Origin of the sequence: Micromonospora acroterricola (genome assembly GCF_003172955.1) — a bacterium.
Classification (GTDB): Bacteria; Actinomycetota; Actinomycetes; order Mycobacteriales; family Micromonosporaceae; genus Micromonospora; species Micromonospora acroterricola.
Map to the genome: position 1 here is coordinate 1 of NZ_QGKR01000179.1, position 54937 is coordinate 54937.

The window sequence follows — 54937 nt, forward strand, 5'->3', positions numbered from 1 at the left end:
CCCCCGCTGACCATCCGGCGTCTGCTGCCAAGATCCGCGCAACGTCAGGGATCTGGTCGCCTCCCGGCGCTGCGGGCCGCAAGTTTCCCGGAAGCTGCGCGGATCTTGAAAGCAGACGCCGGATGGTCAGCGGGGGATCAGGGTGAGGATGGTGGCCTCCGGTGGGCAGGCGAAGCGGACCGGGGCGGTCGGGTGGGTGCCGAGGCCGGCGGAGACGTGCAACCAGGAATCCGAGCCCGGCCACCGGTGCAGCCCCCGGGCCATCGAGCGGGGCAGACCGCAGTTGGTCACCAACGCTCCGAAGCCCGGTACGCAGACCTGCCCGCCGTGCGTGTGACCGGCGAGCAGCAGCCCGAAGCCGTCCGCGGCCATCTGGTCGAGCACCCGCGGTTCGGGGGAGTGCGCCAGCGCGATGGACAGGTCGGCCGAGGAAGAGACGGCGCCGGACACCGCGCCGTAGTCGTCCCGGTCGATGTGTGGGTCGTCGACACCGACCAGGTCGATCTGCCGGCCGCCGGCCTTCAGCGTGGTCCGGACGTTGTTCAGGTCCACCCAGCCGGCGCCGGTGAACACCTGGCGCAGCTCCTCGTAGGGCAGGTCGGTGCCCTCGGTGTACTCCCGGTGGGGCAGGAAGTAGGTGAACGGGTTCTTCCAGACCGGCCCGGTGTAGTCGTTGGAGCCGAACACGAAGGCGCCCGGGTAGTCCAGCAGCGGTTGCAGCGCCCGCAGCACCCCGGGCACCGCGCCCGGGTGCGCCATGTTGTCGCCGGTCACCACGACCAGGTCGGGGTCGAGGGCGGCCAGCGACGCCACCCAGCGCTGCTTGCGTGCCTGGTCCGGCATCATGTGCAGGTCCGAGATGTGCAGCACGCGCAGCGGCTCGGCGTCGGCCGGCAGCATCGGTACGTCGTACCGCCGCAGGGTGAACATGTTGCGCTCGACGAGTGACGCGTACGCGAGTGTGGCCGTGCCGACGGCGGCGGTTCCGGCTGCGAGCCGGAATAGTGTGCGCTTTCGCATGTCGTTCAGGGTAGTTTGACCGTCCATGAGCACGCTGAAGGACCGCCTCACCGCCGACATGCGTTCCGCGCTCAAGGCGCGCGACGAGCTGACCACCTCCACGCTGCGGATGGCCCTGGCTGCCGTGGGCACCGCCGAGGTCGCCGGCAAGGCCAAGCGCGAGCTCACCGACGACGAGGTGCTCGCGGTGCTGACCAAGGAGGCCAAGAAGCGCCGGGAGGCGGCCACCGCCTTCGCCGACGCGGGCCGGGCCGAGCAGGCCGCGAAGGAGACCGCCGAGGGCGAGGTGCTGGACCGCTACCTGCCCAAGCAGCTCTCGGACGCCGAGCTGACCCAGCTGGTGTCCGGAGCGCTCGCCGCGGGCGGGTTCACCGGCAAGGCCCAGATGGGCCCGGCGATGAAGGCGGCCCAGGCCGCGGTGGCCGGCCAGGCCGAGGGCGGCCGGGTGGCCGCTGAGGTACGCCGCCAGCTCGGCCTCTGATGCCCGCGGCGGTACGTCCATTCGTCGCCGCCGATCTTGGTGACGGAGTGGGTCCCGCAAAGAGCAGTGCGCTGCTATATTGACGTCCTGGCTTGCTCTCATCGGGAGAATGTGGGGTAGCTGACGCCACCACAGCAGGCCTTATCGTCGGTGAGTACGGAAATCGTCCGTCGTGTCAAACGGACGATTTTTGCTGTGCTTATCCGAGTGTAGTTGGCTGTGCTGTCGCTGATCCGGCGTCAGTCGACCATTACGTTGCACCGTGACCGGTGCCACGTCGATCTTCTCGGGGGCAGATTCCGTTATGGATCCAATGGTTCTGAAGGCTCAGCAGTGGGTGAACGCAACTTATGCGTCAGTGCCGGGGTATGTCCGTACCGCCGAAAACGGCGTCACTGGCTGGGGTATAGCCTTCGCTCTGACCCGTGCTCTGCAGCACGAACTCGGCATCACCGAACTGTCGGACAGTTTTGGACCCACGACCTTCACCAAGCTCAGTCAGTATGGAGAAGTCGGGATCAGTTCGACGAACATGAACATGAGGACCATCGCGGAGGCCGCGCTTTATTGCAAAGGCTACAGCGGTGGCGGACTGGATGGGTCCTTTAATACCAACACTCTTTCCGGCCTCACTGCCATGGTCAACAACATGGGACTTGCCGTCGGTTATGTCACCGGCGTGGCACCCAAGGTCTTCAAGGCACTGCTGACCATGGACGCCTACGTTCTGTTGTCCGGTGGCGACACATACGTGCAGCAGATTCAGCGCTGGATGAACAGGTCCTACGGCAATCGCCGCGACTTCTACTATGGACCCTGTGACGGGTACTTCTCACGTGACGTGCAGAAGGGCCTGATCCTGGCGATCCAGTATGAGTTGGGCATGGCCGACGGTGTTGCAAACGGTGTTGTGGGACCCGGCACGAAGGCTGGACTTCGATCGCAGGCCTATGTTCGGGAGGGATCGGTCGACAACGGCGAGAGGGGCTTCGTCCGCCTGTTCCAGGCGGCGTTGACCTTCAACGGTTACGATGGGCACTGGAGTAGCAGTGCGGGCACATTCGACAGTCGCATCGAGTTCGCCGTGAAACACTTTCAAGAATTCACGAAACTGCCGCAGTCCGGCGCCGGCGACTATCAGACCTGGATGTCACTCCTGCTTTCCACCGGAGATCCTGAGCGTCGGGGGACTGCCATCGACTGCATGTACCCGCTCAACAGCGCGACGATCGCGACGGTCAAGGCGGCCGGTTACAAGCATGTCGGACGTTACATCAACGGCGGCACCAACAAGATGCTCAGCCACTCCGAGATCGCTCTCATCCTCGATAACGGGATGTCCTTCTTCCCGCTCTATCAGGAGTGGGGCGATGCGGTGCAGTACTTCAGCTACGACCAAGGCTACGAGGCCGGACTGGCTGCATGTTCCGCCGCCCGCAAATTCGGCATTCCGTACGGCACGGTCCTCTACTTCTCGGTCGACTTCGATGCCCTGGATTCGGAGATCACCAGTGCCGTCGCTCCACACTTCCGCGGTGTGCGGGACGCTGTGCGCGCAGATGGTAACCAATATGCGATCGGCGTGTACGGGTGTCGCAACGTCTGCCGGCAACTCGCCTCCCTCGGCTTGACCACCCGCAGCTTCGTGAGTGGCATGTCCACCGGTTACAGCGGAAACCTCGGCTATCCACTGCCGAGCAACTGGGCATTCGATCAGATTTCCAATCTCGTTCTAGGTGCAGGGACGCCGGGAGCAGTGGAGATCGACAACAACATCGTCTCAGGATTGGATCTCGGCGTAAACAGCGTGACGCGTGCCCGGGACGCCAACGACGCGTTCTACACGTATCTGCGGTGGGTGGAGGCCCGGGCCGGCCAGTGGATCGAGCAGGGACACAATGAACGGACAGCGGCGGAACTGACCGCCCAGTATCTGCGGTACCGAAGCCGAAAATACGACACCCCCGGAATGGGCACTACATTCGGTGAAATCGACAAGGAATTCGTCGCGTTCGCCTACAATTACCCAGCTCGACCGGACGTGGCCCCGCTGCGCGACCCGGTGACCTTCTGGGACACCGACGTCGAGCATTTCGGCGCAACCTTCGGGGGGGTCCTCAACAACACGTTGCACAGCGACCAGACCAGGGTCAGCCTGGTCGACTTCGGTGGTTGGGCCGGTGATCTCCTCAGCACCCTGGGGGATGTCCTGCAGAGCGGTGTGTCGAAGGCCGATGCCTACGACTGGGCAGTGGACCACATCGCCAATCCGTCCGACGACTCGTTCTTCACCATCGGGGACCTACTCGCGGACGTGGACGCCATGGTCCTCGGTCTGCAGTTTCGGGCCCATCCCTCAAGAACCTTGTCGTTCGAGTTCAGCGAACTCTATTCGGACCCCACCAGGTCCAAGGCACGATTCGACAACTTCTACTCGGTGCGCTTCGGCAGCAGCCAGCAGAGGTTGCTGGATGCCAGTAGGTCGGTCTTCTACCAGACCTCAGACCTTCTCTACAACGTCGCCCGCGAAGCCTTCTGGCAGGAGACGTTCAGTGACAGCACCGGTTACCAGATCGTGGGTACCGTGCCCGACGAGTACAAGGAGGCCTGCGCCGCCGCGTTCACGACCGTCGTCCAGCGCTTCGTGCAGATGTGACCGCATGCCCGAACCGTGGCCAGCCACACCCGTCCCCGTCGGCAGACCCGAAAGTGACCAGGAGGGCTCGATCATCATCATGAACGACAATTACGCAGGCTCCGGCGGCGCTCTGGGACCATCCGCGTCACGCCGTCAGGTGCTCACCCTGGCTGGGCTGACACTCGGCGCGGGTGTGGTGACGATCGGCAGCCACCCGACGGCGGCTAGCGCCGCCCCATCGGAGCCGGCGAGCCCGACCGTGCGCCTAGAGCCCGTGGCCGACGATCCTGTCGTGGTGTTGAGCGGGACCTCGACAGCCGTGGCGAGTTACCCACGCCAGCTGGCGGTGCGGCTTGTCAACGAAGGCGGGGCTCTGCCGGTGGGCACGACCGTGACCCTCACCTTCGATCAGCGGCTCTACGCGCCGTTGACGCCCGCCGTTATCACCATGGCTGGCCGACAGGTAGCGACCACGAGCGCAGTCGCTGCCATCGCGGAGACCGGGATGACCGAGTACACCCTCACTCTTCAGGAGTCGCTGCCTGCCGTGACGGCACCAGCGGCCTCCGCCGTCGCCGTGGTGGGAACTGTGCGGACTGCCACCTACCCTCGTGATCTTCTCCACCGACCGCAGGTCGGCGCGGTGAAGATCGATAGGCCCTCGCATCAGCCCCTGTCCCGGCGTGAGCTGCGGCCCAGCAGCAACGTACGCACCAAGATCGGGCGCGTTCCGTGGGGGTTCGAACTCAGCGGGGGTTGGGCGCGGCACGTATGGGGGGTTGAACGTCAGTTCGTTTACTTCCACCCACAGTCGATCACCATCACGGCCACCGGTCCGGGTTCCGCTCCGATGGACACCGCGTTCACGGTGTCTCTCGATCCGCGGCTGGTGCAGGAGATCGAGGTAGCTGCGTTGCAGCTCAACGGTAAGCGGATCGATGGTCGCATCAGGCGCGTATCCAGCCTGAGGGACGGTGCCGCATATGTCTCTCGGTGGCGGACGTCGGTGAAGCTCAAGAAGGGCGACGTCCTGGATGTGCGCCTGACAAGTCGGTTGGCTACTCCGACCGCCGGTCTGACGACGATAAAGCATCCACTGGTAGAGATCGACGAGCTGAGCCTCGAGCCATCCCAACGTCAGACGGGACGTACTACCCTTACCTGTCTGGACTCAGTTTGGGGAGCGTAACTCGAGCTGGCGAACGAGGAGTCGACCATCGGGATTCTCTGGTTCGAGTGGCCGTACATGGCGTTAGCGTCCACATTGCTCGTCGTGGTGTGGGTCGCGCTCCTGATTCGCAACCACCGGGTGGGCTGGCGTTTCTTCGCTGTGGGCGCGGGTCTGGTTGTCCTGTGCTTCATCGGGGGGCCGCTGGTGAACGGGTTGTCGACGCCAGACCCCGCATGCCGGGCTCAGGAGGGACTGGCCTGCGGCATGGGGGGTGTGACCGGCGCGGCTTGGGCGAACGGAGCTCTGGCGCTGTGCTGCCTGGTCGTGCTCCTGGTCCTGACCCCTCTGGCCAGACTTCTCTACCGGCACTCGTCCAACGCCGGCGCCCACAAGCAGTGACGACTCGTAGTAACGCAGTCTGACGGCCGACATTCATGGTGCGTGCCGGTAGCCGCCGTTCCTCGGACGTGGCTACCGGCACGTACGCCGTGCGCCGAGAACCCGCACGGGTCCGATCCGGACGGCGCGACGGGCGAGAATCAGCCCGGCGAACAGTTGTTGATCAGGCGCCATTGCCCTCACCAGGACCGCGCCACGTACCTCGATGACTGGCGCCCGACCCGGTTGGCGAGCGGCAGCGGACGTGGCGACGACGGCGGAAAGCGCCCGCCGAAAGGCGGCCCTGGGCCGACAGGCCGGCCGCCCAGGTACGCCGACAGGTCGGCCTCAGACTGGTCGCCGACCCGACGACCGGGCTACTTCTGCAACGCCTGTACCGGAGAGAACCGCGCGGCTCGGGCTGCTGGCATCAACCCGGCCAACATGCCCGCAACCATGCTGATCATGGAGGCGAACACGGCGATCCGTAGTTCGATGACGGGCGCCCAGCCGTTGACGATCGATACGAGGGAGGTGGTGAGGACACCGATCAGGGCACCGCTGAGGCCCCCGAGGCCACCGAGAACAGCGGTCTCGAGCACCAATTGGACGAAGATGTGTCGCCTGCGGGCACCGACGGCCCGCCGCAGGCCGATTTCTCCGGTACGGGTGGCAACGCTGGCAGTTGTCGCGTTGCCGATGGAGATGGTGCCGATTAGCAGCGCTATGCCGCTGATCATGAGAGTCGATTTGGTCGTACTGCTCTCGATCTCCCTGCGGAGGGTCCGAGGGTCTGGGGGCGCCACGGCCCGCAGTTCGGACGGTGCCTCCGGCCGTAGCGCGAGAGGCGCCTGCCGGCCGATGATCTGAGCCGCACCTGGATCGGTCTCCACCAGTACGTCCCGCTTGCCCACCTGGCTGGTACCGGGCTGGTCGAGGCGGTCGCCGACAGAATAGGGAACGACGGCGCCAGCGAGCGACTCCGGCCTCCGGAGAACGTCGCGGTAGATGCCGACCACGGTGTAGGGCCGGCCGGCGATGAAGACAGCTACCCCCACCCGACGGATCCCGAGTTGGCCCGCCACCGTTTCGGAAAGCATGATCACCGGCGCGGCGCTTCGCTCGTGGTAGTCATCGAAGCCCCGGCCGGCCGTCAACTGCGGGGCCATGACCCGTAGAGCAGCCGGATCAACGCCCAGGATGGGCACCCCCGTCGGCGGACGACGCAGATCGCTGCTTCGGCTCATGGGTTGTTCACCGAGAACGACCCGCCGGCCCGCCGTCACGACACCATTCAGCCGGGTCAGCCGCCCGAGGGCCGCGTCGTCGAGCCAGCTGTGGGATCCACCCGGGTCTTCCGCCTGCACCAGGACCTCGGTTGCCCTGCGGGTGTCGAAGGCGGCGGCGACCTGTTGGTGGAGGGTCGAGCCGACACCAAGACTCGCGACGAATGCCGCCGAACCGAGGATCGTGCCGATGGCCGTGACCAGGGAGCGGCCTGGATGGCTGAGGACCGAGAGCGCGGCTTCTCGGAGCAGATCGCCCAGGCGCATCCTGGATGGTCGGACTCCCAGCTCGCCAATGGCGGGCACGGAATGCCGCCAGCCCTTCACGACTCCACCACCACCCCGTCGACGACGCCGAGCCGACGGGTCGCCTCCGCGGCCACCTCCGGCTCGTGAGTCACCACCACCAGCGTCAGGCCGTCGGTGTTGAGCTGTCGCAACACGTCCAGGACGACAGCTGTGTTCGCGCTGTCGAGGTTGCCGGTCGGCTCGTCGCAGAAGAGGACCCTTGGCCGTGCTGCTACGGCGCGTGCGATGGCCACCCGCTGCTTCTCCCCGCCTGACAGATGCCGGGGATCGGCCTTTGCCCGGTGAGCCATGCCCATTCGCTCCAGCGCGTCCATCGCCAGTCGTCGGCGTTGCCGGCGGCCGTTGTGCCCGTAGAGCATGCCCAACTCGACATTCTCCAGGGCGGTGCGTCCCGGCAGGAGGTGGAAAGCCTGAAAGACGAAGCCGAAGAGTTGGCCCCGGATGGCGCCGCGCAGCGCCGCTCCGCAGTTGCTCGTCTCGACGTCGCCGACGCGATAAGAGCCCGAGGTCGGGGTGTCCAGCAGCCCGAGGATGTTCAGCAGGGTGGACTTCCCCGAACCGGAGGGCCCGGTCACGGAGACATAGTCGGCCGCCTCGACGTGCAGGTCGACCGGGCGCAACGCGTGAACCGGCTCACCATCGAGGTAGGTGCGACACACGCCTTGTAGATTCAACACATTCACTGCCCTCTGGACTGCTCGCCCACCACGACAGAGGTGCCCTCGGCCAGGGGCGCGGTGACCGGTAGCTGCAGTTCCACCCAGCCGCCTGCGGACTGCCCCGGTGAGACGGTGACGTCCACGAGTTTCGAGCCGTCGGTAACCGCCGTAACGAACGTCGAACCATCCGGGCGTGAATAGATCGCCGAAACCGGCGCGGCGAGAACCTCGGCAGCCGCTGCGACCTGTACGTCCAGTCGGACCGAGCGGGCTTCTTCCTTCATCGCCTTCCCCGAGAACCGGAAGTGCACCTGCAAACCGCTCTGCCCGTCGGCGCCTGCTTCCGGCTCGCTGCCCACGGTGACCAGCTCTGCGCTACTCCTGGCATTGGTGATCTCGTCGATGACCCCGGCGGTCTGGCCAGGTCGCAACATGGTGCTCTGCTCCGGGTCCACGGTGGCGACGATGGTCGGCGCCTGGCCGTCGAGTTCGAGCAGCGGGGCCTTGGGATCGTTGAGCACCTGGCCGACGCGAACGTTCACCTTGCTGACTCGGCGACCGCTCTTGTCGATCACGATGACCGCGGACTGCGGAAGCCAGACGGCCAAGCCTTCCTCGCTGCGCGGCGCGTCTGCGTCGGTGCCCCCCGGGGTGGCCCTGGTCGGGGTGGTTCCCGAAGGGGTCTGGTCTCCGTAGCCCCGATCGCGATAGAAGCTCTCCAGGTAGCGCCGGGTCTCCTTGTCGAGAATCCCGGTCACCGTGGCGGAGTAGCCGACCCGGCGAAGCGACTTCTGGACCTCCACGACATCTGGTCCGCGCGCGTCCGCCACCAGATCGCGGTACATGGGAAACGGGAGCGCCATGGCAAACATCGGTTCCCCGGACCGTTCGAGCAGGACCCGCCCCTCCGCCGTCCGGTCGCCAGCCCGCACCGAGACCTTGGTCACGACGCTGCTCTCACCGACGGCGGCGGAGGGTGTCAAGAGGCGTTCGCTCCGGCCGGGCACCACCCGTCCCCGAAGCACGATCGGCTCCACGAGTCGTCGACGCTCTACCGTGGCGGTCACCAGCGACGGCGAGGGTGGCGCCGCGTCCGCGGCCACCTGCTGTGGGGAGCGGAGGCTCGGCCCGGCGAAGATCGCGCCGGCGGTCACTACCAGGACCACTATGACGAACACTCCGACGAGCGTCACGAAGCGCCGACGACCAGCGACGAGGGTTCCGGGTCCTGTCATGCCGCACCGATCAGCTTTACCGACTGCTTGGCGAGTTGGGTGATTTGCGGATTGAGTTCGATGAAAGACGATTCGTGCTTGGCGACAAGTTCCCGTTGAACCTGGACCGCGATCTCGACCTGCTGACGAGCAACCCCGGTATCTCGCCGGCACTGGAACCAGGCCAACGCGACGCGGCTCTCCGCAGGCCCCGCCCGGTATTCCCGAGCCGGCACCGCAGGGCCGACCTCGATCGTCCCCGGCACACCCTTCGGCTGCCAGGCGTTCTCACCCGCCCCGGCGTCCGTACCGACCGGAACGTCGAAGAGGGCCGGGGTTGGCGCCTTGAGAAAGGCCGCCTCGTCCTTGGGCCGATGACCCTTGCCGACAAGGCAGGACAGCAGGCCACGCCAGGACGCCGGGTCCATGCGGTCGTTCACCATCGGCATCAGAGGTTCAGAGAGCTTGTTACCCAGATCGAAGTAGTTGTAGTAGAGCTGCTTGCCGTCCTTGAAGAGAGCCCGCCATGCCGTGTCGGTACAGCGGTCGTACGCGCGGTCGTAGCTGGGATCGAAACTGACGACGGCTGACGGCGCGGGGAGTGAATCGCGGCCAAAGCCGATCCGGGTCGCCTCAGCCTCCGATGTGGGACCGAAGGATGCCTCGGTGATGCGGAGGTGCCGGAACGGGTTGCGCGGTTGCCCCAGCATGACGTTGAGGTTCTGCGGATAGCCGGCCTCGGCCAGGCACTTGTTACGCACCTTCATCTGGGCGTAGTCGATCTGGCCGAGCTCGTCGCCGAGGAAGAGCGAGAACGGCTGGTCAGACTCCGCCGCCGCGAGGTCGGCCGGCGGGCCGGCCGCCGGCTGCGAGCAGCCTGTCACCGGCAGCAGCAGCGCCACGACGGCCGCGAGGCAGCCCGCTGTCGTGTGTCCCCGCTTCAATGCTCTCTCCTCATCGATTGTTGGCCTGCACGGTGGCGGGCCCTCGGTGTCGGGCCCGCCACCGCCGTTCAGGTCAGGCGCAGCGCTTGTGCGAGTTGTTCCGGGCGCTGATGGCGGCCTTGAAGTCACGCGGGAAGACCGTGTACGGCGTGCGGTAGCCCGAAAGGTCGTAGACGGTCACCGCGCAAGAGCTGTCCCGGTTCCAGAGGCCGCCCGCGGTATTGGCGACCCAGAGGCTCGTGTTTCCGTCCGGGACGTTGCCCCAGATGTCGTTGGAGTGGTCGGAGTCGTTGTACCAGAAGTGGCGCTGGAAGGAACTCGTGGTGAAGTTGTCCCAGCTGAACTGGAAGCAAATCTCCGTTCGGTTGCACGCCGCATTCCCGTCGCCCTTGTCGGCTTGCGCTGCGGTGCCACCTGCGACGACCGTAGCGATTCCGGCCAGCGCGGCTGCCATGATACGTCCTGCTCGCATTTCGCTCCTTGCACTATGAGGAGACCCCCGTGATTCGTGCGGTCGATTGACCGGCACGGACTTCTCAGGAGCCTTTCGGGCCGACACAATCGGTCCGGAATAACCTGATGGGCAGGGCATTAACCGGACCTGAATGAGCGTGGCAAATGCAGGGATAATCGCCGAGCCCTGGCAGGCGCAGAAAGGCATGCAGGACAGTCGAAGAGCCCCCGTGTGGCCTGATGTAAGGCGTGCCGCCCTCCCTGGCCGCCATAATCCTGGCTCAACTCCGTCCGCTCCGCAAGGCCTGATCCCGATCTACTGGGCGGTCGGACCCAGGCCAGGGCACGAACTTCCACCCCGTCCGTGATCGATCGGTGGCAGCGACATCGCTCGATGGTGGGCCGAGAGGATGTTCCCGGGTAATCCGCAGCCGGTGCGTGCGTCCCGGGACCCCGTGGAGGTTGCCCCGCTGCTATATTGCTTTCCTCGTACTCTGCCGCCTGAGGACTAATGCGGGGAATAGTTCAAAGGCGGCGGCTGTCCGGTCCAGCCGCGAGCCTTGGTCGTCCATAGTTGCCCGCTCAGGCGATTTTTGTGCTTGCCGGCGAGGCCCCATGGCCATCTCTGCGCTTCAGCACAACTCCGGCATAACTTGTCTCCGGATAAATCGGCCCAATGCCTTCCGTGGACTCAATGACTACGGCAGGCTCCGTTCTCGCGGGCAAGCGCGCCCGGTTGCCGTGGACGCCAAGGCGCCGATGGCAGCGTTGGTCGTCTGCGGGCGGCCTCAGTCGCTGACCACCAACCGCTACCGAGGCCACCCACGGAGGCAGGCCGCAGTATGTGAAACGGGCGGACACCAATCCCGGTGTCCGCCCGTCTCACATACTGTGCGGCATGTGATGTTTGTCCGCAGCCTTAGCCGCCCGGGCGGCCCGCGCCGGGCCGACCGTTGTTGCCGGGCTGGCCGTTGTTGCCGGGGGGCGTGCCGCCGGCCGGTGGGCTGGCGCCGCCGCCGCTGCTGACCTGGATGGTGACCACGCCGCCCTTGATGGTGCGCCCGTCCGGGCTGGTGCCGGCCGCGGTACCGGCCGGGCAGGTCGACGTCACCTTGGCGTCGGAGACGACGGGCTCGAAGCCGGCGCCCTTGAGTCGCGACTTCGCCGTCTCGACCGACTGGCACTTCACGTCGGGGATGCTGCGCTGGTCACCCTCGGAGATCTTCTGGCCCGGCGGCTCGAACTGGATCCGCGGCTTGCCCTTCATGGCGTCCCGCAGCGTCTCGTACACCGGCGGGTTGATGCCGTCCTTCTCCTTGTGCTTCATCTTGACGTTCGTCTGCGGCCAGTCCGGGTCGGCCATGATGCCGGCCACCGCGTACTGCTTGGTCATCGCGACCAGGGCGGCGGTCTTCTCCGAGTCGGTGGTGCCGGACTTGCCGGCCACCGGAGCGTCGACGATCCCCTTCACCACGGCGGCGGTGCGGCTGCTGCCGCACTTGCTGGTCTTGGAGTTGTCACCGACCGGGCAGCGGGCGGCGTCAACGGCGGCCCGGGCCACCTCGGTGCTGAACCGCTTCTCGCAGCGCGGGTTGGCGACGTCCAGTTTCCTGCCCTCCGGGTCGCGAATCTCCTGGACCGGGGTCGGCTCGCAGTATTTGCCGTCCGCCGCAAGGGTGGCGTACGCGTTGGCCAGGTCCAACGGGGTGGCCTGCGAAACACCGAGGGTGAAGGCGCCCCAGTCGTGCGCCGCGTCCTTCGTGCCACTGAGTCGGAGATCTTCTGTGGTACGGAACTGGATGCCGGCCCGCTTGGCGGCATCGACCACGTTCTCGGCGCCGACCTGCTGCTGAAGTGGCACGAAATAGGTGTTGACCGACTGGGCGAACGCGGTCCACATGTTCTGCACACCGCCGGCCTTGAGCCCGGAGTTGGTCGGGCAGTACAGGTTGGTGCCGGGGCAGGCGGCAGGTCCCGGCTGGATCTTGTATTCCGACCTGAACTGCTGCGGGGCGTTGAAGGTGTAGCTGAGCGGGATGCCCTTCTCGAGCGCCGCCACGATGGTGAAGATCTTGAAGGTCGAGCCGGCCTGGTAGCCGGTTATGCCGTCCCCGCCGGTTAGCAGCGGGTTGACCGTCGCCGGGTAGTTGCCCCGGATGCCCTTCCTGCTCTTCGCCGGATCGCTGGAGATCTTGTTCGTCGGTTTCTTCGGGTCGTCGAGCTTGAACTGCCGGTTGACCGCGAGCGCCCGGACCCGGCCGGTGCCGGGCTCGACCACCGCGACCATGGCGGCTTCCTTGCTGTTCTCGCTCTTGGCCTTGCGGACTGCCCTGTCCGCACCCCTCTGCGCCTGAACGTCGATCGAGGTCACGACGGTGTAGCCGCCGCTCTTCAGTCGCCGCTCCCGGTCGTACGTGGTCGAGCCGAACGTCTCCTGCTGCATCCACCACCGGTAGAAGTAGTCGCAGAAGAAGCCCCAGCTGTTGACGTTGGCGGCGACGCAGCCGTTCGGGGTGCGCTTGTCCTTCACCACCAGCTTGGTCGCCTTGGCCGCGTCGGCCTCCTGCTGGGTGATGGCCTTGATGTCGAGCATGTTCTGGATGACGTAGTTGCGCCGGTCCAGAGCGAGCGGGAAGCCGGCCTTGGTGGTCGGGTCGTTGGTGGTGGGCGCCTTCACCATGCCCGCCAGCAGCGCCGCTTCCTCGATCTTCAGCTTGCTCGGCGGCTTTCCAAAGTAGACCTGGCTGGCGGCGTAGATGCCGTACGCGCCGTTGCCGAACGAGGCGAGGTTGAGGTAGCGGGTGAGGATGTCTTCCTTGGAGAACTCCTTGTCGACCTGGAGGGCCAGCCGCATCTCGCGAAGCTTGCGGGCGCTGGTGTCCTCGGTCGCCGCGACCACGTCGGCCGGGTGGCTCGCCGAGTACGCGATGGCCAGCCGGACGTACTGCATGGTCAGCGTCGAGGCGCCCTGCCGGCCGGCGCCCTCGTTCTGGTTGTTCACGAACGCGCGGGCGACGCCGTTGATGTCGACGCCGTTGTGCTTGTAGAAGTCATGGTCCTCGGCCGCAATGATGGCCTTCTGCATGTACGGGGAGATGTCGGCGAGCTTCACGTCGCGCCGGTTCTCGTCGTACATCGTCGCCAGCGGTGTCTTGCCGTCCGAAGCCATCAGGTAGCTGATCTGTGGCGCTCGGGCCACCGTCAGCTCCGTGGGCAGGGCGCCGAAGGTCTCGGCGCCGGCCTTTGCGGCCAAGCCGGACATCGCCACCGCGGGGAAGGCCGCCGCTGCGACCACCACGCCGGCCAGCAGGCCACACACGAGCAGCGATGCGGCGTTGGTCAGCACATTGTGGTCACGTTTCCGCATCCAGGTCACCTCGACAGGGTACGCGAGTAGGGAACGAGGGGCGCTGGGGCGTTCTTTCCCCATTTCCTGCGCGCGCTGCCCTCGTTGTGCTAAACGCACGACCCCCGGTGCGTGGTTGCGTCCGACCTGGCGTGAGTCTCCTCCGACCGGAGGAGGCGGCGCAGCGTTTTCGTCGACCTCGGCGGGGTAACCGGCGGGCGAAAGCCCGGGAAGCCGGGAGTGTCCGGAATGATGGATTTCGCCAACAACGTTGCGTAATCAGTCGACTACAGAGCATGATGGGGGCGGCGACAGCGCCACATGTCGTTCGTGCCGCCTTGGGGAAGGCAGGCCGGGCGATCGGGGGGAATTGCCGGCTGACGTGCAACGAGGTCGGTAGGTACTGCAAGGGGGGACGTGTACACATGGGCATGATCACTGACTGGCCGTCGCTGGCGGCGTGTCAGAACGGGGACCCGGACGCGTTGTTCGTACAGGGCGCCGAACAGAACGTGGCGAAGCGGATCTGCCGGAGCTGCCCAGTTCGGTACGAGTGCCTGGCCGACGCGCTGGACAACCGGATCGAGTTCGGTGTGTGGGGTGGCATGACCGAACGCGAACGGCGGGCGCTGCTGCGCCGTCACCCGCAGGTGACGAGCTGGCGCAAGATGTTCGAGGCGGCGATGAAGAAGAACAGCAAGGACAAGGCCGGCAAGGACAAGATTCTCGTCAGCGCGGCCAACTGACGCCGGTCACGGCCGGCTGATCGCCGCGCCGATCGTCCGCAGCCCGTCGACGTCGTGCACGTCGGCGGGCTGTGCCGTCACCGACACCGCCGGCACCGACGGGAACGCCTCGGTGAACCGCGCGGCGACCTGCTGCTCGCGTACCGCCTGGCGGGCCAGCGCGGCGTGCGCCCGCAGCACGTCGGCGGTGGCCTCGTGCCCACCCAGCTCGGTCAGCCGCTCGGCGGCGGCCCGGCTCCGCTCGGCGTCCAGCTCCGGCACCGCCGGCCGGTGAACCCGGTTGAGGACCAGGCCGGCCAGCGGCATCTTCTCCTCCCGCAACCGGCCGGCGAAGTAGGCGGCCTCCCGGACCGCGTCCGGCTCGGGCGCCGCGACCAGCACGAAGGCCGTCTCCCGCGCCTGGAGGATGCGGTACGTCTGCTCGGCCCGCTGCCGGAAGCCGCCGAACATCGAGTCCAGTGCGGCCACGAAGCCGGACAGGTCGGTGAGCAGCTGCGCGCCGAGCACCTTCTGCACCACCTTCGAGAACATCCCGAACGAGGCGGTGACCAGGCTGAACATGCTCCGCCCACCGCTGCGTGCCGGGGCCAGCAGCAGCCGCAGCATCCGGCCGTCGAGGAAGCGGGAGAGGCGGGCCGGCGCGTCCAGGAAGTCGAGCGCCGAGCGGGACGGCGGGGTGTCCACCACGATCAGGTCCCACTCGCCCCGGGCGTGCAGCTGGCCCAGCTTCTCCATCGCCATGTATTCCTGGGTGCCGGCGAACGTCGAGCTCATCGCCTGGTAGAAGGGATTGGCGAAGATCTCCGCCGCCTTCGCCGGGTCGGTGTGCTGGAGCACCACGTCGTCGAAGGTGCGCTTCATGTCCAGCATCATGGCGTGCAGCTCGCCGCCGCTGGTCTCGACGTCGATCCCCTTGACCTGGCGGGGCGTGTTGTCCAGCTCGGTCAAACCCAGCGACTGGGCCAGCCGGCGGGCCGGGTCGATGGTGAGCACCACCGTGCGCCGGCCGTGGTGCTCGGCGGCCCGCAGCGCCAGCGCGGCGGCCGTGGTCGTCTTTCCCACCCCGCCGGCACCGCAGCACACGACGATCCGCACGCCCGGGTCGGCGAGGATCTTGTCGACGTCCAGCTGCGGCGCCGCGTCTTCGGAAGGCACCAATCGAGCGTATCGGGCCGGGTGGGTCCGTGCGCCCGTGCCGACCTCAGGTGTGAGTCAATCGGCCCGCGAGGGCCTGGGTCAGTGTCGCGAGCCCCGCCCGGTCCACCCCGTCCGGTAGCAACGGCAGCTCGATCAACGGCAGCCCCAACTCCACCAGGTCCGCCCGGAGCGAATCCTCCAACTCGCGCCGGATGAGCTGGTCACGCGCCTCGTCGTGCAGGCCGGCCACGATGTCCCGGTCGGCCGGCAGCCCCGCGGCCACCAGCCCGCGCCGCAGCTCGGCCGCGGTGACCGCCGGGCCGGCGGGCACCGCCGGTCGGGTGCTGTTGACGATCACCTTCCCGATCCCGAAGCCGAGCGAGGTCAGGTCGGCGATGGCGTCCACCGTCTCCTGCACCGGCATCTCCTCCAGCAGCGTGACCACGTGCACCGCGGTTATGGGGGAGCGCAGCAGCGCGGAGACCCCCTCGCTCTGGGTCTTGATCGGGCCAACCTTCGCCAGCCGGGCGGTCTCGGCCGTGACGTTGAGGAACCGGCCGATCCGCCCGGTCGGCGGCGCGTCCAGCACCACCGCGTCGTACGCGCGGCGCTGCCCCGACGTGCGGGTGGTGGCCTCCTTCACCTTGCCGGTGAGCAGCACGTCGCGCAGGCCGGGGGCGATGGTGGTGGCGAAGTCGATGGCGCCGAGCTTGCGCAGCGCCCGACCCGCCGCGCCCAGCTTGTAGAACATGTCGAGGTACTCGAGCAACGCCTCCTCGGCGTCCACCGCCAGCGCACGCACCTCACCGCCGCCCGGCGCGTCGGCGAGGTGCCGCTCCTCGTAGGGCAGCGGGTCGATGCCGAAGAGCTGGGCGATGCCCTGCCGCCCCTCGACCTCCACCAGCAGGGTGCGCCGGCCGTCAGCGGCCAGCGCCAGGGCCAGGGCCGCCGCCACGCTGGTCTTGCCGGTGCCGCCCTTGCCGGTCACCACGTGGAGGCGGGCCGACCATCCGGTACCGGCCGGGTCGGTCGGCCGCTCAGCTGCACGCACCCGTCGAGCCTATCCAGGCCCGCCGGTCACGCGACCTCGCAGACCCACCAACCCGACTTCTGCACCACCGTGAAGCGCAGATCCTGGTCGGCCACCTTCTCGTCGGAGGTGGTCATGGTCACCCGGGTGGAGACGGTGGCCCGTTCCCCGGTCTGGTTGTCCACCTTCGGGGTGGTCCACCGGAAACGCGGGTTCTGGTACTCGGTGGCGTACTTCTCGACCTCGGCCACCTTCGCGGCGATCTTCTTGTCGTCCCGGGAGGCGGCGCAGACGCGGCTGGCCGCCTTTGTCGCGTCCCGATCCTTGTAGACCGCGGTGAGAAACTCGTCGACGGCGACCGCCGGCTCCTTGGCGCCCTGGCCGGTCTCGGCATCGCGCAGGGTCAGGAAGGCCACCACACCGCCGCCCACGCAGAGCACCATGATCACGATGAGCGCGATCGCCGCGATCAGCAGGCCGCGCTTCTTCTTCGGCTCGGCGGCGCCCGGGTACGGCGGGTAGCCGGGCGGGGGCGGCGGGATCGAGGACGGGTCCTGGGTGCCCGCCGGCGCCGCGGCCGAGCCGCCCAGACCCTCGGTCTGAGCGGCGCCACCGACCCCGCCGGGCTGCCCGGGGAAGGCCTGCTGGACGGGAAAGGCCGGCCCGGCCGGTGATGCGGGGAACGCCGGTCCGGCCGGCGATGCGGGAAAGGCCGGCCCGGGCGGCGATGCCGGGAAGGCTGCCCCGGGCGGCGATGCCGGGAAGGCTGACCCGGGCGGCGATGCGGGGAAAGCCGGCCCGGCCGGCGACGGCTGCTCGGCCGGGCCGGCCGGGAGCGCCGGCCGGGTGGGCTCCGCGGGGAGAGCGAGCGGGCCGGGCTGCGCTGCGGGGGCGGACTGGCCGGGGATGACCGGAGAGCCGGCCTGGCCGGCGGGATCCGGGTCGGCCGGCGGGCGTTCGGGCGTGCCGGCCTGGTCGCCGCTGGGCGGTTGGGTCATGTCTTTCCCCCGGGGGTGCGGCGCCCGCCGCCACCCCTGGCGTCGAGCGTGATCGAGCGGGCGGCCGGCACTGCGCGACCGTCCGACCGGAAGGGTAGCGGTCAATGACCGGACCGGTGTCGCCGCCGCCGCGCCGTACGGGCCCGGGATCCGGCGGACGGGATCCCTCGGGCTGTGCACCGCCGGGCCTCCCACCTGCAATGTGTCGCATATGTGACTAGGGGTGAGCGGCCGTGCGCGTCCTGTTGGCGGGACTGCAGCCACCGACCTACCTTCGACGCGGGTGCGGGGGGCCGGAGCGGACGGAAGGTTCGACCGGAAGCGTGATCCGACAGGTACACCGGAGGCAGTGCATGCGCGACGTGGACAACATCCCTCGCACCCAGTTCCCGACGAACGACCGGCCCCGCCGGCACGGGTCCGTGGGTGAGGCCGACGGGCCGGTGGGCAGCCTGCCGGTCAACGAGCGGTCGTACCGTCGGGTGCCCGAGCCGCCGGAGGTGGCCGTGGCGTCGAGTCGGCCGACGGAACGGGTCCGCGAGGACGAGGAGCCGGGCTTCGTCATCCACCTGCCGATCCGGGTGCCCGACCTGGTGGCGGCGACCGCGCTGGCCGGTCGGGTCGCGGTGTCCCTGGGCTTCCTGCCGGAGCTCGACGCCGGCGAGACGACCGTGTCCAACGCCGACGACCAGAACAACCGGCACCGGGTCTTCTGCGACCTGTTGCTGCCCGACCGCTCGCGCTGCCCCCAGGGGTACGAGCACGAGGGGCCCTGTGGGGAGCTGCCGGCCGCGCCGGAGCAGCGTCCCGCACCTCGCCCGGCCAGCGGACCGTAGGCTGTGCCTCGAATACGTCCGCACCGAGAGGGAGCCCTCCAGCGATGCAGAAGTGGGAATATTCCACGGTCCCGCTGCTGGTCCATGCGACCAAGCAGATCCTCGACAACTGGGGCGAGGACGGGTGGGAACTCGTCGCCGTGGTCCCCGGGCCCAACCCGGACCAGCTGGTCGCGTACCTGAAGCGGCCCAAGGCATGAGCAACGGCCCGCACGCGAAGCTCGCCGAGCTGGGTCTCGAACTGCCCGAGGTGGTGCCGCCGGTGGCCAGCTACGTGCCGGCCGTGCAGTCCGGGCAGCACGTGTACGTCTCCGGCCAGCTGCCCATCGCCGAGGGGAAGCTGCTGGCCACCGGCAAGGTTGGCGCCGGGGTCTCCGCCGAGCAGGCGAAGGACCTGGCCCAGCGGTGCGCGCTCAACGCGCTGGCCGCGGTCGACTCGTTGGTCGGCTTGGAGAACGTGGTCAAGGTGGTCAAGGTGACCGGTTTCGTGGCCTCAGCGCCCGGCTTCACCGGCCAGCCCGCCGTGATCAACGGTGCCTCCGACCTGTTCGGCACCGTCTTCGGTGAGGCCGGTCGCCACGCCCGCAGCGCCGTCGGGGTCGCCGAGCTTCCCCTGGACGCCCCGGTGGAGATCGAACTGATCGTCGAGGTCGCCTGACCCGTCACCAGCCCCGCGATCATGCACGTCTGCCCGGGTGAAAAGCCCTGAACGGGCATGAATCAGGGACCGCAGGTGCAAGATCGCGGGGTGTGGTGGGCGGGGTCGTACGATCGCAGCCATGAGCGGGCACGTGACGGCGCCGGCGGCGGCGCTCGCCGACGAGTTGCCGGGCTGGGTGACGCTGCTGCGTGCGCCGAACCCGGGTCCGATGACCCTGGACGGCACCAACACGTGGGTGCTGCGCGCCCCGGGCGCGGAGTACGGCGTCGTGGTCGACCCGGGGCCTGCGGACGAGGGGCACCTGACCCGGATCGCCGAACATGGCCCGATCGGGCTGATCCTGATCACCCACGGGCACCCCGACCACACCGAGGGCTCCGCCCGCCTGAGTGAGCTGCTCGGCGGCGTGCACGTTCTCGCCGTCGACCCGGCGCACACCATCGGCGGTGAGCCGTTGACCGGGTCGGGCGAGCACTTCGGGGGTTTCGGCCTGGAGATTCGTGCGCTGGACACTCCGGGGCACACCGCCGACTCGGTCTGCTTCCTGGTCGAGCGCGGCGACGAGCGGGTAGTGCTCACCGGTGACACCATCCTCGGCCGTGGCACCACCGTGGTGGCGCACCCGGACGGGCACCTCGGCGACTACCTGACCAGCCTGGATCTGCTCTCCGCGTACCCCGGGACTCCGGCGCTGCCCGGGCACGGCCCGGCGCTGGCCGACTGCGCCGCCGCCGCCGAGTTCTACCTCGCCCACCGGCGGGCCCGGCTCGACCAGGTCCGGGCCGCCGTCACTGCCGGCGCCCGCACCCCCGCGGACGTGGTCGCGGCCGTCTACGCGGACGTGGACCGTTCGCTCTGGTGGGCGGCCGAGTGGTCGGTCCGCGCCCAGTTGGAGTATCTGGGCGTCGACACCGGGGAATCCGAGCCGGGGGTCAGTGGGTTGGAGCACATGTGACCTGCCCCGTGTGTGGAACCGTCGCCGTTCCCGGCGCGCGGTTCTGCCACAACTGTGGTGCCGCGCTGCCGGCCGCCGCGACGTTGCCGGCGGCCGAGCGTCGGGTGGTCACGGTGCTCTTCGGCGACCTCTCCGAATTCACCTCCTGGTCGGAGGACCTCGACCCGGAACGCGTCGGGGCGGTCACCGACCGGGTGCTCGCCGCCCTCGCCGGCGCGGTGAAGACCTTCGGCGGGCACGTCGACAAGCTGACCGGCGACGGCATCATGGCCGTCTTCGGCGCGCCGGTGGCGCACGAGGACGACGCCGAGCGGGCTGTCCGGGCCGCGCTGTCCATGCAGCGGGCGGTCCGCCGGGTGCTCGACGACGAGCGGGGCGGCGGCGCGCCACTCGGGCTCCGGGTCGGGCTGAACACCGGCGACGTCATCGCGGGCATCCAGGCCGCCATCGAGTACACGGTCATCGGCGACACGGTGAACACCGCCGCCCGGTTGGCCGACGCCGCCGCCGTCGGCGCGGTCTACGCCGGCGCGCGGACAGCGGCCGCGACCCGGCACGTGGCCTCCTGGCGGGCGCTGCGTCCGCTGCGGCTGAAGGGCAAGCGTGAGCCGGTCGAGGCGTACGAGCTGCTCGGCCTGCTGGACGCGCCGGGCACCCGGTCGGGGCTCGGCGACGAGGCGCCCTACGTGGGCCGGGAGACCGAGATCGGTCGCGTCGCCGGCCGTCTCGCCGAGGTGATCGACCAGGGTGACCCGCGGGTGCTGCTGATGACCGCCGAGGCGGGCATCGGCAAGTCCCGGTTCGCCGCCGAGGTGGAACGCCTCGCCGCCGGGTACGACGTGGGCGCCGGCCGGTACGCCGCGCACACGGGCGCCCGGGTGCTCTCGGTGCGCTGCGCCGCGTTCGGTGAGCGGCGGCGGCTCGCGCCGCTGGCCGACCTGGTCCGCGCCGCGGTCGGCCTGCCCGGTGACGCGGCCGCCGCGCTGACCCGCCCGGCGGTGGAGGAGCGGCTGCGGCGGCTCGGCCAGCGCCTGGCCCGTGCCGGCGGTGAGCCGTCGCCGATCGCGACCGACCAGCTGCTGGCGCTGCTCGGGTACGCCGAGCTCCCCGCACACGGTGGCACCGACAACGGCGAGTGGGGCGGCACGGGCGTGGCGACGGCCGACGCCGAGGCGGTGCCCAACGCGGTCGCCGAGCTGCTCAGCGGGCTCGCCGCGGAGGCGCCGCTGGTGATCGTGGTGGACGACCTGCACGACGCCACCGCCGAGACGATCAGCGCTCTCGGGCTGACCCTGTCCCGACTCACCGGCCCGGTGCTGGTGCTGCTGCTCGGCCGCCCCGAGCTGGTCCGTACCGCCGGCGCGCTGACCCGGGTCGCGGACGCCGAGGTGCACTCCCTGCCGCCGCTGCGCGGCGCCGACGCGGCCCGGCTGCTCACCACCTACCTCGGCGGCGGGGCCACCGTCGACTACGTCAACTCCGGGGCGGTCAGCCGGGCCGAGCCGCTGCGGGGGGCGGTGGACCGCTCGCGCGCGGTCGCCGCGGTCAACGGCGACTTCTTCGACATCAACAACTCCGGTGCGGCCGAGGGCGTCGGCATCCGCGACGGCGAGCTGATCCAGTCGGCGGTCAGCGGCCACCGCAACGCCGTGGCGGTCACCGCGGACGGGCTCGGCCGTGTCATCGAGGTGAACTTCGACGGCACCGCCACGCTGCCCACCGGCCCGGTGCCGCTGACCCAGTTCAACAACATCGTGCAGCCCGACGGCGTCGGCGCGTTCACCGAGCTCTGGGGGACGTACACCCGGCAGCGGGCGGTCGAGGGCGCGGCGCGGGTCGTCGAGGTCACCGTGGCCGGCGGCCGGGTGGTCACGGTGACCGGCGCGGCCGGCAGCGGCCCCGTCGTCGCCGGCAGCACCGTGCTGCTGGGCCGCGACGCCGGCGCGGACGCGCTGGCCGGGCTCCGCCCCGGCGATCCGGTGACGGTGGCCTGGCAGCCGAAGCCGTCCGACGGGAGCACCCTGCACGCGGCGGTCGGCGGCGGCAACGTCCTGATTCGCGACGGCGTGGTGCAGAGCATCGCCGACCCGACGCTGGCGCCGCGCACGGCGGTCGGCTTCACCGCCGACGGTCGCAAAATGATCATGTTGACGGTCGACGGCCGGCAGGTCGACAGCCGCGGCGTCACCCAGACCGAGATGGCCCGGATGATGGCCGAACTGGGCGCCCACCACGCGCTCAACCTGGATGGTGGCGGCTCGTCCACGCTGCTGGCCCGGGAACCGGGCGCGCCGGCCGTGCAGGTGGAGAACAGCCCCTCCGACGGCAGCGAACGGGCCGTGCCCAACGGGCTGGCCATCTACGCGCCCGAGGGCAGTGGCCGGCTCACCGGCTACTGGGTGGAGACCGCCAGTGACCCGACCGTGGCCCCCGGCGTCTCACCGGTGCGCGGTGGCCGGCCCGACCGCGTCTTCCCCGGGTTGACCCGCACCCTCACCGCGAACGGCTACGACGAGACGTACGGCCCGGCGGCAGGCGCGCCGACGTGGCGCGTGACCCCGGCGCTGCACGGCCGGGTCGACCGGAACGGCGTGTTCCACGCCGCCCTCCCGGGGGCCGGCACGGTCACCGCCGCGCGCGGCCGGGCAACCGGCTCGCTGAACCTCACGGTGCTCGGCCCGCTGGCCCGGATCGGCTCCACAGTGGAACGCGTCGGGCTCACCGGCCGGGACGGCAGCGCACTGGTCGGTGTGGTCGGCTACGACGCCGAGGGCAACACCGCACCGATCGAGCCGACCGACCTGACCCTCGACTACGACCGGGACCTGCTGCGGATCACCCCCACCGAGGACGGCAACCTCGCCGTCACCGCCCTGCGGGACACCGGCTCCGGCCTCGTCACCGTCCAGGTCGGACGCCACCGCACCGTCCTGCCGGTCACCGTCGGGCTGACCGACGTGCCGGTCGCCGGCTTCGACGACGCCGCCTCCTGGCGGTTCAGCCAGGCCCGGGCCAGCGGCTCGGTCGCCCCGGCGCCGGGGCACACCGGCACCGGCCTGCGAATGTCGTACGACTTCAGCCAGTCCACCGGCACCCGCGCCGCGTACGCCGACCCGCCGGCCTGGATCGAGGTGCCCGGCCAGCCGCAGGCGTTCGGCATGTGGATCCACGGCAACGGCACCGGGGAGTGGCCCAGCCTGCACCTGCACGACGCCCAGGACACCCAGCACGTGCTGCGCGGCCCGCTGATCACCTGGACCGGCTGGCGGTACGTGGAGTTCGCGGTACCGGCCGGGGTGCAGTACCCGGTGCGGGTACGCCGGTTCTACGTCGCCGAGACCAACGCCGCCGCCCAGTACCGCAGCGAGGTGATCATCGACGACCTGGTGGCGAAGGTGCCGCCAACGGTCGACGTGCCGGAGGTGACACCGCGTACCGATCGGGTCGTGGTCCGCGACGGCACCGTGGACGGCGCACCCTGGCGGTTCGCGGTGCTGTCCGACGCCCAGTTCGTCGCCGCCGACCCGGACAGCGACCTGGTCGCCCAGGCCCGGCGGACGCTGCGCGAGGTGAAGGCGGCCAGGCCGGACTTCCTGCTGATCAACGGCGACTTCGTGGACACCGCATACCCGGCGGACTTCGCGCTGGCGAAACGGATCCTCGACGAGGAGCTGGGCGACGCGCTGCCCTGGTACTACGTGCCCGGCAACCACGAGATCATGGGCGCGCCGATCAGCAACTTCCAGGCCGCTTTCGGGGCCACCTCGCGGGTCTTCGACCACGCCGGTACCCGGTTCGTCACGCTGAACTCGTCGACCGGGACGCTGCGCGGCGGCGGCTTCGACCAGGTCCGGATGCTGCGTGAGGCGCTGGACGGGGCAGCCGCCGACCCGCGGGTCGGCTCGGTCGTCGTCCTGCACCACCACCCGCCGCGCGACCCCAGCCCGGCCCAGGCCAGCCAGCTCGGTGACCGCAAGGAGGCGGCGCTGCTGGAGCAGTGGCTGGCCGACTTCCAGCACCGCACCGGCAAGGGGGCGCTCTTCGTCGGCGGGCACGTCGGCACCTTCCACGCCGACCGGGTGGACGGGGTGCCGTTCGTGATCAACGGCAACGCGGGCAAGACGCCGTCCACCCCGGCGGACCAGGGCGGCTTCACCGGCTGGACGGAGGTCGGCGTCGACCCGGTCACCCCGGCCGAGGCCGACCGGGCCCGGCGCAACCCGCTCGCCGAGGGGCCGCGCTGGGTGGACGCCGAGTTCCACGCGCACGTGGACCGGCTCGCGCTGACCGCCCCACCCAGCGTCGCGGTGGGCGCACCTGCCCAGGTCACCGCCACGCTGAGCCAGCCCGGCGGGCGTACCGTCCCGGTGGCCGCCCCGGTCAGCGCGGACTGGTCCGCCCCGCCCGCGGTGCACATCGGTTCGGCAGCGGGGGTGCGCCCCTGGCACACCGCCCACTTCGACCCGGCCACCGGCACGCTGACGGCGCTGCGCCCCGGCGCCCCGGTACGCCTCACGGTCGCCGTCAACGGCGTCCTCGCCGAGGCCACCATCACCGTCACCCGGTGAGCTGTCCGGAAGGGCCCCTCCGGTGCGCCGAGGGGCCCTTCCGGACGTACCTCAGAAGTCGCCGTCGGCGACCTGGAACACGGTGAGGCCGAGGGCCCGCCACATCCGCACCACCTGGACACGGTCGTCGAACACACCGACCACCCGGTAGCGGTCCCGGATCTCCCGGTCGTAGATCTCCCGCTTGACGATCGAGTCCTTGCGGGAGTCACCGACGGCACGCAGGTGCAGGCCGAGGTAGGGGACCCGGACGTGCCGCGCCAGCCAGGCCTCGGTGGCCGCGCGGGCAGAGGCGTCCCGCCCGGAGCAGAAGATTACCCCGTACCCGGCGGCGTGCATCGCCCGGACCGCCGCGATCACCGCCGGGTTCGGCTGGTCCTCGCCCACCCGGGTCATGTCGTACGGGCTGCGCGAGACGGCCAGCGCGACGGTGCCGTCGATGTCCACCAGGACGATCTCCGGCGGCTCGGTGGACGGGGGGTGCACGGCGGCGGGTCGTCCGGTGCGGGCCTGCGGCACCGGCAACGGCAGCGTCCGCCCCTCCAGGTAGCGCTCGTGCAGCCGGCGGATCACGTCCGCCCCGACCCGGTCGGCCTCCGGTCGGACGGCGTCGCGGCGCAGGCACTCGTCCAGCGGCACGTCGGTGAAGTCGTGCACCTCGAACTCCGCGCCGTACCGGGCGGCCAGGTCGGCCCAGTCCCGCAGGGTGCGTGAGCGCAGGTTCGTGTCGTCCACGCAGACGTCCGCCCTGGCCCGCAGCAGCGCCTCCACCTGGGCCCGCTGCACGGCGGTCACCTGAGCCTCGGCCCACTGGGTGAAGAGCCGCTCGCCGTGCAACATCCGGCGCAGGTCGTCCCGGTTGACCCGGAGCACGGACGGCTGGAGGGTACGCGCGAAGGTGGTCTTCCCCGAGGCGGGCAGTCCGCGGGTGGCGATCAGGCGGGTCATCGGCGTCCCCTCCGGTTCTGTGGCGTACCCCCGACGGGGCACCCGGGCGCCCTCCGTCGCCTGGGCGAATGCCCCGCCCGGCGGCGGGAATGCGGAGGGGAGGGCACGTGTTGACAGTGCCGGACGAGGTGTGCGGCCCGATTACCGGGTCGGCTCAGGCCCATGGCACACTGGTCAATCGGCCACCGGTTCCGGTTCACGCCCGAGCCCGTCGCGCACGGCGCGACGGGCGGTGACGGCGACCCGGCGACCACCAACGAGAGGACCGAGGCGAGATGAAGTCAGGCATCCACCCGGAGTACGTGACCACCGAGGTCAGCTGCTCCTGTGGCAACACGTTCGCGACCCGCAGCACCGCCAAGGGCGGGGCGATCCACGTCGAGACCTGCAGCGCATGCCACCCGTTCTACACCGGTAAGCAGCGCGTTCTCGACACCGCCGGCCGGGTCGCGAAGTTCCAGCAGAAGTACGCCAAGGTTCAGGCCAAGAAGGCCAAGTAGCTCCTTGTTCGGCGCCCGCGTCCGGTTTTCCGCCGGACGCGGGCGCCGTCCGCGTTCCGCCCTGTTTCGCCCGGCGACCGGCACTCCGTCCGGCCCGGCCGGTGCCGTACCCGTCGAAGGAGCATCCGCACCATGAGCAGCGAGCGTCTGGCCGGCCTCCTCGACGAGTACGGGGAGCTGGAGAAGCGGCTCGCCGACCCGGCCATCCACGCCGACCAGGCCACCGCACGGCGGGTCGGCCGCCGGTACGCCGAGCTGGTGCCGCTGCACAAGGCCGCCGGTGAGCTGGAGCAGGCGCGCTCCGACCTGGCCGCGGCCCGGGAGCTGGCCGCCGAGGACCCCTCCTTCGCCGCCGAGACCGAGGCGATCGCGGCGTCCCTGCCGGTCCTGGAGGAGCGCCTCGCCGAGCTGCTCATCCCGCGTGACCCGCACGACGCCAAGGACGTGATCGTCGAGATCAAGGCCGGTGAGGGCGGCGAGGAGTCGGCGCTGTTCGCCGGCGACCTGCTGCGGATGTACACCCGGTACGCCGAGCGCCACGGCTGGGTCACCGAGGTGATCGACGCGCAGGACTCCGACCTCGGCGGTGTGAAGGACGTCTCGCTGTCGATCAGGACCAAGGGTGTCCCGGAGGGCGGCAACGGCGTCTGGTCGCGGCTCAAGTGGGAGGGCGGCGTGCACCGGGTGCAGCGCGTCCCGGTCACCGAGTCGCAGGGCCGCATCCACACCAGCGCCGCCGGGGTGCTGGTGCTGCCCGAGGCCGAGGACGTCGACGTCACCATCGACCAGAACGACCTGCGCATCGACGTGTTCCGCTCGTCCGGCCCGGGGGGCCAGTCGGTGAACACCACCGACTCGGCGGTGCGGATCACCCACCTTCCGACCGGCATCGTCGTCTCCTGCCAGAACGAGAAGTCCCAGTTGCAGAACCGGGAGCAGGCGATGCGGATCCTGCGGGCCCGGCTGCTCGCCGCCGCGCAGGAGCAGGCCGACGCCGCCGCCTCGGACGCCCGCAAGGCGCAGGTGCGCACGGTGGACCGCTCGGAGCGGATCCGCACCTACAACTACCCGCAGAACCGGATCACCGACCACCGGATCGGCTACACCGCGTACAACCTGGATCTGGCGCTGGCGGGCGAGCTGGACGGGGTGCTGGACGCCCTGACCGAGGCGGACCGCGCCGCCCGCCTGGCCGGCGATACCGAGCTGACCCGCCGCTGACGCGGCGCCGCCGGCGAACGGCGGACGCTGAGGCGGGGCGCGGGCGGTCAGCTCGCGCGCGGCCGGCTCTTGGCCCGCAGCATCTCCCGGTCGGCCTCCTCGAACGCGACGCTGAGCGCGTCGCGCAGCCCGCCTCCGCCGGAGACCTCGGCGAAGCCGATGCTCACCCCGACCGGCGTGCCGGGCACCAGCGACTCCCAGTCCTCGGCGTGGACCGCCGCCTCGATCCGACGGGCCACCTCGGCGGCCTCGGTCATGCCGGTGTCCGGAAGGACCACCACGAACTCGTCGCCGCCGTAGCGGGCCACGAAGTCGCCTCGGCGCATCACCCGGTTGATCACCCCGGCGATGCGTTGGAGCACCAGGTCACCGGAGTGGTGCCCGTGCCGGGTGTTGACCGCCTTGAAGCCGTCGAGGTCGCAGACACCGATCACCACCCGCTCGCCGCGGGTGACCACGGCGGTGATGTACCGCTCCAGCCGCCGCCGGTTGGGCAGCCCGGTGAGCGGGTCGGTCAGCGCCTCGCCCTCGAACCGGGCCGCCTCGCGGCGCATCTCCTCGTGGTCGATCCGGGCGGCGATGCCGTCGATGTAGACGTCGCGCAGCCGGTCGTTGCGCTGGGCGGCGAGCCGGAACGCCAGCCGGTCGGCCCGGTGCGCGGCCACGTGGTCCCCGGCCCGGGCCAGCGCGATGCTGCGCAGCCGGGCCGGCTCCGCCGCGCCGAGCGTCTCGGTGGACACCCGGATGGAGTCCAGTCGGGTGACCGCCTCGATGGGCCGCCCGGCGGCGACGGCCAGGCAGACCTGCCCGAGTTGCCGCATGTCACGGGCGCGGGCGCTGTCGCCGCCGTGGCCGAGCAGCCGGGACGGCCCGGTGTCCCCGCCGGGCTCCACCCGGTCGCCGAGCGCGGCCTGCCGGGCCGCCGCGTAGCCGTACGCGGCGAGGCTGCTCGGGCGCAGCCGGCCGGCCCGCCCGGTGTGCACGAACCGGGCGAGGTCGGCGGCGACGTCCCGGAGCACCCGCAGGCAGCCGTCGCTGTCGCCGTTGTGGTCCAGCGCCACGGCGTTGCGCAGCCGGATGCCCGGCGCGGCGAACGTCTCCTCGGGGATGCCGGCGGTCACCCCGAGCTGCCGGGCACGTTCGATCGCACCGAGGGCGTACCCGTGGAAGCTGAGGTAGCTGTAGGCCATGGCGAGGTCGTGCCAGCCCCAGGCGGTGTCCCGGTCCGGGTCCTCCACGGCGCCCAGCGCCCGGGCGGCCTTCACGAGGTGGGTGACGCAGCGGTCCAGCGCTCCCTGGTGGTGCGCGGCGAGCGCGGCCAGCGCGTTGAGGTGCCCGTGCAGGTAGGGCTCGGCGAGGTCGCGGACGGCGGCCGACGCCTCCTCGATGGCGCGGGTGAATTCCGCCGTCCGACCGAGATTGATCAGCGCGGAGAGTCGCTGCACCATCGCGTCCGCTCGCGCCGCCGGGTCCGTGGTCGTGCGGAGCACCCGCTCCAGCAGAGCGTACGACTCTGCGGAGCGACTTGCTTCCTGCAACGCCCGGGCGTGCGTGAGGGCGTCAACCTGGTCATCGACCCGGTCGAGCCAGCCCACTCGCGACCTCCCGTCGTGTGCGCCTCGACGCACCCGTTCGTGGCGTCGCCCGCGACGCTTCATGATTATGGCGTGACCACTCTGCCGCAACACCCCCCCGAAGGGACAGGGCGGCTCCGTCCGTCCGCCGCGGTGGCCCGGGCGGCCCGCTCGCTCGCCGCCGCCGGGGTGGACCCGGCCCGCGTGGAGGCCGAGCTGCTGGCGGCGTACGTGCTGGGTGTGCCCCGGGGGCGGCTGGCGCTCGCCGACGACCTGACCGACGACGACCTGGCCCGGCTCGACGAGCTGGTGCGCCGCCGCGCCGCCCGGGAGCCGTTGCAGCACCTGACCGGCCGGGCCGGCTTCCGGCACCTGGAGCTGGCGGTCGGCCCGGGTGTCTTCGTGCCCCGGCCGGAGACCGAGCTGTTGGCCGGTTGGGGCGTCGAGCAGGGCCGTGGCCGGCCCGACCCGCTGGTGGTGGATCTGTGCAGCGGCTCCGGCGCGATCGCGCTGGCGGTGGCCCAGGAGCTGCCGGGAGCGCGGGTGGTGGCGGTGGAGAGATCCCCGGCCGCGCTGGAGTGGCTGCGTCGCAACGCGGCGGAGCGGGCCGCGGCGGGGGACCAGCCGATCGAGGTGGTCGAGGCCGACGTCACCTCGCCGGACCTGCTGGCCGACCTGGTCGGCCGGGTCGACGTGCTGCTCTGCAACCCGCCGTACGTGCCGGTGGACGTGGTGGTGCCGCCGGAGGTGGCGGGGCACGACCCGGCGGAGGCGGTCTTCGGCGGTGCGGACGGTCTGGCGGTGATCCGGCCGGTCGTCACCCGGGCGGCGGCGCTGCTGCGCCCCGGCGGCGTGCTCGGGATCGAACACGACGACACGCACGGTGCGGCGGTGCCGGAGCTGCTCACCGAGGACGGTCGGTTCACCGCCGTCACGGAGTGTCCGGACCTCACCGGCCGCCCTCGCTACGCCACCGCGTCCCGACGGGCGGACGGCCAGCACGCCCCACTCGGCGCGGCGTGGCAGACTGACTCCTCGTGATGCTCTACGACTGCCGGTCGCCCGCCGATCGGGACCGCGGCATCGCTGCGGCCATCGAGGCGGTCAAGAACGGCGAGCTGGTCGTCCTTCCGACGGACACCGTCTACGGAATCGGCGCGGACGCCTTCACCCCGTACGCGGTCAAGGCGCTGCTGGACGCGAAGGGCCGGGGCCGGCAGATGCCGCCACCGGTCCTGATCGGTTCGCGGCACACCCTGGACGGGTTGGTGTTCTCGCTGCCCACGGCCGCGCGGGACCTGGTCGAGGCGTTCTGGCCGGGTGCGCTGACCATCGTGGTCGAGCACTCGCCGAGCCTCCAGTGGGACCTCGGCGACAAGGCGGGCACGGTGGCGGTGCGGATGCCGCTGCACCCGGTGGCGCTGGAGGTGCTGCGCGAGACCGGCCCGATGGCGGTCTCCTCGGCCAACAAGACCGGCCAGCCCGCGGCGGTGACCGCGGAGGAGGCGCGCGACCAGCTCGGTTACTCGGTGCGGGCGTACCTGGAGGCCGGGCCCTGCCCCGACCCGGTGCCGAGCACGATCGTGGACCTGACGGGCGAGGTGCCGCAGCTGCTGCGCGCCGGCGCGATCCCCCTGGAGAAGCTGCGCGACGTGGTGCCGGATCTCGTTGACGGTCAGGGGGCCTGAGTGCCCCCGTTCACCGTTCTGCACGTCTGCATGGGCAACATCTGCCGCTCGCCGATGGCCGAGCGGCTGCTCGCCCAGGCGGTGCGGGAGCGGCTGGCCCGGCGCGAGCAGGACCCGGCCCGGGCCGAGGAGCTGCTGCACAGCCACAGCGCCGGCACGGGCGGGTGGCACGCGGGCGAGGAGATGAACCCGCCGGCGGCCCGGCAGGTCACCGGCCGTGGCGGGAACGTCGAGGGGTTTGCCGCGCGCAAGCTGCGCTCGGAGCACATCGACGCGGCCGACCTGGTCCTGACCGCGACGGCGGATCAGCAGGAGTACGTGGTGGCGCTGCGTCCGGACGCGGCGGCCCGCACCTTCGTGCTGGGCGAGTTCGGTCGGCTGCTGGCCGCGGTGGACGCCGCCGCGCTGCCGCCGGGCGAGGCGACCCCGGAGGCGGTGTACGCCCGGGGCATGGCCCTGGTGGCGGCGGCCCACGACGCCCGGCTGGGTGCCTCGGCGCTGCCCACGGACGACCTGGACGACCCGTGGGGCCGTGGCGACCAGTGCTTCAGCCGCGTCGCCGACGAGATCGAGGAGACGGTCCACCCCCTGGCCAGCGCACTGCTGCCCTGAGCGGCGTGCGAGTTTCCTCCGGGTTTGGGGAAAACCCGGGGCGAAAGGGGCGTTCCGGGTCATTCTGAACGGGTCCTAGCGTGACCGGCTCCTGCGGGGAGAGCTGATGATCCGGGCCCATCTCGACAAACTGCTGACCGTGGTGATCGCCGGCGTGCTGGCCGGGTTGGTGCTGGCGGCGGCCGCCCTGCCCGTGGCCCTGGTCTTCGGGATCGGCTTCACCGCCCTCTCCACGCCCTACTCGGAGCTGCCGAACACGCTCCGCGCGCCGCCCACCGCCCAGCGCTCCAACCTCTACGCCAACGACGGCACCACGCTGATCACCTCCTTCTACCAGGAGGACCGGGTGGACGTGCCGCTGCACGAGGTCGCGCCGGTGATGCGCCAGGCCATCGTGGCCGCCGAGGACGTCCGGTTCTTCCAGCACAGCGGCGTGGACCTGCGCGGTGTGGTGCGGGCGTTCACCGTGAACAAGCGCGACGGCCAGACCCGGCAGGGCGCCTCCACGCTGACCATGCAGTACGTCCGCAACGTGCTCAGCAGCGACCCGCGGCTGACCGAACGGCAGCGCCAGGCCGCCACCGAGGTCACCACCGCCCGCAAGATCCAGGAGATGCGGTACGCGCTGGCGCTGGAGCGGGAGCTGAGCAAGGACGAGATCCTCACCCGCTACCTCAACATCGCCTACTTCGGCGCGGGGGCGTACGGCATCGCGGCGGCCAGCAAGCGCTACTTCTCCCGGTCACCGGCCGAGCTGACCCTGGCCCAGGCCGCGCTGCTGGCCGGGCTGGTCCGGTCACCGGACACCGACGACCCGATCAACGGCGACGCCGACAGTGCCCTGCGCCGGCGGGCGTACGTGCTGGAGCAACTCGTGGAGTCGAGCCAGGTGTCGGCGGACGCGGCGGCGGCGGCCGGCGCCGAGCCGCTGGAGCTGAAGCCCAGCGCGACCCCGAACGACTGCACGGCCGTGCCGGACGGGCACAACGACTGGGGCTTCTTCTGCGACTGGTTCACCCGGTGGTGGAGCAGCCAGCCGGCGTTCGGGTCGAACGCCGACGAGCGGCAGCGCACGCTGCGCCGGGGCGGGTTCTCCATCGTCTCCTCGCTCGACCCGGGGGTGCAGCGGGCCACCACCGAGCAGGTGCTGCGGATCTACCAGCCGACCGACGCCCGTGCGCTGCCGACCGCGGTGGTCCAGCCCGGCACCGGTCGGGTCCTGGCGATGGCGGTGAACCGCAACTACAGCGTGAAGGACAACCCGGTCGGCCGGAAGAACCACCCGAACACGGTGAACCAGCTGGTGGCCGGCGGTGGGGCGATCGAGGGGTACCAGGGCGGGTCGACGTTCAAGCTCTTCACCATGCTGGCCGCGCTGGAGTCCGGCCTGCCGCTGTCGACCGACTTCGTCGCGCCGACCCGGCTGCTCACGCACTTCCCGGTCACCGGGGAGGCGAGCTGTGACGGCCACTGGTGCCCGGCGAACTCCAACCCCTCGGCCATGGACGGCCCCCGCACCATGTGGACGGCGTTCGGGCGTTCGGTGAACACGTACTTCGCCTGGCTCACCGAGCGGGTCGGCGCCGACCGGGTGGTCGAGATGGCCGAGCGGCTCGGCATCGTGCTGCGCGCCGACTCCGACGCCCGGCTCGCCCGGTACGGGGCGAAGAACTGGGGCCCGTTCACCCTGGGCGTGGCCGCGACGACCCCGCTCGACCTGGCCACGGCGTACGCCACGGTGGCGGCCGAGGGGACCTGGTGCGCGCCGCTGCCGGTGGTCTCGATCACCGACTCGGCGGGTCGTCCGGTCGACGCCGCCAAGCCGGACTGCCGGCAGGTGGTCGACACGGACGTGGCCCGGGCGGCCGCCGACGCGGCCCGCTGCCCGGTCGGCGACCAGTCGATGTACGGGCGTTGCGACGGCGCCACCGCGCCCGGACTGCGGGCCAAGCTCGGCCGCCCGGTGGCCGGCAAGACCGGCAGCTCGGAGCGGTACGAGACGGAGACCGTGGTGGCGTTCACCCCGCAGCTGGCGGTCGCCTCGATGGCGGCGAACCCGGACGACCCGCGCGACGCCGTCGGTCAGGCGGTGCAGGCCCGGATGGTGGACGCGGTCGGCGAGGTGCTCGCCGTCGCCCTGCGCGACCAGCCGGTGCAGGACTTCGTCCCGCCCAGCGAGCGAACCGCCTTCCAGGTCACCGGCACCCGCACCACCAACTGACCCCCGACCTCCCGGCGCGGGTGCCCCGGGGGTGGGTCAGGGGAGCTGCTCGGCGTTGCGGGCGATGTTGCGGGCCATGCCACCGAAGACCACGGCGTGGAACGGGGCGACCGACCCCCAGTAGGCGTGCCCGGCGAGCCCGCGTGGCAGGAAGACCGCGCGCTGGTGGTAGCGGCTGCCCCCGCCGTCGGCCGGCAGCACCCGCATCTCCAGCCAGGCCCGGCCGGGCAGCCGCATCTCGGCGCGGAGCCGCAGCAGCTCGCCCGGAACGATCTCCTCCACCCGCCAGAAGTCCAGGGCCTCACCGACCTGGAGGCGGTGCGGGTCGCGCCGGCCCCGGCGCAGCCCGACCCCGCCGACGAGCCGGTCCAGCCAGCCCCGGATGGACCAGGCGAGGGGGAACGAGTACCAGCCGTGCTCGCCGCCGACGCCCTCGATGACCCGCCAGAGCGAGGCCGGTGGCGCGTCCACCATCCGTTCCCGGACGTCGGTGTAGGCCGTGCCGCCGGACCACTTCGGGTCGGTGGGCAGCGGCTCGGCGGGTGCGTCCGGGCCGCTCGCGGTGGACCAGCGGGTCTCCACCTGCGCGTCGCGCACCTTCGCCAGCGCCAGCGCCACCGCCTGATCGAAGCCGGTCAGCCCACCCGGCGGGTCGGGCACGTACCGGGCGATGTCGTGTTCCTGCGCGATCGCCTCCTGGATCAGGCTCTCGACCAGCGGTCGGGCGATGGCGTTCGGCACGGGGGTGACCAGGCCGACCCAGTGCGAGGAGAGCGACGGTGTGAGCGGGCGGACCGGCACGATGACGCGCCGACGCAGGCCGGCCACCCGGGCGTAGCGCTGCATCATGTCCTGGAAGCTGAGCACGTCCGGGCCGCCGATGTCGAAGCCGCGGTTGACCTCCGGCGGCAGAGCGACGCAACCGGCCAGGTAGCCCAGCACGTCGCGGACCGCGATCGGCTGGATGCGGTTGCGGACCCAGCGCGGGGTGACCATGGCGGGCAGCCGTTCGGTCAGGTACCGCAGCATCTCGAACGAGGCCGAGCCCGAACCGATGATCACCGCGGCGCGGAGCACGGCCGTGGGCACACCGCTGGCCAGCAGGATCCGGCCCACCTCGGCCCGGGACCGCAGGTGCGGGGAGGGTGTCTCCTCGCCGGCCGCCGGCTCCGGGCCGCCCAGGTAGACGATCCGGCGTACGCCGGCCGCCCGGGCCGCCGTCGCGAAGTTGGTCGCCGCCGCCCGGTCGGCCGCCTCGAAGTCGGGCCGGCCCAGCGAGTGCACCAGGAAGTAGGCGACGTCGACGTCGCCGAACGCGGCGGGCAGCGTCGCCGGCCGGCTCAGGTCCCCCTCGACGATCTCCGCAGCCGACGCCCAGGGCACGTCACGGAGCCGCACCGCCTTGCGGGCCAGGCAGCGCACGGTGTGCCCCTCGGTGAGCAGCAGCGGCACCAGCCGCCCCCCGATGTATCCCGTGGCTCCGGTGACGAGGCATCTCACGGTTCCCAGTGTGCTGCCCCCTAGACTCGTTCGCTGTGGAGACCGAGACGAGCACCTTCTGGGGGCCGGATTTCGCCCAGCTCAGGGCCACCGACCCGGAGATCGCCGGGGTGGTCCTCGGCGAGCTGGACCGGTTGCGCGGCGGCCTGCAACTGATCGCCAGCGAGAACCTGACCTCGCCGGCGGTGCTGGCGGCGCTCGGTTCGACGCTGACGAACAAGTACGCCGAGGGCTATCCGGGCCGGCGCTACTACGGCGGCTGCGCCGAGGTGGACCGGGCCGAGGAGATCGGCATCGCCCGGGCGAAGGAGCTCTTCGCCGCCGAGCACGCCAACCTCCAGCCGCACTCCGGCGCGAGCGCCAACCTGGCCGCGTACGCCGCTCTGGTGCAGCCGGGGGACACGGTGCTGGCGATGGACCTGCCGCACGGCGGGCACCTGACGCACGGCAGCCGGGTGAACTTCTCCGGCAGGTGGTTCGCCACGGTCGGCTACACCGTTCGACCGGACACCGAGCTGATCGACTACGACGAGGTGCGGGACCTGGCGCGGGCGCACCGGCCCAAGATGATCATTTGCGGCGCCACCGCGTACTCCCGGTTGATCGACTTCGCCCGGTTCCGGGAGATCGCCGACGAGGTCGGCGCGTACCTGATGGTGGACGCGGCGCACTTCATCGGTCTGGTCGCCGGCCGGGCGATCCCGTCCCCGGTGCCGTACGCCGACGTCGTCTGCGCCACCACGCACAAGGTGCTGCGTGGCCCGCGCGGCGGCATGATCCTCTGCCGCGAGTCGCTGGCGCAGCGGATCGACAAGGCGGTCTTCCCGTTCACCCAGGGCGGCCCGCTGATGCACGCGGTCGCCGCCAAGGCGGTCGCGCTGCGCGAGGCCGCGCAGCCCGAGTTCCAGACGTACGCCAGCCAGGTGGTCAGCAACGCCCAGGCCCTCGCCGCCGGGCTGGCCGCCGAGGGCATGCGCCCGGTGTCCGGCGGCACCGACACCCACCTCGCCCTGATCGACCTGCGCGAGTCGGGGGTGACCGGCGCCGAGGCCGAGGCCCGCTGCGACGCCGCCTCGATCACCCTCAACAAGAACGCCATCCCGTACGACCCGCAGCCGCCGATGGTGGCCTCCGGTATCCGGGTGGGCACGCCCAGCGTCACCACCCAGGGCATGCGGGAGGGGGAGCTGCGGCAGGTGGCCGTCCTGATCGCCCGTGCGGTACGCACCGATCCCGGCGCCCCGGGCGGTGCCGACGAGCTGACCCGGATCGGCGCCGACGTGGCCGAGCTGGTGGCGGCCTTCCCGGCGTACCCCCGTGGCTGAGCCCGTGGTCGTCGAGGCCGACGCCGACCGGCGGTGGCGACTGCGACACCTGCCGGTGCTCCTGGCCGCGTCGGTGGCGCTGGCCGCCGTCGCCGCGGTGGTCGGCGGGGCGACCGGTGGCACGACCGCCGCGTTCGGCGCGGCGGCCGGCGTCGGCGTCACGGTGCTCAGCTACACCCTCACCACGGTGGTGCTGGCGTGGGCCGACCAGATCAATCCGCAGTTGCTGCTGCCGCTCGGGCTGGGCCTGTACGCGCTGAAGTTCACCCTGCTGGGTGTGGTGATGGTGGCGGTGGCGTCCACCGGCTGGCCCGGGTTGGTGCCGCTCTGCCTCGGCATCGTCGCCGGGGTGGCAGTGTGGACCGCGGTGCACATCTGGTGGCTGACCAGCGTGCACGCCCGTCGGCCGCGGGGCTGACCTGGCGCGCGACCGGTCGTCCCACAGATCGGACGCGCCGCAACCTGTCGGCCACCGGTCATTTTCCCGAGGGCGGAAGGGGAGTAGCGTGCCCACAGACGACGCGGCCCCCGAGATGCCCACACAACCACGGTTGTGCGGGGGGTGAGGCACAGCCTCGTCTTCCCGGCTGATATCGTTCGCCCCGTCATGGCTGGTGACCAAACCCCCCGTCCCGCCGGCGAACCGGACGACATTCCGTCCGGCGCCGGTCAGGGTTGGACCGCGCTCAGCTACCTCATCGGAGGCATGCTCGTGTGGGGTTTCATCGGCTGGCTGGTCGACCAGTGGCTCGACACCGGCGGCGTTGCCACCGGGATCGGCGTCGTGCTCGGCATGGCCGGGGGGATCATCCTGGTCGTCCGCCGGCTCGGCACGCCTACTTAGGAAGGGACGCGGTGTTCGGACAGGCGAACGTTCTGGCAGCGGGCCAGGCGGCATTCCCACCCACTGTGGAGGACTTCTACCTGCCCAGCATCCTGCCCTGGGGTGCACACGAGTCGTACTGGTTCACCAAGATCACGGCGATGGTCTGGATCGCGGTTGGCGTTCTGATCATCTTCTTCCTGGCGAGCTACCGGAACCCGCAGCTGGTGCCGACCAAGAAGCAGTGGTTCGCCGAGTCGATCTACGGCTTCGTGCGGAACAACATCGCGGTCGACATGATCGGTCACGCTGGTGTGCGTTTCGCTCCGTACTTCACCACGCTGTTCTGCTTCGTGCTGCTGACGAACTCGTTCGCGATCATCCCGTTCTTCCAGATCTCGCCGAACTCGCACATCGCCTTCCCGGCGATCCTCGCGATCATCAGCTACGTGCTGTTCAACTACATCGGCATCAAGCAGCACGGCTTCGTGAAGTACTTCAAGAACTCGCTGATCCCGCCGGCACCGTGGTACATCCTGCCGCTGCTGATCCCGATCGAGCTCTTCTCGACCTTCATCGTCCGGCCGTTCTCGCTCGCGGTACGTCTCTTCGCGAACATGTTCGCCGGCCACATGCTTCTGCTGGTCTTCACGCTCGGCGGCTTCGCGATGCTGAGCGCCAACGCCTGGCTGGCGCCGGTCTCGGTGCTCTCCTGGGTGATGACCATCGCGCTCACCTTCCTCGAGTTCCTGGTGATCGTCCTGCAGGCCTACGTCTTCACCGTCCTCACCGCCAGCTACGTGCAGGGCGCGCTCGCCGAAGAGCACTGATCCACCGCACCAACCGTTGTCGTCCCGCGTGAGAGTCACGCGTGATAACCAGGAGGAACCACACCAATGGACGCTAGCGTTCTCGCCGCGGTAGAGGGCAGCACCGCCGCCATCGGCTACGGCCTCGCGGCCATCGGCCCGGGCATCGGCGTTGGCCTGGTCTTCGCCGCCTACATCCAGTCGACCGCCCGCCAGCCGGAGTCGTCGCGGATGACCCTGCCGTACGTCTGGATCGGCTTCGCCGTCATCGAGGCGCTCGCGCTGCTGGGCATCGCCTTCGGCTTCATCTGGGCCGGCTGATCCCGCCCTTAGACCGGGAGGTAACCATGTACTTCCTCGCCGCTGAGGGTGGTGAGTCGACCCACAACCCGATCATCCCGCTCTGGCAGGAGATCGTGGTCGGTTCGGTCGCCTTCGCCGTGCTCTGCTTCGTGCTGATGAAGTTCGTCTTTCCCCGCATGGAGCAGACGTTCCAGGCTCGGGTCGACGCGATCGAGGGCGGCATCAAGCGCGCCGAGGCCGCCCAGGCCGAGGCGAACCAGCTGCTCGAGCAGTACCGTGCCCAGCTCGCCGAGGCCCGGACCGACGCCGCGAAGATCCGCGACGACGCCCGGGCCGACGCCGAGGGGATCCGGCAGGACGTCCTCGCCAAGGCGCGGGAAGAGTCCGACCGGATCATCGCGGCCGGCAAGGACCAGCTCGCCGCCGAGCGGGCCACCATCGTGCGCGAGCTGCGCTCCGAGGTTGGCGCGATCGCGGTCGACCTGGCCAGCAAGATCGTTGGTGAGTCGTTGGCCGACGAGGCACGGCGCAAGGGCACCGTGGACCGGTTCCTGAGCGGTCTCGAGAGCACGGGGGCCCGCTGATGCAGGCCGCCAGCCGGGAGTCGTACAAGATCGCGGCCGAGCGCCTCGACGCGTACGTCCGCGACACCGACCCGGTCGCGGTGGCCCACGCGGCGAACGATCTGCTCGCCGTCGCCGGGCTGCTGCGGCGGGAGCCGCGGTTGCGCCGGGCGCTCTCGGACCCGGCGCGGACCGGCGCGGACCGCGCCGAACTGCTCGGCGGAATGCTGCGCGGCAAGATCGGCGACGGGGCGATCGACCTGCTCGCCACGGTGGTCTCCGGCCGCTGGTCGACGCCGACCGAGCTGCTCGACGGCGTCGAGCGGCTCGGCGTGGAGGCCGTGCTGGCCAGCGTCGACGCGGCCGGCGACCTGGGCGAGGTCGAGGACGAGCTGTTCCGTTTCGGGCAGGTCGTCGCCGGCGAGCCCGCGCTCGCCGCGGTGCTGTCCAACTCGGCGAGCCCGGTGGACCAGCGGGGCGTCCTGGTCGGCGAACTGCTGGCCGGCAAGACTCGCCTGGCGACCGTTCGCCTCATCGAGGTGGCGCTGGCCGGCTTCGGAGGGCGCTCCTTCGCCGGATCGCTCACCCGGCTCGTGGAACTCGCCGCCGAACGGCGGGACCGTCAGGTGGCGTACGTCACCGTGGCGGCCCCGTTGAGTGACGAGGAGGAGCAGCGCCTGGGCGCGAGCCTCGCCGCGATATACGGTCGAGAGGTCTCCGTCAAGCAGACGGTCGACCCCCACGTCCTGGGTGGCGTGAGCGTTCGGGTCGGTTCCGACCTGTACGACGGCACCATCCTGCGCCGCCTCAACGAGACCCGCAACGCGCTCGCGAAGCGCTGAGCGGCTCCGCCGCCCAGCGGTGGGGCGGCTTCGCCGCGCAGCGCCCGGAATGACAGACGCCATTCGGACCGGTCGGTACTAGGTATCCCGGGCCCCTGAATTTTAAGGAAGCAGAGGATGGCCGAGCTGACCATCTCGACGGAGGAGATCCGCGGCGCCCTGGAGCGCTACGTCTCCTCCTACTCGACCGACGTCTCCCGCGAGGAGGTCGGCACCGTCGCCGACACCGGTGACGGCATCGCCCACGTCGAGGGCCTGCCCTCGACCAAGACCAACGAGCTCCTGGAGTTCGAGGACGGCACGCTCGGCGTGGCGCTGAACCTCGACGTCCGGGAGATCGGTGTCGTCGTTCTCGGTGACTCCTCCAAGCTGGAGGAGGGGCAGCGCGTCAAGCGCACCGACCGGGTGCTCTCCGTGCCGGTCGGCGACGCCTTCCTCGGCCGCGTGGTCAACGCGCTCGGCCAGCCGATCGACGGCCTCGGCGACATCGCCGACGAGGGCTACCGCGAGCTGGAGCTGCAGGCTCCGAACGTGATGGCCCGGCAGTCGGTGTTCGAGCCGCTGCAGACCGGCATCAAGGCGATCGACGCCATGACGCCGATCGGCCGGGGCCAGCGGCAGCTGATCATCGGTGACCGGAAGACCGGCAAGACCACGGTCGCCCTGGACGCCATCCTCAACCAGCGGGACAACTGGCGCACCGGCGACCCGAAGAAGCAGGTTCGCTGCATCTACGTCGCCATCGGCCAGAAGGCCTCCACGATCGCCTCCATCAAGGGCCAGCTGGAGGAGGCGGGCGCGATGGAGTACACGACCATCGTCGCCTCCCCGGCGTCGGACCCGGCCGGCTTCAAGTACATCGCCCCCTACACCGGCTCGTCCATCGGGCAGCACTGGATGTACGGCGGCAAGCACGTCCTGATCGTCTTCGACGACCTGAGCAAGCAGGCCGAGGCGTACCGGGCCGTGTCGCTGCTGCTGCGCCGCCCGCCGGGCCGCGAGGCGTACCCGGGTGACGTCTTCTACCTGCACTCCCGCCTGCTGGAGCGCTGCGCGAAGCTCTCCGACGAGCTGGGTGGCGGCTCGATGACCGGTCTGCCGATCATCGAGACGAAGGCCAACGACATCTCGGCCTTCATCCCGACCAACGTCATCTCGATCACCGACGGCCAGATCTTCCTGGAGACCGACCTGTTCAACCAGGGCGTCCGTCCGGCGATCAACGTCGGCACCTCGGTCTCCCGGGTCGGCGGCGCCGCGCAGGTGAAGCCGATGCGCAAGGTTGCCGGCTCGCTGCGCCTCAACCTGGCCCAGTACCGCGAGCTGGAGGCGTTCGCCGCCTTTGCCTCCGACCTGGACAAGGCCTCCCGGGCCCAGCTGGACCGCGGTGTCCGGCTGGTCGAGCTGCTCAAGCAGCCGAACTACTCGCCGTACCCGGTGCAGGAAGAGGTCGTCTCGGTCTGGGCCGGCACCGAGGGCAAGCTGGACGACATCCCGGTGGGTGACATCCGGCGCTTCGAGACGGAGTTCCTCCAGTACCTGCGGCACAAGCACGCGGGTGTGCTGGCCGGGATCGCCGACAACCAGTGGGGCGACGACATCGTCGGCTCCCTGGACGCGGCGATCACCGAGTTCAAGCAGGTCTTCCTCGGCAAGGGCGACGAGCGTCGGGTCAACGACGCGCCGGCCGCGCCGCTGGAGGGCGAGGAGAACCGCGAGACGGTGACCCGCTTCCGCGACGGCGCGACCGACCGCCCGGCCGAGAGCTGATCCCATGGCGGCCCAGGTACGCGTTCTTCGTCAACGGATCCGCTCGGCGAAGTCGATGAAGAAGATCACCAAGGCGATGGAGCTCGTGGCGACGAGCCGGATCGCCAAGGCCCAGGCCCGGGTGCAGGCGTCCCTGCCGTACGCCCAGGCCATCACCGGCGTGCTCACGGCGCTGGCGTCCAACGCGCGGATCGACCACCCGCTGCTCACCCCGCGCGAGCGGGTGCGGCGGGCGGGCGTCCTGCTGGTCACCAGCGACCGTGGCCTGGCCGGCGGCTACAGCTCCAACGCGATCAAGACGGCGGAGTCGCTCATCACGCGGCTCCGGGCGGACGGCAAGGAGCCGGTGCTCTACGTCATCGGACGTAAGGGCGTCGGGTTCTACCGGTTCCGCGACCGGCCCATCGAGGCGAACTGGACCGGCTTCAGCGAGCAGCCGTCGTTCGAGGACGCCCGCACGGTGGGTGAGACGCTGATCAAGGCGTTCACGGCCGGTGCGGACGACGCCGACGGCGGTGCCGGTGCGGACGGGGTGCTGGGCGTCGACGAACTGCACATCGTCTACACCGAGTTCCACTCGCTGATGACGCAGAGCCCGGTCGCCAAGATCATCGGGCCGATGCAGGTGGAGGACCGGCCGCGCTCCGAGGGGCTGCTGCCGGCGTACGAGTTCGAGCCGGAGGCGGAGGCGCTGCTCGACGCGCTGCTGCCGAGGTACATCAACACGCGGATCTACGCGGCGTTGATCGAGTCGGCGGCGAGTGAGTCGGCGGCACGGCGGCGGGCGATGAAGAGCGCCACCGACAACGCCGAAGACATGATCGAGAAGTACACGCGTGAGATGAACTCGGCTCGCCAGGCCGGGATCACCCAGGAGATCAGCGAGATCGTCGGCGGCGCCAACGCGCTTGCCGCGTCGGGAAGTGAAGTGTGATGACTGCACCAGTAGAGACCAAGACGGCCACGGGTCGCGTGGTCCGGGTCATCGGCCCGGTCGTCGACGCCGAGTTCCCGCGCGACGCCATGCCGGCCCTGTTCAACGCCCTGAACGTCGACGTGAACCTGTCCGGCGGTGAGAAGACGCTGACCCTGGAGGTCGCCCAGCACCTGGGTGACAACCTGGTCCGTGCCATCTCGATGCAGCCGACGGACGGCCTCGTCCGCGGCGCGGAGGTGCGCGACCGCGGCGAGCCAATCACCGTGCCGGTGGGCGACGCGGTCAAGGGCCACGTGTTCAACGCGATCGGCGAGGTGCTCAACCTCAAAGAGGGCGAGACCCTGACCCCGGACGACCACTGGGGTATCCACCGCAAGGCCCCGGCCTTCGCGGACCTGGAGCCGAAGACCGAGATGCTGGAGACCGGCATCAAGGTCATCGACCTGCTCGCCCCGTACGTCAAGGGCGGCAAGATCGGCCTGTTCGGCGGCGCGGGTGTGGGCAAGACGGTGCTCATCCAGGAGATGATCACCCGTGTGGCCCGTAACTTCGGTGGCACCTCGGTCTTCGCCGGCGTGGGTGAGCGCACCCGTGAGGGCAACGACCTCATCGCCGAGATGACCGAGTCCGGCGTCATCGACAAGACCGCGCTGGTCTACGGCCAGATGGACGAGCCGCCGGGCACCCGGCTGCGGGTGGCGCTCTCCGCGCTGACCATGGCCGAGTACTTCCGCGACGTGAAGAAGCAGGAGGTGCTGCTCTTCATCGACAACATCTTCCGCTTCACCCAGGCCGGTTCGGAGGTCTCCACCCTGCTCGGCCGTATGCCGAGCGCGGTGGGTTACCAGCCGACCCTGGCCGACGAGATGGGCGAGCTCCAGGAGCGGATCACCTCCGTCCGGGGCCAGGCCATCACGTCGATGCAGGCGATCTACGTGCCGGCGGACGACTACACCGACCCCGCCCCGGCCACCACGTTCGCCCACCTGGACGCGACCACCAACCTGGAGCGGTCGATCTCCGACAAGGGCATCTACCCGGCCGTGGACCCGCTGGCGTCCTCGTCCCGGATCCTCGCCCCGGAGTTCGTCGGCCAGGAGCACTTCCAGGTCGCGACCGAGGTGAAGCGGATCCTGCAGCGCTACCGCGACCTGCAGGACATCATCGCCATCCTCGGCATCGAGGAGCTCTCCGAGGAAGACAAGATCACCGTGCAGCGTGCCCGGCGGATCGAGCGCTTCCTGTCGCAGAACACCTACGCGGCGGAGCAGTTCACCGGCGTGCCGGGCTCGACGGTCCCGATCAAGGAGACCATCGAGGCGTTCCGCAAGATCAGCGAGGGCGAGTACGACCACTTCCCCGAGCAGGCGTTCTTCATGTGCGGCGGCCTCGAGGACCTGGAGCGCAAGGCTGAGGAGCTGATGAAGGGCTGACAGCCCCATCGGTTCCGCGACAAAAAGACTGCCCCGGCAATGCCGGGGCAGTCTTTTGTTCATCTTCGCGTCCTATCATCGCCGCGGTCCGTTACTCGTGGTCGTCAGTTGCGAACCACCCGAGATACGGTCGTTCCGCGCGCTCATCTGCACGAGCGTTGATATCTGCAACCTTTCGGCTGCGTGCGCCCGTCTCCTACTCGTGGGCGTAACGAACGGAGATGCTCGTGGGTAAGGCCGGCAAGAGTGGCCGCAAGTCGTCCATCTGGCGGGGCGTGCCGCGCTGGGCCAGGATCTGCACGGTGTTCGGCACCGTGCTGACCATGCTCAGCGGGGCCGTGCTGGTCGGCACCGAGGTGCTGATGGCCCGCTACGAGGGCGCGGTCGGCAAGGCCGACCTCTTCGGCGACCAGGCGGCCGGGGCTCAGGCCAGGAAGAGCGACATCAAGGGCCCGCTCAACATCCTGCTGGTCGGCATCGACCCGCGTACGCCGACGGCGGCGCCACTGGCCGACTCGGTCATGGTGCTGCACGTGCCGGCCTCGATGGACCGGGCGTACCTCTTCTCGCTGCCCCGCGACCTCTACGTCGACATCCCGGCGTTCCCCAAGTCGAACTTCAACGGCACCACCGACAAGCTCAACGCCGCCATGTCGTTCGGCAGTCGGGTGCCGGGCGAGAACCCCGACGCGGCACGCGGCTTCGAGTTGCTGGCCACCACGGTGCAGAAGGTGACCGGGATCAAGCGGTTCGACGGCGGAGCGATCATCAACTTCACCGGCTTCCAGAAGATCGTCGACGCGATGGGCGGCGTCGACCTGTACATCGAGCGCGACGTGAAGTCGGAGCACAAGCAGCCGGACGGCAAGCCCCGGCCCGGCAACACGCGCGGTGAGGGCTACGTCGGCCCCCAGGCGATCTACAAGAAGGGCACCCACCACCTCAGCGGGTGGCAGGCGCTGGACTACGTCCGGCAGCGCTACCCGAAGAACGGTGTCCCGGACGCCGACTACGGCCGGCAGCGCCACCAGCAGCAGTTCGTCAAGGCGATGGTGGGCCAGGCGTTCAGCGCCGACGTGGTGGCCAACCCGCTCAAGCTGGACAAGGTGCTCCGCGCCGCCGGGCAGTCGCTGATCTTCAACGGCCGGGGCAACAGCGTGGTCGACTTCGGCATCGCCCTGAAGAACATCCGGCCCAACACCATCCAGATGATCAAGCTGCCCGGCGGTCCGGTCTTCGAGGGTTCGAAGTACAAGGGTGAGCAGTTCCAGTCCGGCGTGCCGGACTTCTTCGACGCCCTGCACAATGAACAACTGGACCCGTTCCTCTTGGAGCACCCGGAGTTCCAGAACAAGGCCAAGTAGCCGTGGCGCGGCTCTCCCCACCCGCCTTGGGGGCGCGTCGGCGTCACGACTAGACTTTCGGCAATCCGTCGCCGCAGCAAGGAGACAGCGTGGCACAGCAGCTTCACGTCGAGCTCGTCGCCGTCGAGGAGAAGGTCTGGTCCGGTGAGGCCGAGATGGTCGTCGCCCGGACGACCGAGGGTGAGCTTGGCGTCCTGCCGGGGCACGCCCCGCTGCTCGGCCAGCTCGCCGAGCCCGGCCAGGTCCGCATCAAGCTGGCCGGCGGTGAGCAGCTCGCCTACGACGTGGCCGGCGGCTTCCTCTCGGTGAGCGCCGACGGCGTCACCGTGCTGGCCGAGAGCGCGACCCCGGTCTCCGCACAGAGTCGCTGAGCCGTACCGCGGATGGAGATCGTCGAGGGATTCGGGATCGGCGTCGCCGTCATCCTCGCTGCGCTCCTCATCCTGTTCGTCCGTCGGGCCCTGGTCACTCGTAGCGGTGGCATCATCCGGCTCAGCGTCCGGGTCTCCACGATGCTCGACGGCCGCGGCTGGTCGCCGGGCTTCGGCCGGTTCGCCGGTGACGAGCTGCGCTGGTACCGGATGTTCAGCTTCGCGCTCCGACCCAAGCGGGTGCTCTCCCGGAAGGACCTCGCGGTGGAGCGCCGCCGCTTGCCGGAGGGCCAGGAACGCCTCTCCATGCCGGCCGACTGGGTGATCCTCCGCTGTACCAGTCACCACGCACCGGTGGAGATCGCCATGGCGCGGTCGACAGCGACCGGTTTCCTCTCCTGGCTCGAGGCCGCCCCTCCGGGGGCGGTCTCGCCGCGTATGGCCTCCCAGGACTGGCCGGCTGCCTGATTCCCCTCACCGTGGGGGGTTTCCGGGGAGCCCACCCGCTCCGGGCGGTCAGGCTTGATCCCTCCGCGGGCGGGCTCCCCGGAAACCCTGCCGGGGCGCTGTGCGTCGTTCAGGCGCCCTTTTCGCCAACTGCCGTTACCGGGTGGCGATCAGTTCTGCCTTGTCGCCGAGGAGCCAGCCCCAGCTACGCGTGGCGGCCCCCAGATCGGGAACCCAGATCTCGACGTGGTGTAGCGCGCCGACGGTCAGCGCTTTCCGCCCGGCACCCATAGCACATCTCCCGCCGGATTTGCCGTTCTTGACAGGATAAAGAGCAGATCGGAGAGCCGGTTGAGATACTTTGCCGGGAGCGTGCTGGTCCGCTCCGGGTCGTGGCTGACCAGGGCCCACGCTGCCCGTTCGGCGCGCCGGGCGGTGGTTCGCGCCACGTGCAGCAGCGCCGCGCCCGCGGTGCCGCCGGGGAGGATGAAGGAGTCGAGCTTGCTCAGGCGTGCGTTGTACTCGTCGCACCATCCCTCGAGGCGCTCGACGTACTCCTCGGTCACCCGCAGCGGCGGGTACTTCGGCTCCGGCTCGACCGGCGTGGACAGGTCGGCGCCCACGTCGAACAGGTCGTTCTGCACCGACGCCAGCACGGCCCGCAGTTCCTCGTCGAGCTGGCCCAGGGCGAGGGCCACGCCGATCGCCGCGTTGCACTCGTCGACGTCCGCGTACGCGGCGATCCGCGGATCGGTCTTCGGCACCTGCTCGTTGTTGCTCAGCCTGGTCATGCCGGCGTCGCCGGCCTTGGTGTAGATGCGCGTGAGGTGGACGGCCATGACGCACAGCCTACGGATACCGGACCTGACGATCCCGGTCCGGCCCGACACCCCCGCCGGCTGGCCGGCGGTGGTGGGCCCCGGCGACGCGGGCGATCCGGCGGTCAACGACGTCGATGTCATCCGGGTACGCGGTGACGCGCGGCTGGCGGGCACCGTGCACGTGGTGGGCGCCAAGAACTCGGCGTTGAAGCTGATGGCCGCCGCGCTGCTGGCGCCCGGCCGCAGTGTGATCACCAACGTCCCGCGGATCACCGACATCGCGATCATGGGGGAGGTGCTGCGTCGGCTGGGCTGCGACGTGCGGTTCGACGCCGACGACCCGGTCGACCCGATGGTCGTCCGGGGTGGGGTGGCGCGATCGCGCTCGGTGACCATCGACGTGCCCGAGCAGCCGGGCGCGGACGCGGACTACGACCTGGTCCGCCGGCTCCGCGCGTCGATCTGCGTGCTCGGTCCGCTGCTGGCCCGCCGGGGGTACGTGCGGGTGGCCCACCCGGGCGGTGACGCGATCGGCTCGCGCGGGCTGGACATGCACGTCTCCGGTCTGACCCGGATGGGCGCGGACATCTCCGGTGAGCACGGGTTCGTCATCGCGGCCGCTCCGCACGGGCTGCGCGGCGCGGACATCGTGCTGGACTTCCCGAGCGTGGGCGCGACCGAGAACCTGGTGATGGCGGCGGTGCTCGCCGAGGGCACCACGATGATCGACAACGCCGCCCGGGAGCCGGAGATCGTCGACATCTGCACCATGCTCAACCAGATGGGCGCGCGGATCTCCGGCGCCGGCACGTCCACCCTGCACATCACCGGCGTACCCGGTCTGCGCCCGGTACGGCACGCCACGGTGGGGGACCGGATCGTCGCCGGCACCTGGGCCTTCGGTGCGGCGATGACCCGCGGCGACGTGACGGTGACCGGGCTGGACCCGGCCTTCCTGGAGGTCGCCCTCGACAAGGTGGTGGCGGCCGGCGGCCTGGTCGAGACCCGGGGGGACGGCTTCCGCGTGCGGATGGACGACCGGCCCCGGGCGGTGGACGTGGTGACGCTGCCGTACCCCGGTTTCGCCACCGACCTGCTGCCGATGGCGATCGGGCTGGCCGCGGTCAGCGACGGCGCCTCGTTGATCACCGAGAACATCTTCGACGGCCGGTTCATGTTCGCCAACGAGATGGCGCGCCTCGGCGCGGACATCAAGACCGACGGGCACCACGCGGTGGTCCGGGGCCGCGACCGGCTCTCCGGGGCGCCGGTGCGGGCCACCGACATCCGTGCCGGGGCCGGGCTGATCATCGCCGGGCTCTGCGCGGACGGGATCACCGAGGTCTCCCACGTCCACCACGTCGACCGGGGGTACCCGGACTTCGTGGCCGACCTGCGCGCGCTCGGCGTGGCCGTCGAGCGGGGCACCACGCCGGAGGAACCCGCGCTGGAGATCTGAGGGCACTCCCTTAGCCGTCGTTCAGGCCCGCCGACTAGGGTGCAGGCAGGCACTCAAACAGGCGAGGGAGAAGCAGATGGCGGGTCGACTCGCGGTCGTCGGGGCCGGGTTGATGGGCTCCGGCATCGCCCAGGTGGCGGCGCAGGCGGGCTGGCAGGTGACGCTGCGCGACCTGGACGACGCGGCCACCACGCGGGGCCTCGGCGGCATCCGGAAGTCACTGGAGAAGTTCGCCGAGAAGGGCAGGATCGAGGCGTCGGACGTCGAGGCGACGCTCGCCCGGATCACCCCGACCACCGACCTGGAGGCGGCGGCGGACGCCGACATCGTGGTCGAGGCCGTCTTCGAGCGCCTCGAGATCAAGCACGAGGTGTTCCGCGCACTGGACAAGATCTGCAAGTCCGACGCGGTGCTGGCCACCAACACCTCGGCCATCCCCGTCACCCAGATCGCCGCCGTCACCGAGCGGCCCGAGGCGGTCGTCGGCACCCACTTCTTCTCGCCGGTGCCGATGATGCAGCTCTGCGAGCTGGTCCGCGGCTACAAGACCAGCGACGCCACCCTGGCCACCGCGCGGGCCTTCGCCGAGGAGATCGGCAAGACCGTGGTGGTGGTCAACCGCGACATCGCCGGCTTCGTCACCACCCGGCTGATCTCCGCCCTCGTGGTGGAGGCGGTCAAGCTCGTCGAGTCCGGCGTGGTGTCGGCGGAGGACCTGGACACCGCCTGCCGGCTGGGCTTCGGGCACGCGATGGGTCCGCTGGCCACCACCGACCTGACAGGCGTGGACGTGCTGCTGCACGCCTCGAAGAACATCTACACCGACACCGCCGACGAGAAGTTCTTCCCGCCGGAGCTGCTCCAGCGCATGGTCACCGCCGGCGACCTGGGCCGCAAGACCGGCAAGGGCTTCTACACGTACTGAGCGGGACATGACGAGGGGGCGGGCGCACGGCCCCCGCCCCCTCGTTCCGTGTCAGCCGTCGCGCTTCGTCGTCCAGCGGAACGTCGTCAGGCAGAGCACCAGGCCGATCACGCACCAGAGGATCAGCACCACCGCCACCCGGCCCAGCTCGAACGAGCCGCCCGGCTCCTGGGCGCCGAAGCTCGACGGCAGGAAGACCGCGCGCAGCCCCTGGCACATCCACTTGAGCGGGAACAGCGCGGCCACCTGCTGCATCCAGGTGGGCAGGTCGGTGAAGACGAAGAACACCCCGGAGATGAACTGGAGCACCAGGGCGACCGGGGTGACCACCGCGGAGCCGCTGCGGGCGGTGCGGGCCAGCGACGAGATGGCGATGCCGCACAGGGTGCAGGCCGTAACGCCGAGCACGGAGACCCAGCCGAAGGTGAACCACTTGCCGGCGGTGCCCGGCAGGTCGAGGTCGAACAGCGCCACCGCGACCGCCAGCAGCAGCACGGTCTCGGCGATGCCGATCGCCACCACCATGATCACCTTGCCGGCGAACCAGACCCACTTCGGCATCGGCGTGCCGCGGTAGCGCTTGAGCACGCCCCGGTCCCGCTCGATGGGGATCCAGATGCCGAGGTTCTGGAAGCTCACCGTCATCAGGCCGGTCGCGATCATGCCGGTGATGAAGTACTGGGTGAACGTGACCCCGCCACCGATCGTGCCGTCGAAGATCGACGCGAAGATCAGGATCATGATGATGGGGAAGCCCATCGTGAAGACCACGGACTCCCGGCTGCGCAGGAACTGGGTGATCTCCAGTCGGCCCTGCCGCAGGGCCAGCGCACCCGCGCCCGGCCGGCGGCCCGGGGTCGCGGCGACCGGCGTCGCCGGCTTCGTCGTGGTCGTCATCGCGCGTGTCCGATCATCGTGAGGTAGACGTCCTCCAGGGTCGGCCGGGTCACGGTGAGCCCGGGGACCTCGCCGCCGTGGCGCGCGGCCAACTCGGCCACCAGCGCCGTCGGCGCCGCGCTCTGCGCGCTCTCCACCGCCCCTTCGGGGGTACGCCAGGAGACCGTGGCCAGGGCCTCCTGCCGGTTGCCCAGCCGGTTCGGTGCGGCGACCTCGACCAGCCGGCCGCCGGCGATCACGCCGACCCGGTCGGCCAGCGCCTCCGCCTCGTCCAGGTAGTGGGTGGTCAGCACGATGGTGGTGCCGGCCGCGGCGAGGTCGCGGATCAGGTCCCAGAACTCGCGGCGGGCCTCGGGGTCGAAGCCGGTGGTCGGCTCGTCGAGGAAGAGCAGCTCGGGGCGGCCGATGATGCCCAGCGCCACGTCGAGGCGGCGCTTCTGCCCGCCGGAGAGGGTGTGCGTGCGGGCCTTCGCCTTGCCGGCCAGCCCGACCCGCTCGATCACCTTGTCGGGGTCGTCGGCGCCCGGGTAGAAGCCGGAGAAGTGCCGGATCACCTCGGCCACGGTCAGCTCGTCGAACTCACCGGTGCCCTGGAGCACGATGCCGACCCGGGACCGCCAGCCGGCGTCGGGGTGGGCCGGGTCCGCGCCGAGCACGGTGACCTCGCCGGCGTCGCGGCGCCGGTAGCCCTCCAGGATCTCCACGGTGGTGGTCTTGCCGGCGCCGTTCGGGCCGAGTAGGGCGAACACCTCGCCGCGGTAGACGTCCAGGTCCACGCCCGCCACGGCCACGTTGTCGCCGTACGCCTTGCGCAGCCCCCGGACGGAGATGGCCAGCTCGTCATCCATGTCGTCCAGTGTGCGTCCTGGCTGGGGCGGTGCGACGCTCGGGGTGTGGCGGTCCGCGCCACTGCGGGCGCTTCGCACCCGGACGTCCGCGACATGGACCTGTGTGGTTTTCCACAACCCGTTTTACTGAACGGTAACTTAGACTCCGGCCATGGACGAGAAGGCACCTTCGGGGCGGTTGCCCGAGCGGGACCGCCCGTGGGTGATGCGCACCTACGCCGGCCACTCCTCGGCCGCCGCGACCAACGCCCTCTTCCGCCGCAACCTGGCGAAGGGGCAGACCGGTCTCTCGGTCGCCTTCGACCTGCCGACCCAGACCGGGTACGACCCCGACCACGAGCTGGCCTCCGGTGAGGTCGGCCGGGTCGGCGTGCCGGTGGCCCACCTCGGGGACATGCGGGCGCTCTTCGACGGTCTCCCGCTGGCCGACATGAACACCTCGATGACCATCAACGCCCCGGCGATGTGGCTGCTCGCCCTGTACGGCACGGTGGGGCTGGAGCAGAACGCCGAGTTGGCCCGCTGCTCCGGCACCACCCAGAACGACATCATCAAGGAGTACCTGTCCCGGGGGACGTACATCTTCCCGCCGGCGGCGTCGCTGCGGCTCACCGCCGACGTGGTGGCGTACACGCTGCGCGAGATGCCGCGCTGGAACCCGGTGAACATCTGCTCGTACCACCTCCAGGAGGCCGGTGCCACTCCGGTGCAGGAGGTCGGCTTCGCGCTGGCCACCGCGGTCGCCGTGCTCGACGCGGTCCGCGACTCCGGCCAGGTGCCCGCCGAGCGGATGGGCGACGTGGTGCAGCGGATCTCGTTCTTCGTCAACGCCGGGGTGCGCTTCGTCGAGGAGATCGCGAAGATGCGCGCGTTCGGCGTGCTGTGGGACAGGATCACCCGCGACCGGTACGGCGTCACCGAGGCGAAGCAGCGCCGGTTCCGTTACGGCGTGCAGGTCAACTCGCTCGGCCTGACCGAGGCCCAGCCGGAGAACAACATCCAGCGCATCGTGCTGGAGATGCTCGGCGTGACGCTGTCGCGCGACGCCCGGGCCCGCGCGGTGCAGCTGCCCGCCTGGAACGAGGCGCTCGGCCTGCCCCGCCCCTGGGACCAGCAGTGGTCGCTGCGGATGCAGCAGGTCCTGGCGTACGAGTCGGACCTGCTCGAATACCCCGACCTGTTCGCCGGCTCGCACGTGATGACCGCGCTGGTCGACGAGATCGTCACCGGCGCCCGCGTCGAGTTGGACAAGGTGCTGGAGCTGGGCGGCGTGGTCGCCGCCGTGGAGACCGGCTACCTCAAGAGCGCGCTGGTCGCCTCACTGGCCGAGCGCCGCCGTCGGATGGAGTCCGGCGCCGACGTCGTGGTGGGGGTCAACCGGTTCGTCGAGACGGAGCCCTCGCCACTGACCGCCGCCGGAGCGGAGGCCGTCGAGCAGGTCGACCCGGCGGTCGAGGCAGCCGCCGCGGATGGCGTACGCCGATGGCGGGCCGACCGGGACGGCGCGGCCGTCGACGCCGCGCTCGCCCGGCTCCGCGCGGACGCCGCGACCACCGCGAACCTGATGCCCGCCACCCTCGAGTGCGTGCGGGCCGGGGTGACCACCGGCGAGTGGGCCGGCGCGCTGCGCCAGGTCTTCGGCGAGTACCGGGCGCCCACCGGGTTGGCCGGCGGTGCCGGGAGCGGAGGCGACCCGGGCATCGCGGCCGTCCGCGAGCGGGTCACCGCCACCGCCCGCGAGTTGGGCAGTGGCCGGCTGCGGCTGCTGGTCGGCAAGCCCGGCCTGGACGGGCACTCCAACGGCGCCGAGCAGATCGCGGTACGTGCCCGTGACGCCGGCTTCGAAGTCGTCTACCAGGGCATCCGGCTGACCGCCGGGCAGATCGTGGCCGCCGCCGTGGAGGAGGACGTCGACCTCGTCGGGCTCTCCGTGCTCTCCGGCTCGCACCTCGCCGCCGTGCCGGCGGTGCTCGACGGGCTGCGCGCCGCCGGCCGTGCGGACCTGCCGGTGGTCGTCGGCGGCATCATCCCCGCCGGTGACGCGGACACGCTGCGGGCGGCCGGGGTGGCCCGCGTGTTCACCCCGAAGGACTTCGCCCTCACGGGCATCATCGACGACCTGGTGACGGTCATCCGCCGCGCCAACGACCTGCCCTGACAGGCTTGGGGCGCGGGGGTCAGCGACCGTCGTAGGTCATGCAGTCGGCCATGTCGTTGTCCGGGCCGACCCTGATGGACGGCGCGTGGCACTCCAACTGCTCGTTGTGCCGGCAGTCCGAGCGCTGGCAGGCGCCCACCTGGGCGATCAGGCTGTCCACGCCACCGCGCACCGGCGACTCGACGAAGGTGTGGCAGTGCGCGTGATCCATGCTGCCGATCGTGATCGCGAAGGCGTGGCAGTCGCCGCCGTTGTTGTACGCGCAGGCCACGACCACGCACTCCTGGACCCGAGGCATCTCCATCGCTGCGGTCATGCCGGCCTCCTCTAGGACTCTTGCCCGATCGTAGGCTTTTGTCGGCTTGCTGATGCTCGCTATGCGCGGTGCTGGGTTGCCTGCTTGTTGGGGTCGCTGCCGTGCTGCCGTGCTGCCGTGCTGCCGTGCTGCCGTGCTGCCGTGGTGCCGTGGTGGTGCCGCCGTGGGCTCCCGGCGAGGTCTGGGGGCGCGCCCGAGGCGTGCTGCCGTGTCGCCTGCGCTGCCGTGTCGCCTGCGCTGCCGTGCTGCCGTGGCTGCCTTGCCGTCCTGCCGCCGTAATGCCTTGCTGCCGTGGTGCCTTGCTGGGCGCTGACTAGGGTTTGCGTCGTGGGCGTCGTGGGCGTCGTGGGTGGTGGCCGGTGATCGGGTGCCGGGTTCGTGCGGGGTGGGGCCCGCCGTGCCCGGCTCCGGGCGGTCAGGCTTGATCCCTGCGCCGGGCACGGCGGGCCCCACCCCGTCGGTGGTCGCTGTCCGTCGAGAGCGTTGCGCCGCGTTGACGGCCTCGGTGGCCTGAAGCGCGAGCGGTGCCGGCTGCTGCGCTGCAACAGTCTGCTCCCAGCCTCACCGACTGACCGGTTCCGAGGTGCCGGGCATGTTCCGGTTCTTGTCGCGATACCTGTGAGGCATAAATATGCCTGTGAGGTATCAAGCTGATTGTCGACCTCGGCCCCAGGAGCGCCTCCTTGCGGTGATCGACTCGGTCCCGTGGACCCGCGGGGTCCCCGGGCGGGGGATACCCCGCTTTCAGGCATACCGAGTCGATCGCCGCCCAGTCGGCTGGTGTCGCGTCGGGACGGGGGCGGTCCGGCCTCGTATGTCCGGTATTGAGGCCCTGATTCGCTGCCGCTGCCGCTGTTGCTGCCCGGTCCCGGTGCCGCTGGCCGCTGGCCGCTGCCCGGTGCCCGGTGCCCGCTGTCGCTGGCCGGTGCCCGGCGCTCGCTGTGCCCGGTGTGCCCGGTGACCGGTGCCGTGTGCGTGGTGCGCGCTGCCCGGTGACCGGTCCGGTGATCGCTGACCGGTGACCGGTCACCGGTGTCTGGTATCGGTGTCCTTGGCCTGTGACCGGCTGCACCCGTGCGGCGGAATCGGGGCCGACCCGGGGTCGTTACATAGCCTGACGATCGCAGGACCACTGCCTCGCCGCCCGGCCCCCAGGGCTGGAATGCGATGCCGCACCCGGTCGTTGCAGACTCCGCGAACGACTGCACGAGCATCCGCTCGACGGGTGCTGATGGATGGGCCGATCCCGGAATGATCCCGGCCCGGGGGTCGTTGCAGATCCCTGATCGACCGCACGAGCGCCCGCTCGACCGGGTGCCGATGGACGGGCCACCCCCGGAATGAGCCGGGCCCGGCGGTCGTTACACATGGACCCGGCGCCACGAGGCCCCCGCCCGTAGGCCGCCGAAAGACTTTCCCCCCCCCTTTGTTC

At 70.6% G+C, this 54937-nt stretch carries 48 protein-coding genes and 2 pseudogenes; 33 read left to right on the plus strand and 17 right to left on the minus strand.

Translation table 11 applies throughout. The annotated features are described in order from the left end of the window. Positions 1 to 126: 126 nt before the first annotated feature. Entirely contained in the window at positions 127 to 1020 is an 894-nt protein-coding gene (locus DKT68_RS12375) for a metallophosphoesterase (protein ID WP_109817564.1), read from the minus strand. Between the two features lie 25 nt (positions 1021 to 1045). On the opposite strand from DKT68_RS12375, the gene DKT68_RS12380 reads away from it, so the two are divergent. The 4 genes from DKT68_RS12380 (at position 1046) to DKT68_RS32375 (ending at position 5709) form a co-directional block, all read left to right on the plus strand. Continuing rightward, a complete protein-coding gene (locus DKT68_RS12380) occupies positions 1046 to 1501 on the plus strand; it encodes a GatB/YqeY domain-containing protein (RefSeq protein WP_109817565.1) in 456 nt (151 codons plus the stop codon). 262 nt (positions 1502 to 1763) lie between these two features. Beyond that, positions 1764 to 4157 (plus strand): glycoside hydrolase domain-containing protein, encoded by a 2394-nt coding sequence (locus tag DKT68_RS12385; protein WP_109817566.1) that lies wholly within the window; start codon positions 1764 to 1766, stop codon positions 4155 to 4157. 4 nt (positions 4158 to 4161) lie between these two features. Further along, entirely contained in the window at positions 4162 to 5328 is a 1167-nt protein-coding gene (locus tag DKT68_RS12390; protein WP_146218343.1) for a hypothetical protein, read from the plus strand. Positions 5329 to 5574: 246 nt separating this feature from the next. Then, complete coding sequence (locus DKT68_RS32375; protein WP_269089849.1) at positions 5575 to 5709, plus strand: hypothetical protein; 135 nt, start codon at positions 5575 to 5577, stop codon at positions 5707 to 5709. Between the two features lie 356 nt (positions 5710 to 6065). Here the strand turns inward: DKT68_RS32375 and DKT68_RS12400 are convergent, their stop codons facing one another. The 6 genes from DKT68_RS12400 to DKT68_RS12425 form a co-directional block, all read right to left on the minus strand. Then, positions 6066 to 7301, minus strand: coding sequence for an ABC transporter permease (locus tag DKT68_RS12400; protein ID WP_146218344.1), 1236 nt, complete (start codon positions 7299 to 7301; stop codon positions 6066 to 6068). After that, positions 7298 to 7942, minus strand: a complete 645-nt coding sequence (locus DKT68_RS12405; RefSeq protein ID WP_236646856.1) for an ABC transporter ATP-binding protein — start codon at positions 7940 to 7942, stop codon at positions 7298 to 7300. Before DKT68_RS12405 ends, DKT68_RS12400 begins: the two co-directional genes overlap by 4 nt. Before the next feature lie 20 nt (positions 7943 to 7962). Next, positions 7963 to 9135 (minus strand): hypothetical protein, encoded by a 1173-nt coding sequence (locus tag DKT68_RS12410; RefSeq protein ID WP_109817571.1) that lies wholly within the window; start codon positions 9133 to 9135, stop codon positions 7963 to 7965. Between the two features lie 38 nt (positions 9136 to 9173). Next, a complete protein-coding gene (locus DKT68_RS12415) occupies positions 9174 to 10058 on the minus strand; it encodes a hypothetical protein (RefSeq protein ID WP_109817572.1) in 885 nt (294 codons plus the stop codon). A gap of 115 nt (positions 10059 to 10173) precedes the next feature. After that, a complete protein-coding gene (locus DKT68_RS12420) occupies positions 10174 to 10554 on the minus strand; it encodes a hypothetical protein (protein WP_109817573.1) in 381 nt (126 codons plus the stop codon). 918 nt (positions 10555 to 11472) lie between these two features. Next, positions 11473 to 13920 carry a transglycosylase domain-containing protein gene (locus tag DKT68_RS12425; protein ID WP_109817574.1) on the minus strand — a complete coding sequence of 816 codons (2448 nt, stop codon included), beginning with the start codon at positions 13918 to 13920 and terminating at the stop codon, positions 11473 to 11475. Between the two features lie 404 nt (positions 13921 to 14324). Here DKT68_RS12425 and DKT68_RS12430 point away from each other — a divergent pair, with 404 nt between their 5' ends. Next, the gene (locus DKT68_RS12430) at positions 14325 to 14645 is read left to right on the plus strand and encodes a WhiB family transcriptional regulator (RefSeq protein ID WP_030328078.1); all 321 of its coding nucleotides are present in this window, start codon (positions 14325 to 14327) and stop codon (positions 14643 to 14645) included. Positions 14646 to 14651: 6 nt separating this feature from the next. On the opposite strand, the gene DKT68_RS12435 is transcribed toward DKT68_RS12430, so the two are convergent. Genes DKT68_RS12435 through DKT68_RS31895 form a run of 3 tightly spaced genes read right to left on the minus strand, consistent with a single transcriptional unit; the run spans position 14652 to position 17402 of the window. Further along, on the minus strand, positions 14652 to 15803 hold the full coding sequence (locus tag DKT68_RS12435) for an ArsA family ATPase (protein ID WP_109817575.1): 1152 nt from the start codon (positions 15801 to 15803) through the stop codon (positions 14652 to 14654). Positions 15804 to 15846: 43 nt separating this feature from the next. After that, entirely contained in the window at positions 15847 to 16833 is a 987-nt protein-coding gene (locus DKT68_RS12440; protein ID WP_109817576.1) for an ArsA-related P-loop ATPase, read from the minus strand. A gap of 26 nt (positions 16834 to 16859) precedes the next feature. Beyond that, complete coding sequence (locus DKT68_RS31895) at positions 16860 to 17402, minus strand: Rv0361 family membrane protein (RefSeq protein ID WP_407940731.1); 543 nt, start codon at positions 17400 to 17402, stop codon at positions 16860 to 16862. Positions 17403 to 18163: 761 nt separating this feature from the next. On the opposite strand from DKT68_RS31895, the gene DKT68_RS12450 reads away from it, so the two are divergent. The 6 genes and pseudogenes from DKT68_RS12450 to DKT68_RS32380 all read left to right on the plus strand — a co-directional run. Continuing rightward, on the plus strand, positions 18164 to 18646 hold the full coding sequence (locus DKT68_RS12450) for a hypothetical protein (RefSeq protein ID WP_109817578.1): 483 nt from the start codon (positions 18164 to 18166) through the stop codon (positions 18644 to 18646). Between the two features lie 44 nt (positions 18647 to 18690). Continuing rightward, positions 18691 to 18846: a DUF4177 domain-containing protein gene (locus tag DKT68_RS31425; protein ID WP_007466198.1), complete on the plus strand. Its 156-nt coding sequence runs from the start codon at positions 18691 to 18693 to the stop codon at positions 18844 to 18846. Continuing rightward, entirely contained in the window at positions 18843 to 19304 is a 462-nt protein-coding gene (locus tag DKT68_RS12455) for a RidA family protein (RefSeq protein ID WP_109817579.1), read from the plus strand. The genes DKT68_RS31425 and DKT68_RS12455 overlap by 4 nt, the downstream gene beginning before the upstream one ends. Positions 19305 to 19425: 121 nt before the next feature. Continuing rightward, positions 19426 to 20262, plus strand: coding sequence for an MBL fold metallo-hydrolase (locus tag DKT68_RS12460; protein WP_109817580.1), 837 nt, complete (start codon positions 19426 to 19428; stop codon positions 20260 to 20262). After that, positions 20259 to 21719, plus strand: a pseudogene (locus DKT68_RS31900) (adenylate/guanylate cyclase domain-containing protein); the annotation flags it as partial. The gene DKT68_RS12460 and the pseudogene DKT68_RS31900, both read left to right, overlap by 4 nt. A 393-nt stretch (positions 21720 to 22112) precedes the next feature. Next, positions 22113 to 24830 (plus strand): annotated as a pseudogene (locus DKT68_RS32380) (phosphodiester glycosidase family protein); the annotation flags it as partial. 51 nt (positions 24831 to 24881) lie between these two features. On the opposite strand, the gene DKT68_RS12470 reads toward DKT68_RS32380, so the two are convergent. Then, positions 24882 to 25778, minus strand: coding sequence for a phosphatase domain-containing protein (locus DKT68_RS12470; protein WP_109817582.1), 897 nt, complete (start codon positions 25776 to 25778; stop codon positions 24882 to 24884). A 275-nt stretch (positions 25779 to 26053) separates the two neighbouring features. On the opposite strand from DKT68_RS12470, the gene rpmE reads away from it, so the two are divergent. Together rpmE and prfA are read left to right on the plus strand one after the other, a co-directional pair. Continuing rightward, positions 26054 to 26278, plus strand: a complete 225-nt coding sequence (gene rpmE / locus DKT68_RS12475; protein ID WP_109817583.1) for a 50S ribosomal protein L31 — start codon at positions 26054 to 26056, stop codon at positions 26276 to 26278. Between the two features lie 132 nt (positions 26279 to 26410). Continuing rightward, the gene (prfA, locus tag DKT68_RS12480) at positions 26411 to 27499 is read left to right on the plus strand and encodes a peptide chain release factor 1 (protein ID WP_109817584.1); all 1089 of its coding nucleotides are present in this window, start codon (positions 26411 to 26413) and stop codon (positions 27497 to 27499) included. Positions 27500 to 27546: 47 nt separating this feature from the next. On the opposite strand, the gene DKT68_RS12485 is transcribed toward prfA, so the two are convergent. Next, positions 27547 to 29094: a GGDEF domain-containing protein gene (locus DKT68_RS12485; RefSeq protein ID WP_109817585.1), complete on the minus strand. Its 1548-nt coding sequence runs from the start codon at positions 29092 to 29094 to the stop codon at positions 27547 to 27549. 72 nt (positions 29095 to 29166) lie between these two features. On the opposite strand from DKT68_RS12485, the gene prmC reads away from it, so the two are divergent. The 4 genes from prmC (at position 29167) to DKT68_RS12505 (ending at position 33594) form a co-directional block, all read left to right on the plus strand. After that, complete coding sequence (gene prmC / locus DKT68_RS12490; RefSeq protein WP_109817586.1) at positions 29167 to 30114, plus strand: peptide chain release factor N(5)-glutamine methyltransferase; 948 nt, start codon at positions 29167 to 29169, stop codon at positions 30112 to 30114. Continuing rightward, the gene (locus DKT68_RS12495; RefSeq protein WP_109817608.1) at positions 30114 to 30761 is read left to right on the plus strand and encodes an L-threonylcarbamoyladenylate synthase; all 648 of its coding nucleotides are present in this window, start codon (positions 30114 to 30116) and stop codon (positions 30759 to 30761) included. The genes prmC and DKT68_RS12495 overlap by 1 nt, the downstream gene beginning before the upstream one ends. Then, a complete protein-coding gene (locus tag DKT68_RS12500) occupies positions 30762 to 31373 on the plus strand; it encodes an arsenate reductase/protein-tyrosine-phosphatase family protein (protein ID WP_109817587.1) in 612 nt (203 codons plus the stop codon). Between the two features lie 106 nt (positions 31374 to 31479). Next, positions 31480 to 33594, plus strand: coding sequence for a transglycosylase domain-containing protein (locus DKT68_RS12505; protein ID WP_109817588.1), 2115 nt, complete (start codon positions 31480 to 31482; stop codon positions 33592 to 33594). 36 nt (positions 33595 to 33630) lie between these two features. On the opposite strand, the gene DKT68_RS12510 is transcribed toward DKT68_RS12505, so the two are convergent. Beyond that, positions 33631 to 35094: an SDR family oxidoreductase gene (locus tag DKT68_RS12510; RefSeq protein WP_109817589.1), complete on the minus strand. Its 1464-nt coding sequence runs from the start codon at positions 35092 to 35094 to the stop codon at positions 33631 to 33633. Between the two features lie 35 nt (positions 35095 to 35129). Here DKT68_RS12510 and DKT68_RS12515 point away from each other — a divergent pair, with 35 nt between their 5' ends. From DKT68_RS12515 to DKT68_RS12575, 13 genes are all read left to right on the plus strand, one after another. Then, positions 35130 to 36419 carry a serine hydroxymethyltransferase gene (locus DKT68_RS12515; protein WP_201749004.1) on the plus strand — a complete coding sequence of 430 codons (1290 nt, stop codon included), beginning with the start codon at positions 35130 to 35132 and terminating at the stop codon, positions 36417 to 36419. Beyond that, positions 36412 to 36837 (plus strand): hypothetical protein, encoded by a 426-nt coding sequence (locus tag DKT68_RS12520; RefSeq protein WP_109817591.1) that lies wholly within the window; start codon positions 36412 to 36414, stop codon positions 36835 to 36837. Before DKT68_RS12515 ends, DKT68_RS12520 begins: the two co-directional genes overlap by 8 nt. Before the next feature lie 189 nt (positions 36838 to 37026). Continuing rightward, positions 37027 to 37263, plus strand: coding sequence for an AtpZ/AtpI family protein (locus tag DKT68_RS12525; protein WP_030488045.1), 237 nt, complete (start codon positions 37027 to 37029; stop codon positions 37261 to 37263). Between the two features lie 11 nt (positions 37264 to 37274). After that, a complete protein-coding gene (atpB, locus tag DKT68_RS12530; protein ID WP_109817592.1) occupies positions 37275 to 38072 on the plus strand; it encodes a F0F1 ATP synthase subunit A in 798 nt (265 codons plus the stop codon). Positions 38073 to 38138: 66 nt separating this feature from the next. Then, a complete protein-coding gene (locus tag DKT68_RS12535; RefSeq protein ID WP_030488047.1) occupies positions 38139 to 38372 on the plus strand; it encodes an ATP synthase F0 subunit C in 234 nt (77 codons plus the stop codon). Positions 38373 to 38398: 26 nt separating this feature from the next. Next, entirely contained in the window at positions 38399 to 38938 is a 540-nt protein-coding gene (locus DKT68_RS12540) for a F0F1 ATP synthase subunit B (RefSeq protein WP_109817593.1), read from the plus strand. Further along, positions 38938 to 39759 (plus strand): F0F1 ATP synthase subunit delta, encoded by an 822-nt coding sequence (locus DKT68_RS12545; protein WP_109817594.1) that lies wholly within the window; start codon positions 38938 to 38940, stop codon positions 39757 to 39759. Before DKT68_RS12540 ends, DKT68_RS12545 begins: the two co-directional genes overlap by 1 nt. A 117-nt stretch (positions 39760 to 39876) precedes the next feature. Next, positions 39877 to 41529, plus strand: coding sequence for a F0F1 ATP synthase subunit alpha (atpA, locus tag DKT68_RS12550; RefSeq protein ID WP_109817595.1), 1653 nt, complete (start codon positions 39877 to 39879; stop codon positions 41527 to 41529). A gap of 4 nt (positions 41530 to 41533) precedes the next feature. Beyond that, positions 41534 to 42463 carry a F0F1 ATP synthase subunit gamma gene (locus tag DKT68_RS12555; protein ID WP_109817596.1) on the plus strand — a complete coding sequence of 310 codons (930 nt, stop codon included), beginning with the start codon at positions 41534 to 41536 and terminating at the stop codon, positions 42461 to 42463. Beyond that, complete coding sequence (gene atpD, locus DKT68_RS12560) at positions 42463 to 43899, plus strand: F0F1 ATP synthase subunit beta (protein ID WP_109817597.1); 1437 nt, start codon at positions 42463 to 42465, stop codon at positions 43897 to 43899. Before DKT68_RS12555 ends, atpD begins: the two co-directional genes overlap by 1 nt. Positions 43900 to 44120: 221 nt before the next feature. Continuing rightward, the gene (locus tag DKT68_RS12565) at positions 44121 to 45263 is read left to right on the plus strand and encodes an LCP family protein (RefSeq protein WP_109817598.1); all 1143 of its coding nucleotides are present in this window, start codon (positions 44121 to 44123) and stop codon (positions 45261 to 45263) included. 89 nt (positions 45264 to 45352) lie between these two features. Then, positions 45353 to 45634 carry a F0F1 ATP synthase subunit epsilon gene (locus DKT68_RS12570; RefSeq protein ID WP_109817599.1) on the plus strand — a complete coding sequence of 94 codons (282 nt, stop codon included), beginning with the start codon at positions 45353 to 45355 and terminating at the stop codon, positions 45632 to 45634. Positions 45635 to 45646: 12 nt separating this feature from the next. Next, positions 45647 to 46102: a DUF2550 domain-containing protein gene (locus DKT68_RS12575; RefSeq protein ID WP_109817600.1), complete on the plus strand. Its 456-nt coding sequence runs from the start codon at positions 45647 to 45649 to the stop codon at positions 46100 to 46102. Between the two features lie 245 nt (positions 46103 to 46347). Here DKT68_RS12575 and DKT68_RS12585 read toward each other — a convergent pair whose 3' ends face one another. Then, positions 46348 to 46920 carry a cob(I)yrinic acid a,c-diamide adenosyltransferase gene (locus DKT68_RS12585; protein ID WP_109817601.1) on the minus strand — a complete coding sequence of 191 codons (573 nt, stop codon included), beginning with the start codon at positions 46918 to 46920 and terminating at the stop codon, positions 46348 to 46350. Here DKT68_RS12585 and murA point away from each other — a divergent pair. Then, the gene (murA, locus tag DKT68_RS12590; RefSeq protein ID WP_109817602.1) at positions 46919 to 48361 is read left to right on the plus strand and encodes a UDP-N-acetylglucosamine 1-carboxyvinyltransferase; all 1443 of its coding nucleotides are present in this window, start codon (positions 46919 to 46921) and stop codon (positions 48359 to 48361) included. The two genes, DKT68_RS12585 and murA, sit on opposite strands and share 2 nt — an antisense overlap. Before the next feature lie 76 nt (positions 48362 to 48437). Beyond that, the gene (locus DKT68_RS12595; RefSeq protein WP_109817603.1) at positions 48438 to 49286 is read left to right on the plus strand and encodes a 3-hydroxyacyl-CoA dehydrogenase family protein; all 849 of its coding nucleotides are present in this window, start codon (positions 48438 to 48440) and stop codon (positions 49284 to 49286) included. 51 nt (positions 49287 to 49337) lie between these two features. On the opposite strand, the gene DKT68_RS12600 is transcribed toward DKT68_RS12595, so the two are convergent. Both DKT68_RS12600 and DKT68_RS12605 read right to left on the minus strand, forming a co-directional pair. Next, entirely contained in the window at positions 49338 to 50183 is an 846-nt protein-coding gene (locus DKT68_RS12600; RefSeq protein ID WP_109817604.1) for an ABC transporter permease, read from the minus strand. Then, on the minus strand, positions 50180 to 51031 hold the full coding sequence (locus DKT68_RS12605; protein ID WP_109817605.1) for an ABC transporter ATP-binding protein: 852 nt from the start codon (positions 51029 to 51031) through the stop codon (positions 50180 to 50182). The genes DKT68_RS12600 and DKT68_RS12605 overlap by 4 nt, the downstream gene beginning before the upstream one ends. Before the next feature lie 151 nt (positions 51032 to 51182). Here DKT68_RS12605 and DKT68_RS12610 point away from each other — a divergent pair, with 151 nt between their 5' ends. Then, positions 51183 to 53189, plus strand: a complete 2007-nt coding sequence (locus DKT68_RS12610) for a protein meaA (RefSeq protein WP_109817606.1) — start codon at positions 51183 to 51185, stop codon at positions 53187 to 53189. A 19-nt stretch (positions 53190 to 53208) separates the two neighbouring features. On the opposite strand, the gene DKT68_RS12615 is transcribed toward DKT68_RS12610, so the two are convergent. Beyond that, entirely contained in the window at positions 53209 to 53505 is a 297-nt protein-coding gene (locus tag DKT68_RS12615) for a DUF1540 domain-containing protein (protein WP_109817607.1), read from the minus strand. Positions 53506 to 54937 lie beyond the last annotated feature (1432 nt).

Excerpts from the sequence above, each read along its gene's own strand:
- DKT68_RS12375 (WP_109817564.1), bottom strand. The coding sequence starts at position 1,020 with ATGCGAAAGCGCACACTATTCCGGCTCGCAGCCGGAACCGCCGCCGTC.
- DKT68_RS12380 (WP_109817565.1), top strand. The coding sequence starts at position 1,046 with ATGAGCACGCTGAAGGACCGCCTCACCGCCGACATGCGTTCCGCGCTC.
- DKT68_RS12390 (WP_146218343.1), top strand. The coding sequence starts at position 4,162 with ATGCCCGAACCGTGGCCAGCCACACCCGTCCCCGTCGGCAGACCCGAA.
- DKT68_RS32375 (WP_269089849.1), top strand. The coding sequence starts at position 5,575 with ATGGGGGGTGTGACCGGCGCGGCTTGGGCGAACGGAGCTCTGGCGCTG.
- DKT68_RS12420 (WP_109817573.1), bottom strand. The coding sequence starts at position 10,554 with ATGGCAGCCGCGCTGGCCGGAATCGCTACGGTCGTCGCAGGTGGCACC.
- DKT68_RS12425 (WP_109817574.1), bottom strand. The coding sequence starts at position 13,920 with ATGCGGAAACGTGACCACAATGTGCTGACCAACGCCGCATCGCTGCTC.
- DKT68_RS12430 (WP_030328078.1), top strand. The coding sequence starts at position 14,325 with ATGGGCATGATCACTGACTGGCCGTCGCTGGCGGCGTGTCAGAACGGG.
- DKT68_RS12450 (WP_109817578.1), top strand. The coding sequence starts at position 18,164 with ATGCGCGACGTGGACAACATCCCTCGCACCCAGTTCCCGACGAACGAC.
- DKT68_RS31425 (WP_007466198.1), top strand. The coding sequence starts at position 18,691 with ATGCAGAAGTGGGAATATTCCACGGTCCCGCTGCTGGTCCATGCGACC.
- DKT68_RS12455 (WP_109817579.1), top strand. The coding sequence starts at position 18,843 with ATGAGCAACGGCCCGCACGCGAAGCTCGCCGAGCTGGGTCTCGAACTG.
- DKT68_RS12460 (WP_109817580.1), top strand. The coding sequence starts at position 19,426 with ATGAGCGGGCACGTGACGGCGCCGGCGGCGGCGCTCGCCGACGAGTTG.
- DKT68_RS12470 (WP_109817582.1), bottom strand. The coding sequence starts at position 25,778 with ATGACCCGCCTGATCGCCACCCGCGGACTGCCCGCCTCGGGGAAGACC.
- rpmE (WP_109817583.1), top strand. The coding sequence starts at position 26,054 with ATGAAGTCAGGCATCCACCCGGAGTACGTGACCACCGAGGTCAGCTGC.
- prfA (WP_109817584.1), top strand. The coding sequence starts at position 26,411 with ATGAGCAGCGAGCGTCTGGCCGGCCTCCTCGACGAGTACGGGGAGCTG.
- DKT68_RS12495 (WP_109817608.1), top strand. The coding sequence starts at position 30,114 with ATGCTCTACGACTGCCGGTCGCCCGCCGATCGGGACCGCGGCATCGCT.
- DKT68_RS12505 (WP_109817588.1), top strand. The coding sequence starts at position 31,480 with ATGATCCGGGCCCATCTCGACAAACTGCTGACCGTGGTGATCGCCGGC.
- DKT68_RS12525 (WP_030488045.1), top strand. The coding sequence starts at position 37,027 with ATGGCTGGTGACCAAACCCCCCGTCCCGCCGGCGAACCGGACGACATT.
- DKT68_RS12535 (WP_030488047.1), top strand. The coding sequence starts at position 38,139 with ATGGACGCTAGCGTTCTCGCCGCGGTAGAGGGCAGCACCGCCGCCATC.
- DKT68_RS12540 (WP_109817593.1), top strand. The coding sequence starts at position 38,399 with ATGTACTTCCTCGCCGCTGAGGGTGGTGAGTCGACCCACAACCCGATC.
- DKT68_RS12545 (WP_109817594.1), top strand. The coding sequence starts at position 38,938 with ATGCAGGCCGCCAGCCGGGAGTCGTACAAGATCGCGGCCGAGCGCCTC.
- atpA (WP_109817595.1), top strand. The coding sequence starts at position 39,877 with ATGGCCGAGCTGACCATCTCGACGGAGGAGATCCGCGGCGCCCTGGAG.
- DKT68_RS12555 (WP_109817596.1), top strand. The coding sequence starts at position 41,534 with ATGGCGGCCCAGGTACGCGTTCTTCGTCAACGGATCCGCTCGGCGAAG.
- atpD (WP_109817597.1), top strand. The coding sequence starts at position 42,463 with ATGACTGCACCAGTAGAGACCAAGACGGCCACGGGTCGCGTGGTCCGG.
- DKT68_RS12565 (WP_109817598.1), top strand. The coding sequence starts at position 44,121 with ATGCTCGTGGGTAAGGCCGGCAAGAGTGGCCGCAAGTCGTCCATCTGG.
- DKT68_RS12575 (WP_109817600.1), top strand. The coding sequence starts at position 45,647 with ATGGAGATCGTCGAGGGATTCGGGATCGGCGTCGCCGTCATCCTCGCT.
- murA (WP_109817602.1), top strand. The coding sequence starts at position 46,919 with ATGACGCACAGCCTACGGATACCGGACCTGACGATCCCGGTCCGGCCC.
- DKT68_RS12585 (WP_109817601.1), bottom strand. The coding sequence starts at position 46,920 with ATGGCCGTCCACCTCACGCGCATCTACACCAAGGCCGGCGACGCCGGC.
- DKT68_RS12595 (WP_109817603.1), top strand. The coding sequence starts at position 48,438 with ATGGCGGGTCGACTCGCGGTCGTCGGGGCCGGGTTGATGGGCTCCGGC.
- DKT68_RS12600 (WP_109817604.1), bottom strand. The coding sequence starts at position 50,183 with ATGACGACCACGACGAAGCCGGCGACGCCGGTCGCCGCGACCCCGGGC.
- DKT68_RS12605 (WP_109817605.1), bottom strand. The coding sequence starts at position 51,031 with ATGGATGACGAGCTGGCCATCTCCGTCCGGGGGCTGCGCAAGGCGTAC.
- DKT68_RS12610 (WP_109817606.1), top strand. The coding sequence starts at position 51,183 with ATGGACGAGAAGGCACCTTCGGGGCGGTTGCCCGAGCGGGACCGCCCG.
- DKT68_RS12615 (WP_109817607.1), bottom strand. The coding sequence starts at position 53,505 with ATGACCGCAGCGATGGAGATGCCTCGGGTCCAGGAGTGCGTGGTCGTG.